Origin of the sequence: Candidatus Accumulibacter sp. ACC012, assembly GCF_907163155.1 — a bacterium.
In the GTDB taxonomy this organism is placed as follows: Bacteria; Pseudomonadota; Gammaproteobacteria; order Burkholderiales; family Rhodocyclaceae; genus Accumulibacter; species Accumulibacter delftensis.
The window spans coordinates 57,672-115,342 of sequence record NZ_CAJQUC010000019.1 but is presented as its reverse complement, the minus strand read 5'-3'; the positions used below and the strand labels follow the sequence as shown (position 1 = coordinate 115,342).

The window sequence follows — 57,671 nt, the reverse complement described above, 5'->3', positions numbered from 1 at the left end:
CTTCTTCCTGGAAATGGTACCTGGCGTAATCGGCCAGCTTCGCGAAGACCTCTTCAAGGTCACTGAAGGCGACTTTGTTTTCCGTCAGCAGGTCGCCAAACTGGTTGATGATCCCGACCAGATGTTGATGCTGCTGATCGACATCTGAAAAGCCGGTAACAAAGTGCTTGTCCCAACGAAATGATTCCATAGACGAATTGCCTCCCCCGTTGATTTCCTGCTCCCGTAAGCGCTGCCGAGCGAGCACTTTGCACAGCGCAATGGCGACTCGGGCCGTCGCCACTCGCTGCGCGAAGTTCTATGCCTGCTGATTTCCGGCAGGCGCAGCTCCAGCGCCGGTGGTGCCAAGCTGACGGGTCAGCAAAGCGCCGCCCTCGACTGTTCCTTTTGTCCAAGGAAGCAGGGCATCCTACCAATTTTTCTCGAAGCTTGCGGGCCAAGGCGATCACCCAAGTCCGGCGATTGACATTCTCGCCGAGCGGCTGCCATGACTCTGGCACACACGCGGGAGTGGCACGAAGGTCGCCTCGTAGGGAATGACCTCGGTGCAGCGCCGACGTAAGGGAAACGCCCGCATCGCGCGATGTTCGCTTCGCTACTGCTAGCGCGGTTGGCGCAATACTTTGAATAAGCGCCACTCTCCCACAGGCCTTGCCGGAAGGCGGTGACAGATCAGCAAGGAACAAAAGCACCGATTCCCAACCAGCTTGCTTCGCTCATGGCTTGCGCCTGCGCGTGTATTCACATACCCTCAGCTCATGGGTGTCGGTTTATCTTACACTCCGCGCTGGCGCCGGCCGCCAATACTTTTCCATACGTCTGTTTATAAACAATAATTGCTATCAGCCATGATTATTGCATAGACGTCAACTTGACGGTGGAGGCATTCAAGGCCCACATGTCAATCGACCGACCACTTCGCAATTTCAACCCTTTTTTGATTGGAGAAGCATCCATGTCACGCATGAGCGTTGTAGTCGGTAGTGCTACCTTCGTGCTCGGCGCACTCGCCTGGCATCCTGCGTCTGCCATAACCATAACCATCGATGACTTCGTTACCGTACAAAACGCGGAGGTGCTTGCCAGCGCCCCACCAATTGCGTCTGCCGGAAGCGCGCTAGCTGCCCCCGGTGTAATTGGCGGCGAGCGCGATCTCTACGTTGAAAAAACCGCCGGAGACGATGACGAGCGGGTGCGAGCTCGGATAAACCCGAGCGGACTAAACTTGCTGCGCATGACGATTGACGATGCAAAGGGGCGCGTGGTAATGACCTGGGACGGAAGCGATGGCCTGTTCGCTCCCGGTCAGGTAAGTTATGCGGGCCTTGGCGGGATAGACTTCACCCAGGCGTTGCAACTCGACCTCCTGGTAACGTTTTCGGACGTCGGCGGTCCGGTCAAGTTTGTCTTCTGGGACGCAGCGGACCTCTCAGGGAACACTCGCGCCACGACGACATTCACGGTCCCTGGGAGCATTCCTGCCGCCTCGAGCGTCACGCTCTCCAAGACCTTCTTGTCTTCCGATTTCACCGCGACGGGCGGAACCCTGGCCAGTATTTTCGCCAACGTCGGGGCAATCCAGATGGAAATCGATGCGCGCGCTGTAGCGCAGGAAGGGTGGGACGCGCGCTTCGACTATGTTCGCGCAACTGGCACGCTGCCGCCGACCGGCGTGCCCGAACCGTCCACACTGGCGCTCCTGGGACTCGGTCTCGTTGGCCTGGCACAGCGTGCCCGTCGCCACCGCAACTCCCCGACCGCCTAAACGAGCCTAGAGTAGAAACCGACACAGTAACGGGGCCGCCCATCCCTTCGCTGGCCCCGTTCAGTCTTCCTGGCGACATTCTGCGGCAGATGCGAAAACCGATTCATCGTCCTGGCTAGAACTCGACCCTGCCCCTGAACAGGAAAACGCGGGCCCCGCAACTGCGGCGCCCGCGCTTCTTGGGGAGAAAGGACTTACTTGCTGATCGACTCACCCGGCGTAACGATACCCAGGAAGCTGTCGGCCTTGAGCGCGGCGCCGCCGATCAGGCCGCCGTCGATGTCTTTCTGAGCGAGCAGGCCGGCGGCGTTGTCCGGCTTCATCGAGCCACCGTACTGGATGCTGATCGACTGTGCGACATCGTCGCCGAAGAGCTTGGCCAGCAGGCCGCGCACCAGTGCATGCGCCTCCTGTGCTTCGCCATCGCTGGCGGTAACGCCGGTGCCAATGGCCCACACCGGCTCGTAGGCGACGACGGTGCGCAGCGCTTCGTCAGCGGAAAGCCCGGCGTAGGCGCCATTGACCTGCGTCGTCAGCACGCTTTCCAGCTTGCCGCCCTTGCGCTCGTCGAGGGTCTCGCCGATGCAGACGATCGGGCCCATGTCCAGCGAAAGAACCTTCTTGATTTTCTTGTTGACCGTTTCGTCGGTCTCGCCGAAATAGCTGCGCTGCTCGGAGTGGCCGATGATGACCATATCGACACCGATGTCCTTGAGCATGTCGGCACTGACCTTGCCGGTGAAGGCACCCTGGTTTTCCCAGTGCACGTCCTGCGCCGCGAGCTTGACGTTGCTGCCCTTGACGACGTCGGCGACCTTGGCCAGCGCCAGATAGGTGGGAGCAATGGCGACGACGACGTTCTTGATGTCTTTGGCGGCGGCGACCACTTCGCTGGCCAGCCTGACTGACTCGGCAACCGACTTGTTCATCTTCCAGTTGCCGGCAATAACGATTTTACGCATGGTATTCCTTTTGTTGGTTAATGTGAAAGTCGCGCAAGCGACTCACGAAACTCCCTTCTCCCCTTGCGGGAGAAGGGGCAGGGGAAGAGGGAAAACGGTCATGGCTTTCATCATCAGGGGTGTCTCGACATGTCATGACCGTTAATGTGAAAGTCGCGCAAGCGACTCACGAAACTCCCTTCTCCCCTTGCGGGAGAAGGGGCAGGGGAAGAGGGGGAAACGGCCATGACTTTCATGATCTGGGGCATCTCGACAAGGCATGACCGTTAGGCATGATTCGGGGAGCAGGAGCAAGGCGGCCCCGGCACCCTGGCGGGGCCCCGGGGCCGCTCGGCTTACTTCTCGGAGAGTGCGGCGACGCCCGGCAGGACCTTGCCTTCGAGGTATTCGAGCGAAGCCCCGCCACCGGTCGAGGTGTGCGTGACTTTCTTCTCGGCGCCATATTTCTTGGCCGCGGTGGCGGTGTCGCCACCACCGATCACGGTCGTCGCCCCTTTGGCCGTCGCCTCGACAATGGCGTCTGCCATCGCCTTGGTGCCGGCTTCGAAGTTGGGAAATTCGAAAACGCCCGCCGGGCCGTTCCAGATGATGGTTTTGGCGTTCAGGATGGCGTCGGTAAACACCTTCGTCGATTCAACTCCGCAATCAAGCCCCAGCCAGCCATCGGGAATCCCATCGACATCGCTGGCGACACCGGTGTTGGCATCGGCGGCGAACTTGTCGGCGATGACGAAATCGCTTGGCAGCAGAATCTGCTTGCCGTTGGCTTTCGCCTTGGCCATCAGCTCCGGGACCAGCTTGGCACCCTCCTCGTCGAACAGCGAGTTGCCGATCGGCATCCCGGAAATCACTTTCTTGAAGGTAAACGCCATGCCGCCGCCGATGATGATCTGGTCGGCCTTGTCGAGCAGGTTGTTGATCAGCTGGATCTTGTCGGCCACCTTGGCGCCACCGAGGATCGCCAGCAACGGCCGTTGGGGGGATTCGAGAACTGCCGAGAAGGCCGCCAGTTCCTTGTTCATGAGATAACCCGCCGCACGCTGCGGCAGCTGCACGCCGGTCATCGACGAGTGATCGCGGTGGGCGGTACCAAAGGCGTCGTTGATATAGACGTCGGCAAGCCGGGTCAGCGATGCACGGAAGGCCTTGACCTTCTCGGGATCGGCCTTGATCTTGCTGACGCTGCCGTCGGCCGCCTGGACGGTGCCCTTGCCTTCTTCCTCGATGTGGAAGCGCAGGTTCTCGAGCAGAATGACTTCGCCGGGCTTGATGCTGGCGCAGGCGGCTTCGACGTCAGGGCCGACACAGTCCGAAAGAAAGCTCACCGGGCGGCCGAGCAGCCCCTCCAGTGCGGTGGCTACGGGCTGCAGGCTGAATTGCGGCATGGCCTTGCCGTCCGGACGGCCAAGGTGCGACATCAGAATGACCGCGGCGCCCTTGTCCAAAGCCGACTGGATCGTCGGTAGCGCGGCTTCGATGCGCTTGGTATTGGTGATCGCTCCGGTCACCTTGTCCTGTGGGACGTTGAAATCGACGCGGATGAGTACGCGTTTGCCGTCAAGGGCGAGATCTTCGATGAACAATTTGGACATGTTTTCCTCGAGAAAGAGTGTTGCTGGATTAGAGGCGGACTACGAATCGAAAATGGCAGGGTGTCTCGGTTGCGGCCACAAAACGCCCCCTCAACAGGGCACCCATGCGCCACTGCGTTGAGAACCTGGAACATCGGGGAAAGCGTTTTAACCACGCAGACGAAGTATCCTTGGCGCCGCTGCCGGAGTCAAATGCCTTTCGGCGATTGGCGCGAGCAGTCACGCGGATAGCGCGGCATGGTTTTCTTCTCGCGCCGAAAAGGGCGCCGGTCGTCGCCACTTTTATGTAGTTACCGTGACACAATGACTTGAACAAGACAACAAGCGCTCAGCCAGCGGGCAAATCCTCGCTGGCGCTGCTGCCCGCCTTGACCACCAGGATGTCTTCCATCACCAGATACTCGAGATCCGAGCCGAAGAACATATTCAAGGCGTCGGTCGGCGAACAGATCATCGCTTCGCCGCGGCGGTTGAGCGAGGTGTTGAGAACGACGCCGTTGCCGGTCAGTTTTTCGAGTTCGAGCATCAGGTCGTAATAGCGCGGATTGAATTCGCGTTGCAGTACCTGCGCCCGCGAGCTGCCGTCTTCGTGCACCACTTCCGGAACGCGTTCCTGCCAGCCTTCGGCAACCTTGAAAGTGAAGGTCATGAAAGGGGCCGGGTGATCGCTGCCGAGCATCTGCGGAGCGACCGTATCGAGCATGCTCGGGCAGAACGGACGCCAGCGCTCGCGGAACTTGATCTGCGCATTGATCCGGTCGGCAACGCCGGCAATGCTCGGGCAACCAAGGATCGAGCGACCGCCAAGCGCACGCGGGCCAAACTCCATACGCCCCTGGAACCAGGCCACCGGGTTGCCGGCCACCAGCAGCGCGGCAATTTCCTGTGCCACGTCGCGCAGCCGCTGCCCTTGCGGTTTTTCCGGATGGCGAGCACAGGCGGCAAGAACGTCTTCGTTGCTGTACGCCGGGCCGAGAAAGACATGCGCCATTTTTTCGATCGGCACGCCGCGCTGCACCGAGACGTAGCCCGCAGCGCCGACGGCAGTCCCGGCATCGCCCGAAGCCGGCTGCACGAACAGTTCCTTGACGTCCGCGCGGGCGATGATCTTCTGGTTGAGCTTGACGTTCAGTGCGCCACCACCGGAGAAAGCGAGCCGACCGGTTTCGCGCAGAATGTCGCCCAGGTAATGCTCGATCATCTGCAGCGACAGATCCTCGAACAGCTTCTGCATGCTCGCCGCGTAGTGGATATAGGGATCGTCGGCGCTGTCGCCGGCACGCTTCGGGCCCAGCCACTCGATCAGCTTCGGCGAGAAGTAGTAGCCTTTGCCCTGCTCCTTGTAGCGGCGAAAACCGATCACATTGGCGTAGTCGGTGTTGACCGTCAGTTCGCCATTCTCGAACTTTGCCAGACGCGAGAAATCGTAGCGATCGGGGTCGCCATACGGGGCCATGCCCATCACCTTGTACTCGCCGTCCAGCATCTCGAAACCGAGATACTCGGTCAAGGCGCCGTACAGTCCGCCCAGCGAATCGGGGTCGTAGAACTCCTTGATCTTGTGAATTCTGCCGTTTTCGCCGTAACCGAAGAAAGTGGTCGCGTACTCGCCCTTGCCGTCGATGCCGAGGATCGCCGTCTTCTCCTTGAAACCCGAGCAATGGTAGGCGCTGGACGCATGCGCCAGGTGGTGCTCGACGGGCACGATTTCGGTCGTCTTGAGATCGAAACCGAGCTGCAGCAGACACCATTCGATGCGTTTTCGATAGCGGAAGAAACGCCGGTTGCCGGTCAGGAGGGCGTCCAGCGCCCGATCCGGCGCATACCAGTAGCGTTTGGCATAGTGCCAGCGGGCGCCTTCGGCGAGGCTGATCGGCGCAAAAGGAATAGCCACCGCGTCGACCTCGGCCGGCTTGATGCCGGCAAATTCCAGGCAGAACTTCGCCGCTTCGTAGGGCATGCGATTCTTGGCGTGCTTGTCGCGGACGAAGCGCTCCTCTTCCGCTGCGGCAACGAGCTTGCCATCGATGTACAGCGCGGCCGAAGGATCGTGGGTCAGCGCGCCGGAAAGTCCGAGTAGGATCAGTGCCAAAGTCGAGGTCTCACAGAGTCACACGTCGGGTCCCGCTAGCCAACTGGCCGCTGCGGACCGACGAAAGCGCCGAGTATACCTGCTGCAATGCCCCGCACGCGGAAGCAAGGACGCGACATCGCCCGGACGGTCTGCTCAGGCAGTGACGGGAAGGCGCGCCAGATAGTCCTGATGCACGGCCAGGCTGAGCGCATTGGGGCGCAGCGCCTTGACCACCGCCAGCGCATCCTCTTTGGCATAGCCGCGTTCGACGAGAATCTGCGCCGCCATCAGGCCCGTCCGGCCTGAGCCGCCCTTGCAATGCACGGCAATCCGTTTGCCGGCGTCGAGCAGTTGATGGACGGCTGCGCGCTGCAGCTTCCACGCGGCGGCAAAATCGTCTGCCGGCGCGTGCTCATCCGCGATCGGCAGGTGAAACCATTGCAGCCCGTTCTGCGCGCAGAGCGTCGGCAGGTCGGATACCGCATTGCTCGCCATTTCGGCCTCCTGCATCAAGGTGATCACGGCGCTGGCGCCGGCCGCCTTGAGTTGCTTGAGCGCGGTCTCGGTGTCAAGTTCTTTGGTCCCCGGACAAGGGGTCAATATCAGACCACCGGCAGGCGCTGCCAAGGGCAACAGATCGGATGGATGGCTAGGCATGGGGTTCCTTTGCTGGCTGGACAATGCCGCCAGTCTACAGCTGATTGTCGCTGAGCTGAAGCGAAGAGATTTGCTCACTTGTTGACGACTTGTCGGCCCATTTGTACCTTGCACGGCGCAAGCTACGCCGCGCTAACGGTCATGACAATCGAGACACCCCAGATCATGAAGGTCATGACCGTTTCCCTCCACTTGCAGTGCGCATTCCGGCTTGCACGCCGGAATCGTTCGCCGAGCGGGGAGCATGCTCCCCGAATTCCCCGCCTCACCCCCCGGCCCTTCTCCCGCGAGGGGAGAAGGGAGTTTCGTGAGTCGCTTGCGCGACTTTCACATTAAAGTCCGCGGTCCGACTCACGTTCTGAAACGAAGGAAAAGTGATGCCCAAATTTGCCGCCAACCTGACCATGATGTTCAACGAAGTCCCCTTCCCGCAGCGCTTCGCCGCCGCGGCCAGGGCCGGCTTCCGTGCCGTCGAGTTTCTCTTCCCATACGACCATCGCCCCGCCGAGGTGGCCGGGTGGTTGCGGGAGAACGAGCTCGCAAGCGCTCTCTTCAACCTGCCGCCGGGCGACTGGGCCGGCGGCGAACGCGGGCTGGCTGCCTTGCCGGGTCGCGAAGCAGATTTCCGCGCCAGCGTCGCCCGTTCGCTGGAGTACGCATTGGCCATGGGCACCCCCCGGATGCACGCGATGGCCGGTTTGCTACCGGCGCATGCCGACCAGGCATACCGGGCAGCCTGCCGTGAGACCTACCTCGAAAACCTGGCCTATGCCGCGCGGGAATTGGCAAGGCATGGGCGGACGCTTCTGATCGAGCCGATCAACGGGCGCGACATGCCCGGCTACTTCCTCGCCAGCCAGGCCGAAGGGCACGCCATCCGCGCGGCAGTGAACGAGGCGAACCTCAAGGTGCAGATGGACTTCTACCATGCGCAGATCGTCGAGGGCGATCTTGCCACTACCTTCAGAAAGCACTTCGCCGGCATTGGCCACGTGCAGATCGCCAGCGTCCCGGCCCGCCACGAACCGGACGACGGCGAAGTCAATTATCCCTACCTCTTCAGGCTACTCGACGAGCTCGGTTACGACGGCTGGGTGGGCTGCGAATATCGACCGCGAGGCAATACGGAAGATGGCCTGGCTTGGTTGCGGGCCGCGCTTCGATAAGCCGACGAGGAATCCCCATGGCGATCGTGGCTACCGGCGATGGCGTTTTGGCTAGCATCCATCGTCCACGCCTGTGTCGAGGACCACCAGCCAGCGTCCACGACATCGCCCAACTAGTGGATAAACGGCGTAGCCAGCGCAGGAAACACGCCACCAGCTTGCAGCGCGCCTGGACGATAGGGGCAAAAAAACCAGGGGAAAAACCGGGGGGGGGTGGGAGCGCGGCCAAGCGCGCCCCCACCTTGCTGCAAACTACTCCGCCTCGCCGGGCGGGCCAGTCAGACTACGCCACGCCGTTGCTGGCGTGGCGCGAACTGCGACAGGACTCAAGCGTTGCGCTCGCGCATCCACTTGCCAACCGTCGGCGCCAGCACCTTCTGCGACAGGCCGCCGGTGTAGATACCGATGTGGCCGGTGGCGATGGCGAACTCCGTGTAGTCCTTGCTGCCGACATGCTTGCCAAGGGCAACCGTGCACGGTGGCGGCACGATATGGTCCTTCTCGGCGAAGATGTTGAGGATCGGGATGGTGAGATTCTTGAGATCGACCTTGCGACCGCCGATCTCGAGGTCACCCTTGACCAACTTGTTGCCCTTGAGGAAGTCGCGGACGAACTCCTTGAACATCTGACCACCAGCATCGGGCCCACCGAACAGCCACTTTTCCATGCGCAGGAAATTCTGCACAGCCTGGCGATCGTCGAGGATATCGATCACGTCGGCGTACTTGCCGTAGTTCAGGATGAATGGAGAGGCCATCATGAACGACTCGTTGAGTACCGTGGCCGGCACGTTGCCATGCACAGCCACCATCTGCTCGACGTCGGCCTCGGCGCCCATGGTGAACATCAGGCCCTCGTGTGGCTTGTGATTCGCCTTGTAGGCGTCGAAGTCAATAGGCGTAACGGTCAGGACCAGATGGCTGATCTTGTCCGGGTTGAGCGTCGCATAGGTGGTTGACATGGCGCCACCCTGGCAGATCCCCAACAGGGCAATCCTGTCGACGCCGTGGTGCTGACGAATGAAGTCGACGGTGTCATCGAGGTAACCGTTGATGTAGTCGTCAATGGTCCTGAATTTGTCGACCTGACGCGGGTAGCCCCAGTTGTTGAGGTAGACGTCAATACCCTGGTTCAGCAAATTGCGGACCAGTGAGCGATCCGGTTGCAGGTCGGCCACTTCGTAGCCGTTGATCAGCGGCGGCACGATGAGCAGCGGCGTCTTCATGATCTTCGCCTGCTCGACGAGCGCGTGGTAATGGTAAACCTCGATCCCGTCCTGCTCGAAGATAACGTCCTTCGGCGTGCTGCCGATGTCGATATCGTCGTCGGTCATCTTGGTGAGATTGCTGATGCCCTTGGTGAGCTTCGCGTTCAGGGCGGCGGTTTCCGCGGCGATGTCGGCGGGAAGAATCTGTATTGGGAAAGAAAACATAGGGGTAGCGTCCTCCTAAAAGTCTATTAGCTTGTCAGCCGGATCAACAAGGGTCGGGCGGGCTCTGCCTACTCGCTCTTGGCACGACGCGCCGCGGTAGTACGAGCGGCAGGCTTCGCTGCTGCTGTTGCGGGAGGCAAGGACTTCTTGAGCAGGCGGACCTCTCTCTTCAGGTCGTGGATCACCTGGTAGGTTTCGTCCAGCTCGCTGCGAGTGGGCATATCCAGGCCGCGGAAGATGTCCTCGACGACAGCGCGCTGCGCCAGCTTGAACGCATGCTGAGCCTTGGTAAAATCGTTTTGCGTGTCGAGGAATTCCTGCTTGTTGAAGGTCACCAGCAGCGACTTGTCTGCGGTGCGATACCAGAGACTCATCAGCTGGCGTACGGCCGTGATCTTGTCGCCTTTGGCAGCAACCTTGCCAAGCTCATCGACGGTCGCTTCGACGGCCGTGGCAAGCGCCTCGGCGAAGCGCTTGTGAAACGCCAGGCTGGTCTTGCGCAGATCAACGACCGCGTCGACCAGCCGCAAGGTTTTGGCGTGCTTCTCGCGCGATGCGCCAAAGAGGGGGATCTGACCGACGCCGGGGACATCGCCTTCCATCGACAGCAGACGATTGAGACCCGACGTGCCACCGAGCATCGCTTCGCCAACGTGCCCCGACGAGGCCGCCTGCATCAGAAAGGACAGCCAGGGACCAAACGCATCGGGCATATCCTTGCTCATCGTCCCGGCAAGATCGCCGAGGTGAGAACTCATACCCATGCTGCGCTGGAGCATGGCAGTCGATTCCTTGGCCCAGTTATCGGCAAAACCCTTGAGGTCGGGACGCCAATCCTTGTTGGCCTCAAGGTTCGGTGCCACAACCTTCATCGACCGGAAAAAGAAATCCATTACCCGGGTCATTGCGGTCTGGCTGCCGGCCATGCGCTCCATAAGCATCTTCGCCGCATCATTGCTACCCTTGGTAGCCGCTTCAACGCCTTTCTTCACTGCTTCAACGGGGCTTGCCGTAGCGCCGCCTGGGAGATTCTGCAGCATCCCGGCCCAGTCGCTCATCATGCGCTTCTGCATATCAGCCCAAGCGTTGACGACGCCGCCTAGTTGCTCATTCGGATTATTACTTTCCACTCGTTCGATCTCCTTCCAGTGTGTCGGACACGCCTACCGTGATGCCGGGCAAATGCCCATCGGTAGACAAGGTGCTCTACAACCAAACAGCGGCCGTCCGAAGACGGCCGCGATCATGCAGTCGTACTGGCTAAAGCCTTGTCACGCCAGTGCCACCACCGCATCTGCCTTGTGCTTGGCCTCACCCTGCTCGTTGGCGCAGGTTAACTCGAGGCGTACACATTTCTCGCCGTTTTGTTCCAGCTTCTCGACGACTTTGCCGGTACAGACCATGCTTTCGCCGACCCAAGTGATCGCCGTGAAGCGCACCCCGAAAGTGCGGATCGCCTCCTGCGGCACCCATTGCGTCAGCAAGCGACCGAGGTAGGCCATGCCCAGCATGCCATGCGCAAAAACGTCCTTCATCCCGTTCGCGCGGACGTAGTCCTGGTCGAGGTGCAGGGGATGGTGATCGCCCGAGCCGGTCGCGTACAGCGCCAGGGTTAGACGAGACACCGGCTCCGTGGTGAACGAAGGGATCTCGTCGCCCACGTTGAGTGCATCAAAATTCGGTATTGTCATCGACTTTCCCCTATGCCCTGATGACGATCACAGTGCGCAGATCGCACACCGCTTCGCCCTGCCGGCTGACCTTGACATCCTTGACGATGAACTGCAAGGCACCGTTCTTCTTGTCGTAGATATCCGTCACCTGGCCGTCAAAATCCAGCGTATCACCTGAATAGACCGGCTTGTGATAGGTGAAAATCTGCTCGCCGTGGAGCATCTTGCCAAAGTCACAGCCCATGGTTGCGATGTAGTCGAAGGGCTCATCCTTGTCCATGTCCATGCAGAAAAAGAAAGTCGGAGGCACCAGCACGCCTGGCAGTCCGGCCTTCCTGGCCGCCGCTTCGTCAAAGTAGATGGGGTTCGTTTCACCCGTCGCCTTGGCGAACCACTTCAGTTGCCACGCCGTCGGGGTGACCGCGTGTGGCGGCACTTTCATGCCTATGTGTTTCTTGTCAATCAACATCTGCTTCACTCCTCGCCCACCCCGCAAGCCAAGCTTACGGGGTGGGAATCCTCGTTGGCGACTCGATCAGAGAACTTCGATGGCAATCGCTGTTGCTTCACCACCACCGGCGCAAAGGCCGGCGATACCGCGCTTGAGACCACGCGCCTTGAGCGCGTAGAGCAGCGTCACCAGAATCCGCGAACCGGTGGCGCCGATCGGATGACCGAGCGCGCACGCGCCACCGTTGACGTTGACCTTGTCACGCGACAGCTTGAGGTCGCGCATCGAGGCCATGGTCACCGCCGCGAAAGCTTCGTTGATCTCCCAGAGGTCAACATCCTCGGCCTGCCAACCGACTTTCTTGAGCAGGTTCTGGAAAGCAAACACCGGCGCCGTGGTGAACCACGACGGGTCGTGCGCAAAGGTCGAATGGCCGACGATGCGTGCCAGCGGCGTGACGCCGGCAGCCTTGGCATCCGATTCACGCATCATGACAAAGGCCGCTGCACCGTCGGAAATCGACGACGAGTTGGCCGGCGTGAGGCCACCGTCCTTCTTGAACACCGGCTTCAGCTTCGAGATCTTCGAGGCGTCGCACTTCATCGGCGTCTCGTCGGTATCGAAGACCGTATCGCCACGGCGGGTGCTGACCGTAACCGGCGCGATTTCGTCCTTGAAGAGGCCGCTGGTGACGGCATTCTGCGCCAGAGTCACCGACTCGACAGCGAAAGCGTCCATCTCTTCACGCGTGAAGGCGTATTTGTCGACACACAGCTCGGCAAACGCACCCATCGGCTTGCCTTTTTCGTACGCATCCTCAAGACCGTCGAGGAACATGTGGTCGTGCAGTACGCCATTGCCCAGCCGGTAGCCCGAACGGGCGGTGGTCAGGACGTGCGGTGCGTTGGTCATCGACTCCATACCGCCGGCAATGGCGATATTGACCGAACCGGCGAGCAGTTCGTCATGCGCGATCATGATCGTCTTTTGCGCCGAACTACACATCTTGGTCAAGGTGGTGCACGGCACCGAGGTCGGCAAACCTGCGCCGAGAACGGCCTGGCGCGCCGGCGCCTGGCGCACACCGGCCATCAGGCAGCAGCCCATCAGGGCTTCGTCGATATCCTCGACCTTGACGCCCGACTGCTCGACGGCGGCCTTGATGGCGACGGCGCCGAGCTCGGGGGCGGTGACCGCCGAAAACTGGCCCTGGAAGGAACCGACGGGGGTGCGCTTGGCACCTACGATGACAACTGATTCACTCATGTAACACTCCTTTCATGCAATGGGTATTGGCGGTATGGCCAACGCAAAGTTCGCGGGTGGTCGGCGATTACTTCGGCGCCATGCGAATGGAACCGTCGATGCGGATCACTTCGCCATTCAGGTACGAGTTCTCGCAGATGTGCTGAACGAGGGCGGCGTATTCGGCCGGCTTGCCCAGGCGCGAAGGGAAGGGAACCATCTGGCCCAGGGAATCCTGAGCGGCTTGTGGCAGGCCTTTGAGCATCGGCGTTTCGAAGATGCCTGGAGCGATGCACATCACCCGAATGCCGTGCGCCGCCAGTTCACGCGCCACCGGCAGCGTCAAACCAGCCACCGCGGCCTTCGAGGAGGCATAGGCTGCCTGACCGATCTGACCATCGAAAGCGGCAACCGAGGCGGTATTGACGATCACGCCACGCTCGCCCTTGTCGTTCGGCTCGTTCTTGCTCATTGCGTCAGCGGCCAGACGAATCATGTTGAAAGTGCCGACCAGGTTGATGCTCACCACGCGCGCAAAGGTGGCCAGATCGTGCGGGCCATTGCGGCCGAGCACTTTCTTGGGGGGTGCGACGCCGGCACAGTTGACCAGCCCGTGCAGCCCACCGAATTCATTCACTGCCATTTCGATGGCCGCAGTGGCGCTCGCTTCATCGGTCACGTCGGTCTTCGCGAAGCGAGCGTTTGCCCCCAACTCCGCCGCCTGCGCCTCACCGGCAGTGGCATCGATGTCGACGATCACCACTTTGCCACCCGCACGAACCAAGTTGCTCGCCGTCTCTGCGCCGAGTCCTGAACCCGCGCCTGTTACCACAAACACACTACCGTTGATTTGCATTTTAACCCCCAAAAAAATATCGCGACATCACGCGATGTCGCGCTACTGGTCCATGCCGACGTCGATCGTTGCGACCCGACATCGGCACGGAAGAATACGGTCCCCCCGCTGACCCGCCGCCATCCTGGTGACGCCGCAGCCGTGCCTGCGAAAATACTGCCCAGTGAAAAAATCGCACTGGCGGTCCGCCTCCCTGCTCACTGCGTCGCAGTGCCTACTTCCCGGCGGGACCGGTCGCAGCGACGAGCAATCGTGGCATTGTCGAATGCCGAGTGCTACTGAGTCAAGCTCTTGCTCTGCTCTGCGCTTACGCGTCAGCTACTCCGAGAGCAAAGCGCTTGCTGTGATGGCCGCCGACCTGGTTTCTGCCAGCACCCAGACCGAATCACCGCCGTCCCGTGCCGACAGCGGCCAGTGCAAACCGGTGCTGCCAACCCACAGCAGGCGTTGCGCGCGCTGATCCAGGGCAGCTGTCTGCAAAAGTTGACCTGGATCAGTCCGCCAACGGCCCGATGCCTTAGCATCTTCGCTTTGGCCGAAGCGCTTCGCGGCACCGACTGACGGGCACTCCGGCAACCATCGGAAGAGACTCCCATGAGCGAGAACTCCAAGCAATCCATCGAACCCTCCGTCGAGCCCGGCGTCAACGACGCAGCCCCACCACCCGCCCGCTTCTCGCGCCGCCTCAGCGATCGCCACACGCTCGATTCCCGCGCGCTGGAAGATATCGACCGCATGACCAACATCGCGCTTGGCAAACTGTGCGGTGGCGTTTCACCAGCGTCACTGGCCATGGCCTACCTCGACTGGACGGTGCACCTCGCCTCTTCACCCGGGAAACAGTTTCAACTGGGCGCCAAAGCGATCCGCAAGGCCATGCGCCTGGGCAGCTATGCCCTGACTTCGGCAATCACCGGCAAGGCCGAGCCGTGCATCGAGCCACTTCGCGACGACCACCGTTTCGACCATCCCGGCTGGCAACGCTTTCCCTACAACGTCATCTACCAGGGCTTCCTGCTCAATCAGCAGTGGTGGCACAACGCCACCACCGACGTACGTGGCATTGCGAAGCACAGCCAGGCCTCGGTGTCGTTCACCGCCCGCCAGATCCTCGACATGGCGGCGCCGTGCAACCTCCCCTTCCTGAACCCCGAGATCGCCGAAACAACGCTCAAGGAGCGCGGCGCCAATCTGGTGCGCGGCGCAAGCAACTACCGTGAGGACTTCGGCCGCTCGCTGCGCAAGGAAGCGCCCGCCGGGGTGGAAGCCTTCCGCGTTGGCGAGAACCTGGCCATCACCCCCGGCAAAGTGGTCTACCGCAATCACCTGATCGAGCTGATTCAATATTCACCGAGCACCGACACCGTTCAGCTCGAACCGGTACTGATGCAATCGGCGTGGATGATGAAGTACTACATCCTCGACCTTTCACCGCACAACTCGCTGGTCAGGTACCTCGTCGATCGCGGCCATACGGTGTACATGATCTCCTGGCTCAACCCGGGTCCCGAACACCGCAATCTGGGCATGGAGGACTACCGCCGGCACGGCACGCTGGCCGCGGTGGACGCCATCTCCGAGATGCAAGCCGGGCGCAAGATCCACAGCGTCGGCTACTGCCTGGGGGGTATTCTGCTGATCATCACCGCTGCAGCCATGGCCCGCGACGGTGACGATCGCCTGGCCAGCGTCACCCTGTTCACCACCATGACCGATTTCACCGAAGTCGGCGAAATCAACGTTTTCATGGACGCCAGCGAAGTGACGCTGCTCGAAGACATGATGTGGCAGAAGGGCTACCTCGATCACACGCAGGTTTCGGGGGGCTTCCAGATCTTGAAGTCTGCCGACCTGATCTGGTCGAAAATGGTCCGCGAGTATTACCTCGGACATCGCGAACCAATGTTCGACCTCATGGCCTGGAACGCCGACGGCACGCGCATGCCCTATCGCCAGCACTCCGAACTGCTGCGCCGACTGTACGTGGACAACGAGCTCTTCGAAGGCAAGTACATGGTCGAGGGCCGCGCCATTTCGATCAGCGACATCCACTGCCCGATCTTCGCCGTCGCCGCGGTCGCCGACCATGTCGCCCCCTGGCACTCGGTCTACAAGCTGCATCTGCAAAGCGATGCCACGGAACTGACCTTCGTCCTCACCAGCGGCGGCCACAACGTCGGCATCATCAACGAACCCGGCCACCCGGGCCGCTCCTTCCAGCTCAGCGTCTGCCACGAAGGGGACCGCTGTATCGACCCGGAAACCTGGAAGGAACGCACCCCGAGCACCGCCGGCTCGTGGTGGCCGGTGTGGCAGCAGTGGCTGACAAGGCATTCCTCGGGCAGCGAAGCGCCACCGGGCATGGGTGCGCCCGACAAGGGCTACCCGCCGCTGTGCGACAGCCCGGGAACCTACGTGCTGCAGAAGTAATCCGCATCCCTCGGCCGCCAGCGCCTCGAGAACGTCGACGACGAGACCAGAAGCATCCTCGTTGCTGGCGGGCTTCTATCAAGCTACCGGGCCTTGGTGGCCTGGTTACGTCGCGCGGCCCTGCGCTTGCAATCTCCCCTTGTTTCCGGAACAATAACCAAGCGCTTGCTTTCTTGGCACGTTCTTGCCATCTTCCGGAACCCACTTGATGAACCTGAGCACCGGCACCGTCGTGCCTTCCCCACCGCCTTCCCCCTACTCTCACTTGCTGGCCCCGCTCGATTTGGGCTTCACGACGCTCAAGAACCGCGTGCTGATGGGTTCGATGCACACCGGGCTCGAAGAGGAAAAGAACGGCTTCGTGCGCATGGCCGCGTTCTATGCCGAGCGCGCCCGCGGTGGCGTCGGGCTGATCGTCACCGGCGGCTTTTCGCCCAATCTGGCGGGGCGGGTCTACCACTTCGGTTCGCAGCTCAGTTTTCCCTGGCAGGTGCGCAAGCACCGCCTGATCACCGAGGCCGTGCATGCCGCCGATGGCAAGATCGCGCTGCAGATCCTGCATACCGGCCGCTATGCCTACCACCCGCTGAACGTCGCGCCGTCGAAGCTGCGCGCGCCGATCAACCGCTTCACGCCGCGCGCGCTGAGTGAGTGGGGCATTCGCAAGACCATCGGTGACTACGTGCGCTGCGCGCAGCTGGCGCAGACGGCCGGCTACGACGGCGTCGAGATCATGGGCTCCGAGGGTTACCTGATCAACCAGTTCATTGCCCAGCAGACGAACAAGCGCAACGACCAGTGGGGCGGCTCCTTCGAAAACCGCATCCGCTTCGCGGTCGACACGGTGCGCGCGACACGCGAGAAAGTCGGCCCCAATTTCATCATCATTTTCCGCCTGTCGATGCTCGATCTGGTCGAAGGCGGCAGCAGCTGGGAAGAAGTGGTGCAACTCGCCCAAGCCATCGAAGCGGCCGGCGCGACCTTGATCAATACCGGCATCGGCTGGCACGAGGCGCGTATCCCGACCATTGCCACCATGGTCCCGCGCGCCGCTTTCGCCTGGGTGACCAAGCGCCTGAAGGGTTCGGTGAGCATTCCGCTGATCACCACCAACCGCATCAACACGCCGGAAGTCGCCGAGGAAGTGCTGGCCTCGGCAAGCGCCGACATGGTGTCGATGGCCCGCCCCTTTCTGGCCGACGCCGATTTCGTCAACAAGGCGGCGGCCAACAGGAGCGACGAGATCAACACCTGCATCGCCTGCAACCAGGCCTGCCTGGACCACATTTTCAAGGGCAGGTTGAGCAGCTGCCTGGTCAATCCGCGCGCCTGCCACGAAACCGAGCTGATCATCGAGAAGGCGCTGACACGCAGGAAAGTTGCCGTCGTCGGCGCCGGGCCGGCAGGCATGGCCTGCGCCACCACGGCCGCCGAACGCGGCCACGCGGTCACCTTGTTCGAAGCGGCCGACCAGATCGGCGGCCAGTTCAACATCGCCAAGCGGATTCCCGGCAAGGAGGATTTCGCCGAGACGCTGCGTTACTTCGCTCGGCGCATCGAAACCAGCGGCGTGACCCTGCAGCTGAATCAGCGCGTCGATGCCGAACTGCTCAAGGCCGGCGGCTTCGACCATGTCGTGCTGGCCACCGGCATCAGCCCGCGCCAGCCAGCCATCACCGGCATCGACAGCGACAAGGTGAGCAACTACGTCGACCTCGTCGAAGGCCGCAAAGTGGCCGGCAAGCGCGTGGCCATCATTGGCGCCGGCGGCATCGGCTTCGATGTCGGCGAGTTCCTGACACATGCACACGACGAGCGGAGCGAAAGCGAACGCTTCAACGACGAATGGGGCATCGACCCGAGCTACGCGCATCGCGGCGGCCTCAAGCCGCCGCTCGATGAGCCGGCACCGCGGCAGGTCTTCCTGCTGCAGCGCAAGTCGTCGAAAGTCGGTGACGGCCTGGCCAAGACCACCGGCTGGATTCGCCGCACCCTGCTCAAGAAGCGCGGCGTGCAGATGATCGGTGGCGTGAACTACGAGCGCATCGACGACGCCGGCCTGCACATCACCGTCGATGGCAAAGCGACGACGCTGCCGGTCGACACCATCGTCGTCTGCGCCGGACAGGAATCGCGCCGCGAACTGCTCGCCCCCTTGCAGGCCGCCGGTATTGCGGTGACGCTGATCGGCGGTGCCGACGTCGCCGCCGAACTCGACGCCAAGCGCGCCATCGATCAAGGCACGCGGGTCGCCGCGGCGCTGTGATAATGGCTCGCCCGCACAAGCATCTCCGGCAAGCCGGTGCACGCCGGCTGCGCCGCGACGCCCGGGCCTGAGCCGATGCCCAGGCGAAAAGCAGAAGCCGGGCTCGAGCCCAATCGCCGCGCCGAGTTGCTGCGCGCAGCCGCCCGACTGTTCGTCGAAAAAGGTTTCGACGCCACCACCACGCGCGACATTGCCGACGCGGTCGGCATGCGCTCGGGCAGCCCTTTCTACCACTTCCGCAGCAAACAGGAACTCCTCAAGACGGCCATGGTGGAGGGACTCGACGCCGGCTACGCGCGCCTGCTCGCCGCCATCGACGGCATCACCGACCCCGAACAGCGACTGCGCATCCTGGTGCGCACTCACCTCGGCACCCTGCTCGAAGGTGAATGCCATGCGCCAATGCTGCTCGGTGAAACACGCGCCCTCGACGCCGCCGCGCACGCCGAAATCGCCGCCGCCTTCGACCGCTATCAAATGCCGTGGCAGACTACCCTCGACGAACTGCAGCACAGCGGCAAGCTCGCTTCGGCGGCGGCGCCGGTGCGGCTGCTGCTCTTCGGCATGCTCAACGGGTCCAAACACTGGTATCGCCCGGACGGAAAGCTGTCGCTCGATGAACTCGCCGATAGCGCGGTGGCGTTGCTGCTCGGCGAGTCGCGAACAATGGTGCCAGCAACAGGAACGCCCAAAGTGCCATGTTGACGACCCCGCAAACATCCTCCCCCGCCACTGCGAGGAACGCAGCGACGCGGCAGTCCAGCGCCGCCTTCTCGCCATAGCCGTTCCCTCGACTTCGATCAGCCAACGCGATTTTCACCCCACGAGCACACATGAACGCAGCGCCAGACTTCGCCCTGCAGCCCACACTAATCGGCGAAACGATTTTCCTTCGCCCGCTGCAAGCCGGCGATTTCGAGCCGCTCTACGCGGCCGCGTCGGATCCCGCGATCTGGGAGCAGCACCCGGAACCCTTGCGCTATCAGCGCGCAGTCTTTGCAGGCTTCTTTGCCAGCGCCCTCGCCTCCGGCGGTGCGCTGCTGGCTATCGAAAAACATTCAGGCGCGGTGATCGGGTCGTCCCGCTACTACGACTGGAATCCCGAGGCCAGGGAGGTAACCATCGGCTATACCTTCCTGACCCGTAAGCATTGGGGTGGCTCCACGAACCGCGAAATGAAGCAACTGATGCTCGGCCATGCCTTCCTGTTCGCGAAAGCCGTGTGGTTCCATATCGGCAGCGACAACCGGCGTTCGCGCAAAGCCATGGAAAAGATTGGCGGCCAGCTGTCGCACGAGGTCAGCGTCGAATCGAACGGCGTCGCGCATGACTACGCCTTCTACAAGATCGAGGCGCCACGGTGATTCGGCAGCGAAAGCAAGCGGCTGGCAATGCTGACGGCGCCAGGCGATGCCTCTGGCGCGGAACAGGACAATCGGCCCTCAGCTACTGTTTCTTGGCACCCACGTCAAATGTGCTCAGCTGTTTCCTTCGGCATTTCCTTGGTAGCATTCAGGCCCGCTGATCGTCCTCTTGTTCAACCCGGCCGCTTCGCGGTCGAGAAGCTCGCTCCGCAAGCAATCAAGCTACCGGTCATGACATGTCGAGACACCCCTGATCATGAAAGTCATGACCGTTTCCCTCTTCCCCTGCCCCTTCTCCCGCAAGGGGAGAAGGGAGTTTCGTGAGTCGCTTGCGCGACTTTCACATTAACGCCAGCTCATCACGCATGGAAGTCACCACCGTTGGCGATTTGCTGCACTGGTCATAGGCAAACCTTGCCATGGCACACGCACACTCAGCCATTGCGGCAAAGGCCGACAAGTACAGTCGCACGCGCTTCATGATTCGTTCTCGCCGTTACGCGGGACTCAACAAGGAAACAATGAATATTGGCCCTCTGGCTGACGACGAGCGTTGCAGATGGTGCTCCCACAGGCCTGCTGTTACTGCGGGAGTCGCGACCGCCTGTCGGTCGACCATCTCATTCCAACGAAACATGACGACCGCTTGTAAACTCCGCTGGAATCAGGTCGACTCTCGTCTTTTGGGCGACCGAATCCTGAAGAAGATCATTCTCCATTTGATTCGGCTGCATACCTGCGACCAGACAAAAACCAGCTTGCGCCTGACGCGCACGCGAGCCGCTCGGGATGACGAGGTTCGGATGAAGATCCTGGGTTTCACGAAGTTATGATTGTCGCGTGCGGAGGCCCGGGCTGAAACCCCAACCCCCGGGCCTGACGCGCCAGGGCAGAAAGCGTGCCGACCGTAGCGGCCGAATCGCTGTCGGCAAGGAGCTCTTTGCTGCTCGGCGAAACCGCCGCCCAAAGTGACTGAAGGAGGTGTCCGTGGACTTGAATCCAGATCCGAAGACGTCGCTACGCAGGCTTGAACTCCCTGCAAAGCGCGCTGAACGATTCCTGTCAATCCGCCAAGTGACGAGCGCTCTTGCCGCGCCCCTTTCGACGGAGGATTGCGCGATCCAGTCGATGCCGGATGCCAGCCCGGTGAAGTGGCATCTGGCGCACACGACGTGGTTTTTCGAGACCTTCGTGCTGGTGCCGCATCAACCCGGCTACCGGCCACTTGAGCCGTCCTATCGCGTGCTCTTCAATTCGTACTATTACGCGGTCGGGGACCGACACCCTAGACCGGAGCGGGGAATGCTCTCACGTCCAGGATTGGAACAAGTGCGCGCGTATCGCGATCATGTAGATCAGGCCATGCTCGAATTTCTTTCCGGGGAACGGGCGCTCCCCGCGGTGGACGCCTTGATCGAGCTCGGGCTGCACCATGAGCAGCAGCATCAGGAGCTTATCCTGACCGACATAAAACACCTGCTCTCGCGCAATCCCCTGAAGCCCGCATACCAGGAACAATGGCCGCTGACCGCTATTCACGCATGCGCGCGGCGCTGGATTTCTTGCGCAGCGGGTTTGCGCGAGATTGGCTACTCCGGCCCCGATTTCTGCTTCGACAACGAGACGCCGCGCCACCGCGTCTGGCTTGACGCCTTCCGGATCGCCTCGCACCCGGTGACCCACGGCGATTTCATGGAGTTCATCAATGACGGTGGCTACCGGCGCCCGGAACTCTGGCTCTCGGCCGGCTGGGAGGCGGCGATGGCCCGTGGCTGGCAGGCGCCTGCGTATTGGGAGAGTCGGGACGGGCGCTGGTATTCGTTCACGCTTCATGGCGAAGCGCCGGTGGACCCGCATACGCCGATCTGCCATGTGAGCTTTTACGAGGCCGATGCCTTTGCGCGTTGGGCGAACGCACGGCTTCCGACCGAGAGCGAATGGGAAGTGGCTGCACGCAGCTCGCCGCTGGCCGGAAATTTTCTTGAGAGCAGCGCACTGCACCCGCTCGCGCTGCGCGAGGCGTCGGCCAACGGGACGCCCGCACAAGCATTCGGCGATGTCTGGGAATGGACGCGTAGCGACTATGGGCCCTACCCCGGCTTTCAGTGTACCTCCGGTGCGGTCGGTGAATACAACGGAAAATTCATGAGCGGCCAATACGTGCTTCGCGGCGGGTCGTGTGCGACCCCTTGCAGTCACATCCGCGCAAGCTATCGCAACTTCTTCCCGCCTGATGCGCGCTGGCAATTCTCCGGCCTACGCCTGGCGCGCGATGGCGAATGATGCTCCGGTCGTCCAGCCCACTGGGCAGGCAAAATCGCGGCAACCACGACCTTGCCGCGGAAGCGCTGAAGCGCGCGCCCCTGCAAGGCGAGTTTGGAGGCGCGTTGTTCCAAAATCTGAAGGTCGCCTTTGGGTCACTAGCGCTCTTCCGTAAGCGTCACCGTACGGAGCATGGACGACTGGCAGCCATTTGCGCATCGCTACGCCATCCGGCGTAACAGCAAGCGCTTCTGGCCCTTCTATGACTGGCTCAATGCCTGGAACTTCGGCACCCGCAGTACTGACGCCTACTGGCCGCTCCCCCTTAGCCTGCGATTTTTTCCGCTTTGTGAGCTGAATCCATGCAAGGTCGCTAGCGAGGACGCCGCGTACCCATCAGGCGCCGGATATAGTCGGCAACGACCAATAACTGGCGCCTGTCCAGTCGCGCAATGATGTTGCGGATCATTGGCGCCATGATCCGGGTGGCGCCGGCTACCCCGAGATTGGCCGACTGCTGTACGACGAAGCCAACCTTGGCCAGCAGGAGTGGTTTGAGAAAGCAGTAGTCCATGCCGCTGTTGGTCAGTTCTACCACCAGGTCACCCAGCTCAGCGCGGTGCACCGTCGGGTCTTCGGCATGCTCGAGCGTATTCAGAAGCTGCACGGTCCTGGCGTGCAGATCCTCGGGATAGGCGATATGCAGGCAGTGTGGCTGAGCAGCGCGGGACATCAGTTTCTCCTTCGACAATCGCCGATCCCGCCGGCCGGGGTCAGCCGCGGCTGACCGGCGACCACTCGCGCCGTCAATGCCGGATGCAGATCTTTCCGAAATGGGCGCCGCTCTTCAGCCAGCCCATCGCTTCCTTGAGTTCTTCGAAGGCAAAGATGCGGTCGACCACCGGCTGCAGCCGATGCTGCTCGATCGCCCGCAGCATCGCCTCGAAACCGTCGCGATGTCCGACGGTGATCCCCTGCAGACGCACCTGGCGCGTCACCACCAGCCCGAGTGGCGCCGCCAGGCTCGACCCGGACAATACGCCAATCATCGAGAGCGTCCCGCCCGGCTTGATGCAGCGCAAGGATTGCGGCAGGGTCTTCTCGCCACCCAGTTCGACGATGTGATCGAAGCCGCGCCCGCCGCTGATCGCTCGCGCCGACCTGGCCCATTCCGGCGTCGTCAGGTAATTGATCCCGGCATCCGCGCCGACGGCTTGCGCGCGTGTCAGCTTCGCATCGCTCGACGAAATGACCGTCACGTGCGCACCGAGCAGCTTCGCGAACTGCAGGGCGAACAGCGCCACACCGCCGGTTCCCTGCACCAGTACGTGCGATCCGGGAGCGAGCGTGTCGTGGGTGACGACCGCGCTCCACGCAGTAAGCGCCGCGCAGGGCAGCGTTGCCGCCTGCTCGTCGGCGAGATGAGCGGGCACCTTGACGACGCCGCTTTCGGGCAGGCACACGAGATCGGCCATCATCCCGTCGACCGGCCCGCCAAGCGTCTGTGTCAGCCGATCGAGATCGGGGGCGCCGGCCAGCCAGCCCTGGTGGAAGCAGGGGCATGCGCGATCGCCGACGCGCACCCGGCTTACCCCTGCACCGACCTCGACGACGTCGCCGACACCGTCGGAAACCGGAATCAGCGGCAGCGTTCCGGTAAACGACCCGTAGCCGCGATCGGGTACGACCAGGTCGCGGTAGTTCAGCGAAGCCGCCTTCATCCGCAGCAACACCTGCCCCGGCCCGGGCTGAGGATCGCGCCGACTGGCCAACTGCAGATGGTCCATACCCCAGTCGTCCTGAATCTGGAAAACTCTCATCGCGCGCACTCCCAACGAGGTTGAAGACGACATCATGAGCTGGCACGCGGCGAGCTGCAACACGCTCCGGAGGGAAGGAGGAGGTGGCGGCGGGAGACGTGTCAACAACGAAAAGTATAGGAGGCCCGGTCAACCGCGGTCAATTGCAGATCCGCTCCCGGTGTATGAAATCGGCTCCGGCGGACGCTTGCCCGCCATCGAGAAAGCGGTGAAACCGGCGGAAGCCGGGGCGAAACCGGGGTAAGGCCGTTCGAAATGGCGCAGGTCATGCCAATTGCCGAGGCTCTTGTTCGAGTTCGCGCGGCACTATGCAAGACAGCTGCACAACCTTGCTTCCGGTGCTCGGGAGGGAACGCCTGACGACCTCGGCCGGAATCTTGCCCGGCAAAGCCCGCGCTAGCGTGATCGCCGCCCGGGCAGGCCATCGCGGCGCACCGCAATGCGCCACGCGGCCGCCCGGCTCCTCTGCCTGCGGTCGCCGGTCGCCACCCGCCCCGGCGAAGGGTCTCCCGCTGACCGGGAATGTCGCCTGCTCGAACTCGGGCCATCGACGATCACAGCGCGAGTTTGAATCTTCGATCTTGAACTATCGGCCTTGGATCGTCGCGATAGAAGCCTGGGTGAAAAAGATCCACGCGCCGGTAAAAAGCATGCAGACTTCCATTGTCGCCATCGGCGCATCCATGACAGCGATGGAACGATCGATGATTCGCATTCATCTACCGATGTCGCGCAGCGGCCCGTTCGCTGCGGGCGATGGAACGATGACTGCGGAACTACGAGCCTTGGGTAAAAAAGTATCCGCTCTGGGTCGGCAAGGGTGAAGAGTGGGTCAAAAGGATCGAAACCCGATCGGTGCTCGTGCAGCTGTCGATCGATCCGCTACAGGCTTCGCTGGCGGCGCCCGGCGCTTCGATCAGGAACGCGCAGCAATCGCCGTCGCGCAGCGAATGTTTCATCGCCGCGATGAAACATTCGCTGGCGAAGATGAAGAGCTCGATTGACCGCGTCCAGCCCTCGACCGTTGACGTTCGAATGGCTGCCCCCCGAGCTGGCGGCAGACCAGGCCCGGGGCGCGTGCGCAGCGCAGTCGGGCCGGAAGAACGCGGAAGAAGGGGGCCAGGCTGAATGTCACGCCCGCAGTCAGTTCCTCTGCCAACACAATTGAGTCTGGCCCCTTCATGGCCTCAGGTTCTTCAGCGCGCCACGGCAGTCAGACCGCCCCCACCGCCCGCAGCCGCTCGATCGCGGCCTCATCCCAGCCGAGTTCCAGCAAAATCGCGTCGCTGTGCTCCCCGAGCGCCGGCACGGCGTCCATGCGCGGCGTGAAGGAATCGACCTGACCGGGTGGCAGCAGGGCCGGGATCGGGCCGCACGGGGTATCGACCTCGGTCCAGCGGCCGCGCGCCTTGAGCTGCGGGTGCTCCCAGACGTCGTGCATGTCGTTCATGCGCGCGTTGGCAATCTGCGCGGCGTCGAGCCTGGCGATCAGCTGCTCGGAGCTGAGGCGCGCGAAGCGCGCGTCGATTAGCGCGCGCAGCTCGTCACGTGCCTGCGTGCGCCGCGAGTTCGACGAAAAGCGCGCGTCGCTGGCCAGCTCGGGCAATTCGAGCACCTGCGCGCAGAAGACCTGCCACTCGCGCTCGTTCTGCAGGCCGAGCATCACCGTCTTGCCGTCACCGGCGGTAAACGGACCGTAGGGAAAGATGGTCGCGTGCGCGGCCCCGGCGCGCGGCGGTGGCGGCGCACCGTCAAAAGCGTAGTACAGCGGATAACTCATCCACTCGACCATGCTTTCGAGCATCGACACTTCGATGTGGCAGCCGCGCCCAGTCCTGCCTCGCTGCAAAAGTGCGGCCAGGATGTTGCTCTGCGCGTACATCCCGGCCGAGATGTCGGCGACCGAGCAGCCGGCCTTGGCAGGCGCGTCAGGCAGGCCGGTCACCGAGAGGAAGCCCGACTCGCTCTGGATCAGCAGGTCGTAGGCTTTCTTGTCGCGATAAGGCCCGTCGCTGCCATAACCGGAGATGTCGCAGACGATCAGCCGCGGATGTCGTTCGCGCAGCGCTTCGTACGACAGGCCGAGACGCGCGGCAGCCCCGGGGGCGAGGTTTTGCACCAGCACGTCGGCCTGTTCCAGCAGCTTGCGCAGGATCGCCTCTGCCTCGGCATGCTTGACGTCCAGCGTCAGGCTCTCCTTCGAGCGGTTGGTCCACACGAAATGCGACGCCAGGCCACGCACGCGCTCGTCGTAGGCACGCGCAAAATCGCCGGTTCGCGGTCGTTCGACCTTGATCACGCGGGCGCCAAGATCAGCCAACTGGCGGGTGCAGAATGGCGCGGCGATGGCGTGTTCGAGAGTGACTACGGTGATGCCGTCGAGCGGGCGCATGGCAGGCTTCCTAGAACGAGCGCGGCAACCCGAGCAGGTGCTCGGCGACGTAGGAAAAGATCAGATTGGTCGAGATCGGCGCCACCTGGTAGAGGCGCGTCTCGCGGAACTTGCGCTCGATGTCGTACTCGGTGGCGAAGCCGAAGCCGCCGTGTGTCTGCAGGCAGACGTTGGCCGCCTCCCACGAGGCTTTGGCGGCGAGATACTTGGCCATGTTCGCTTCGGCACCGCAGGGCTGCTGCGCGTCGAACAGCGCGCAGGCCTTGAAGCGCATCAGGTTGGCCGCCTCGACTTCGATGAAAGCCTCGGCAATCGGAAACTGCACGCCCTGGTTCTGGCCGATCGGGCGCTCGAAGACGACGCGCTCGCGGGCGTAGCGGCTGGCACGTTCGACGAACCAGTAGCCGTCGCCGATGCACTCGGCGGCGATCAACGCGCGCTCGGCGTTGAGGCCTTCGAGAATGTACTTGAAGCCCTGGCCTTCCTCGCCGATCCGATTCTCTTCGGGAATCTCCAGATTGTCGAAGAACAGTTCGTTGGTTTCGTGATTGACCATGTTGGCGATCGGCTGCACGCGCAAACCATTGCCAATGGCTTGTTGCAGATCGACGATGAAGATCGACATCCCTGCAGACTTCTTCGTCACCTCGGCGCGTGGCGTGGTGCGCGCCAGCAGGACCATCAGGTCCGAGTGCTGGACGCGCGAAATCCAGACTTTCTGGCCGTTGACCACGTAGCGGCCGTCCTTTTTCACGGCGCTGGTCTTGATGCGCGTGGTGTCGGTGCCGGCGCCGGGCTCGGTGACCGCCATCGCCTGGATGCGCAGCTTGCCGGCAGCGATGTCCGGCAGGTATTTTTCTTTCTGCGCCCGGCTGCCGCTGCGCAGCAGCGTGCCCATGTTGTACATCTGGCCATGCACGGCCGCCGCGTTGCCGCCGCTACGATTGAGCTCTTCCATGATCACGCTCGCCGCCGTCAGACCCAGGCCCGAGCCGCCGTATTCCTCGGGAATCATCGCCGACAGCCAGCCGGCGCCGATCAGCGCATCGACAAAAGCTTCGGGATAGCCGCGCTGCGCGTCGATCTGGCGAAAATACGCGTCCGGAAACTGGCTGCAGAGGTCGCGCACGGCAGCGCGGATTTCCTGGTATTCGTCGGGGGTGTCGAGCATGGAGACCTCGTGGTTTCTTGGGGGAATGGCCGCCTGCAAGCAGCGGCCAGATTGTGCTTCAGACGCTGCCGCGGGGCAAGGCTGCTGCTGGACGGGCTTCGTGCCAGGGTTTGCGTGAACCAGATGGCGTCCGCAACACCGCCAGCAACAACAGTTGCGCCAGGCCGAACAGCCACAGCGGCGCGGCGCTGGCGGGTGGCTGCAGCAAGGCCAGCGCATCCCCCAGCCACCGTCATTGCGAGGAGGCGCGTGCCTGCTGTCGCGCCGCAACGTCATCCTCCATGTCATAATCCCGGCCCATGACCGACCCCAGCCCTAGCGGCAGCGCCGACGCCGCTGCCGCAGACTCTGCCGCCGCCTTTGTCGCCCGCTGGCGCGCGGCCGACGGTTCCGAGCTGGCCAACTATCAGCTCTTCGTCACCGACCTCTGTCGGCTGCTCGACGTCCCCTCCCCCGACCCGGCACACGACGATAGCCGCGACAATGCCTACGTCTTCGAGCGCCGCGTCAGCTTTCGCCACGGCGACGGCAGCTCGTCGAGCGGGCGCATCGACTGCTACAAGCGCGGCCATTTCGTTCTCGAAGCCAAGAAGATCCGCCTCGTCGCTGCCAGCAAGGGTTTCGACGATGCCTTGCAGCGGGCGCGCGGCCAGGCCGAAAGCTACGCTCGCGCGCTGCCCGCCGACGAGGGCCGGCCGCCGTTCCTGGTCGTCGTCGATGTCGGCCACGTCATCGAACTGTACGCCGACTTCACACGCTCTGGCGCCACCTACACCCCTTTCCCCGACCCGCGCTCGCATCGCATCAAACTCGCCGACCTCGCCGAGCCCGGCATCCGCGAGCGCCTGCAGATGCTGTGGCGCGACCCGCTGGCGCTGGACCCGACGCGCGTCTCGGCGCGCGTCACGCGCGCGATCGCCGGCCACTTGGCACGCATCGCCCGCACGCTCGAAGGCGCCGGCCATCACCCCGAACTCGTCGCCGGCTTCCTCACCCGCTGCCTGTTCTCGATGTTCGCCGAAGATGTCGGCCTGCTGCCCCGGGAGAATGGCCAGGGCGCTTTCACCACCTTGCTCCAAACCCTGCACAACAGTCCGCAGCAATTCGTGCCGCTGCTCGCCGCACTGTGGCGCGAGATGGACGCCGGCGGCTTCTCCGTCGTCCTGCGCGCCACGCTGCCGCGCTTCAACGGCAAGCTCTTCAAGCAGCCGGAAGTCATCGCCCTGGATCGCGAGCAGATCGGCCTGCTGCTGCAGGCCGCGCACGCCGACTGGACGCAGGTCGAACCGGCGATCTTCGGCACCCTGCTCGAACGCGCACTGACGCCCAGCGCGCGGCACGCACTCGGCGCCCACTACACGCCACGTGCCTACGTCGAACGCCTGGTCCTGCCAACCGTCGTCGAGCCGCTGCGCGGCGAATGGCGCAACGTCCAGGCGGCGGCCCTGCTGCTCGCCAACGAAGGCAGGCTCGACGCCGCGCGTGCCGAGGTCGACGCCTTCCACCACCGCCTGTGCCAGATCCGCGTCCTCGACCCGGCCTGCGGCTCGGCGAATTTCCTCTACGTGACGCTCGCACACATGAAGCGCCTCGAAGGCGAAGTGCTCGACCAGTTGCACGCTTTCGGGCGCGGCCAGCAGCGTCTCGAAGCCGAGGGGCTGACCGTCGACCCGCAGCAGTTCCTCGGCCTCGAACTCAACCCGCGCGCCGCCGCCATCGCCGAACTGGTGCTCTGGATCGGCTACCTGCAATGGCACTTCCGCACCAGCGGCAGCGGCCTGCCGCCGCAACCGATCCTCAAGGACTTCCGCAACATCGAATGCCGCGACGCCGTGCTGGCCTGCGATGGCATCGAAACCGTCGTCGACGAGCGCGGCGTCCCGGTCAGCCGCTGGAACGGCGTGACCACGAAAACGCACCCGGTGACCGGCGAGCAGGTGCCCGACGAAAACGCCCGCACGCCACTGCAGCGCTATATCAACCCGCGCCAGGCGACTCGAAAAACTGCGCAGCGGCGAAGCGCTCAGCGCCAGGGAAAAAACCATCCACGAGCAGGGCCTGGTAAGCGTGCTGAAGGCCCTGCATGACGAACTCGACGCCGCAGTCCTCGACGGCTATGGCTGGAGCGACCTCACCAGCGCACTCGCCAACCCGGAGCAGAAAGACGCGGCCGGCGAAACCCTGCTCGTGCGCCTGGTCGCGTTGAACGCCGAACGTGCGGCGGAAGAAGCGCGCGGCCAGGTGCGCTGGCTGCGGCCGGAATACCAGCACCCGGCCGCCGTGGCGAGCCAGTCGCCGCTGGCTATCGGCGATCCGGCCGTTAAACAGGCTGCGCTGACCACCGCCGTGGCGACAAGTCCCAGCGCACGCCAGGCCTGGCCGGCGGCACTGCCCGAACAGGTCGCCGCCGTCGCCAAGGCGCTGGCAGCCGCAGCGGCACCGCTTTCGGAAGCCGAGCTGGCCGCACGCTTCACCGGCAAAGGGGCATGGAAAAAACGCCTGGCGCAGATCATCGACACGCTCGAAGCGCTCGGTCGCGTGCGCCGTCAGGGAGCGCTACTGGCAAGCGCCGGCTAGTCCAGCGTTGCATTCACTGCGCACGGCGCTCGCTACTACCAGGTTCTCGATGCGCCTGCCCCGGATGCTCCTGCCGCGGGGTCGCCTGGTGGCACGGTGACCGTGGCGTGGCTCCTGGCGTCACGCCGGTGGTGTCGCGCTTCGCGGGCCAACGCGCGAAGTTCGTTGCACTTGCCGACGATGTTCACCAGCACGCTGGCGGTCCAGGCGAAGGTGAACATGCCCGAAATGGCGATGATCGGGGAGAGCATGTACCACTCATCGGACAGCACCCGGTGGGTGCCAAGCGTGGTGTATGACAGCGCCGCGAAACGTGCAGCGGCAGCCCATACCGGGATGATCCCGCCGTACACGAGGGCTGCCGACCAGAGAATGATCGACATCAGGTGCAAACCGAGCATCCTGAAGACGGTGAAGCCAAGCAAGAGGTCAACGCTCCACCAACCCGAACGCTGCTCGATGCGCTGGGCGCGCTTGTCGAAGCGGCCGACAAGCAGACGCATGCCGATGGCCTGCAGGATGACGACGGCGACGAGAACCCCGCCACCAAACAGGATGTCCGGCAAAGGCAGCGCCTCGATCATCGGCAACTTCGCCTCGACGTAGGCTTCCGTCGACGCCAACTCGACGGGTAGCTGCTTGACCGCTGTCGTGGGGAGCTTGACCAGTTCGTGGGGCACTTTCTCGACGGCCTTCGGAAGCCGCGACAACTCCGTTTCGACCCGTTCTGCCACGGGTGCCAGCTTGACCACGTCATCCGTCAACGCGCCGGCAAGCGAAGCCTTTGGCGGCAGCTCCTGTGCGGTTTTCCCACTCCCTGTCGTATCGGCCACTATGGACAACTCCCCAGCTGAAACCAGCGCAAGCAAATGTATTGACGAGCCTCTCGGTGGCACCCCCCGGTAGGTGGCCGTTGCTCGCAAAATGCGGGCAGCGAAAACTTCGCGCCAGCTGACAAGCGTCTGCTTCTCGCCCGCCGTATGGCAAGCGGGCTGCGAGTATACTAGCTCGTCCGCGGACCCGGTGTGCCTTGCCGCAGCCCCCGTGGCCAATGGGGCCGGCCGTTTTGCCGGGGGAGAGGTGAGCTGACTTTGTCTCCGATGACGGGCGGCTTGCTCCATCGCGACAGGGAGACAGGCTGCAAAGTGGAAGCGACCCTTATTGATGGCCAGGGCGTAATCAAGCGGCTCTCCGGGAAGGATCTTGCTGCCCGGCTCATCGGCGACTGGCGCCGCTGCGAGACCTAGTGAAGCCCGTAGTCACAGCAATCGGAGGCGTCCATGCTACCCGCCAGTGTTGTGTTGCACGCAGTATGGAATCTATAAATTCCGGCTACCGCGGCGGTTTCGCGCCGCTCTCATGCTTGCTGAAGGCCGCGTCGGGAATGGTGAATGCGGCGCCACACTCCACGTCATTGCGAGGAGGCGTAGCCGACGCGGCAATCCAGTTCCATCCTCTCACTATTCCCAGCCGCATTGACATCGTGACAACGCGAAAAGCCAAACCTCTGGATTGCCGCGTCGGCTGCGCCTCCTCGCAATGACGGAGGTGGGGAGATGCTTGCCGAAAGTCTCATCAAGAAAGCAACACGACACCAGTGGATCCCCGCTGGCGTACGTCGCACCATCAAGGATGAAGACATGAACGAGCCGAGCCGCAGCAGACGAATCAGCGTGAACGGGGCAATCGCCCTCGGCGTTGGCTCCATGGTCGGAGCCGGCATCTTCGCACTGATGGGCGAAGCGGCGGCGATGGCGGGATCGGCGGTCTGGCTGTCGTTTCTGGTCGCCGGGATCATTGCGCTGCTCACCGGACACTCGTTCGCACAACTCGGCGTTCGCTATCCGTCGCGCGGCGGCGTCGTCGAGTACCTGGTGAAAGCCTACGGCCCGGGGCTCTTCTCTGGCGGCTGCTCGATCCTGTTCTATATCGCGCAGCTGATCGGAATGGCGATGATCGCGCTGGCCTTCGGCAAGTTCAGCGCCAAGCTCCTGGACCTTGGCGAAGCGGATCTGCTGCTCTGGGAACGACTCCTGGGATCCGCTCTGATCGTCACTCTGACTGCGCTCAACCTGGTCGGCGCCAAGTTCGTCAGCTCCGCCCAGCGGCTGGTCGTCCTCGCCAACCTGGCGGTCCTCGCCCTCTTTACGGTCGCCCTGTCGATGCACGCGGACGTGGCTAGACTCGCGCTCGAAACCTGGCCCGCAGCAAGGCCGATACTCGGCAGCCTCGGCCTCACCTTCTTTGCCTTTACCGGCTTTGCCGTGGTCAGCAATGCCGCCGGGGACATGGACAACCCGACTCGCGACCTGCCGCGGGCGATGTACACCACCATCGCCATCGTCCTGGCACTCTATGTCGCCCTCGCACTGGCGGTCACGGCCACGGTCGATGAACACCATCTCACCGCGAGCGGGGCAACGCTCCTGGTCGTTGTAGCCCGCCACAACTTCGGCGAAATCGGCTTCCACATTCTGCTGCTCAGCGCCATCCTGGCCACCGTCACCTGCCTCAACGGCGGCTTCTTCGGCGCCACCAGCATCACCTACACGCTCGCCGAGAACGGCCAGCTCCCTTCGCGCTTCGGGCAAAAAATCGGCATGAGCTATCGCGGCCTGACCATCTCCGCGTTGCTCGCCCTGCTGATGGTCAACTTCCTGACGCTGACGACCGTCGCCTCGCTGGGCAGCGCCACCTCGCTGCTGGTGTATTCCCTGGTCAACTTCGGCGCCTGGCGGCTCCTCAAGGGCGGCGGCTGGCACCGGGTCGCCATCCTGCTGAGCATCGTCGCCTGCGTTCTGGCGATCATCGTCTGGGGTTTCGACACTTTCCAGACTTCGCCCGGTTCGTTCTCGATCTTCCTCTCCTTCCTGGTCATCGCCTTCGCCGCGGAAGGCTTGCTGCAGCGCTATCACGGCCGGCGGATCCTGGCGCAGGAGCACTGGGAGAGTTCGTGACTGCGAGCAGCGGAAAAGCCACTGGCGATGTGCTTTCCCCGCTCACGGTACCTTCCTCTCCTCTCCTGTGACCGAGCGCCCGCCTTCGTCAGGTCCGAGCCCTGTCGTCGCTCTCGCCGCTCTCGCCGCTCTCGCCGCTGTCGATTGCTGTCGTCGCTGCGGCCGCCGCCACCTTCTCCTCGTGGTCCACGATCACCGCATGTACCGAACCGTAGATCGCGTTCGCGCCGAGCAGTTCGGTGAGGCCGTGGCGGTCGAACTGGGCGTGCAGTGCGGGAGAGACGTTGGCAAACACCAGCCGAATGCCCTGCTCGCGAAGCAGGAGGCAGACGCTGCGCAGCATCGCCGCAGCCGAGAAGTCCACGTCGCCAATCGCCGCCGCCTCGACACACAGGCAATCCAGAGGGGCTGGCGCCCCGGTCTTTGCCAGGCCAAGGACCTCTTCGGAAAACTGCGCGCAGTTGGCGTAGTAGAGGCTGTGGCTGAAGCAATAGACCAGGAGACCGGGTGCAATCTGCTGCGCTGGGTTCAGCGGCACCATCTGCCAGCCCTTCTTGCGCTTGTCGGCGGCGATAACGGTGTTGTTGCCGCGATAGCCCCGGCGCACATGATCGAGCAGCGACAACACCATGGCCAGAACGATGCCCTGCTCGACGCCGACAACGACGACGGTGGCCGCGGTCAGCAAGGCCACCCAGAACTCGGCGCGCGCCTCGCTGTAAATCCGCCGCATGCCCTGGATATCGATCATCTTCACGGCCACCAGGAAAACGATCGCCGAGAGAACCGCGGCCGGCAGGTAAGCCAGTGGCCCGGTCAGGAACAGCAACACCAACAGCACGATGGCACTGGTGGTGAGCTGCGAAACCTGGCTGCGGCCACCGCCACTGGCAACCATCTCGGTGTTGGTCGGGCTGCCATTGACGATGAAAGTACCGGACAGGCCGGCGCCAAGATTGGCCATTCCCAGGCCGACCATGTCGACGTTCTCGTCGAAACGATCGTCGAAGCGGGCGGCGTAGGCGCGCGAGGTCGCCGCGCTCTGCGCAAGAATGACCACGAAACAGGCCAGGGCGATCGGCAGCAGTTTCCAGATCAGCGGCCAGCTCCAGTCGAGCTGCGGCAGCCCCAGCGTCGGCAGACCGCTGGGTACCGCGCCCAGGGTCTCGAGGTGGGCGCCGAGATTCAGTGCCCAACTGGCCGCGATGGCCGCCAGCACGGCGATCAGTCCACCGGGAATTTTCTGCGATATCTTCCGGCCACCGACAATGATCAGCAACACCGCCAGTGACACGGCGACGGCATAGGGATTGGTTTCGCCGAGCGAGCGGACGTCGTGCAGGATCTCCGTGAGCGGGTGGTTGCCGGTGCTATGCACACCCAGCAAGCCGGAGACCTCGAGCAGCGACACCTGCACGCCGACGCCGGTGAGAAAGCCGGTGAGCACGGTGCGCGAGAGAAAATCGGCCAGAAAGCCCAGGCGCATCACGCGTGCGAGGAACATGAAAGCCCCCGCCATCAGGGCAATCAGGCTGCACAGCGCCAGCCACTCGTCGCTCCCCCGCACCGCCATGCCGGCGAGAGCGGCGGCGACCACCGCCGCCGTCGCCGAGTCGGCATTGACCGAGAGATGGCGCGACGACCCGAAAATGGCGAACAGGCTCATCGGGATGAGAATAGTGTACAAGCCGGTGATCACCGGCGTGCCAATGATCTTGGTGTAGCCCATCGTCCCCGGAATCGACAGCGCGGCGAGGGTGAAGCCGGCAATGACGTCGCGCCCCACCCCTGCCCGGTCGATCGGCAGGATGCCCTGCAAAATCGGCAAGCTGAAGCCCTTGCCCTTCCCCTTGCCCTCGCTGGCCTGCGTCATTGCTGCCCTCCCTCGCTCACCCCACGCCCCCCGCCGTCATTGCGAGGAGGCGCAGCCGACGTGACAATCCAGTTCCATCCTCTCACCATTTCCCGCCGCATTGATCTATTGAAAACGCGAAAAGCCATACCTCTGGATTGCCGCGTCGGCTTCGCCTCCTCGCAATGACGTGCGGGCTGGTGTAGCGTCGCCTTCCCGACGAGACTTTCAGCAAGCCCGACAGCGGCGCGAAAACCACGGGGCAGCCGAAATTCATAGTTTCCATACTGCGTGCAACACTACATTAGCCCTTGCCGTTTCGCTTTGCCTGCTCCACCTCGGCCGCATGATACTTGGCGGTGATTTCCTTCAGATCCACCCGCGTCGCTGGCCGCTTGAGTCCCATGTCTTCCATGGTCTCGGTGATGATCTGCGAAATGGCCAGGTTGCGGAACCACTTGTGGTTGGCGGGAATGACGTACCAGGGCGCATCCTTGCTGCTGGTCTTGCTCAGTGCTTCCTCGTAGGCTTCGACATAGTCCGACCAGAACTCGCGCTCGGAATAATCGCCTTCGCTGATTTTCCAGTTGCGCGCCGGGTCGTCGAGTCTTTGCTTGAAGCGCGCGAGTTGCTCCTCCGGGCTGATGTGCAGGAAGAACTTGAGGATGCGCGTCCCGTTCGCGACGAGCAGCTTCTCGAAATCCTGGATCAGCTCGTAGCGCCCCGACCAGACGGGTTTCGGAACCAGATTGTGTACCCGCACGACGAGGACGTCTTCGTAATGCGAGCGGTTGAAGACCACGATCTCGCCCCTGGCCGGGGTCCTTTTATGGGCACGCCAGAGAAAGTCGTGTGCCGCTTCCTCGGCGCTCGGTTGCTTGAAACCGAAAACCGAGGTGCCCTGCGGATTCATGCCGCTGAACAGGTGGCGGACGACGCCATCCTTGCCGGCCGCGTCGAGCGCCTGCAGCACGACCAACAGCGACTGATTGCCGTCGGCGTAAAGCAGGGCCTGCAACTCGGCCATGCGCGCGACGTTTTTCTGGATCGCCGGCAGCGCCTCTTCCGACGAGGCATGGCCGGCAGTGTGTGCCGGGTCGATGGCGGCCAGCTTGAGTTTCTTGTCGGGGCTGACGAAGAATTGTTTGCGATAGTCCATGGGCTTTTCTCCTCGCGTGAGTAGCAGATGATCAGGTGAACAGGTGTCGAGCTAGGCGGCCGGTACGTGCGGCTGCAGCGACTGATTGACCATCTCCAGATGCTTCTGGCGACGTGCCGTCCGCTGGCTGGCAAAACGGTCGTAGACCAGGCGAACGCCGCCGAGGATGAACATCCAGGTTGCCACGTAGAGCCACACCCAGCCGATCAGCGTCCAGGAAATCGCCGGGACCAGCAAGCCAAAGCCGCACATCAGGGCCGCCGTGAGCTGCGTTCCGGCGATGGCCCCGAGCAGCGGCGCGGCCGGGTATGGGCGCTGGAAGAACCAGTTTTCGGTACGGGTAATGAACAGCAGCAGTTGGCCGCCGCCCACCAATTGCAGGAACATCATGGTCTGCAGTTGCGCGTGTGTCGTCAGCCCGAAGCTGGCCTGCAGATGAGGCTCCGACAACACCTTGACACCGAACAGCAACAGCCCGAAAGACTCGGCGATGAGAAAGGCGCCGAGAATCGAAGCCAGGCCGAAAATGCGCGGCAGATCCCAGCGTACCGGCCGCGGATTCACCGGCGTGTTGTCGTAGGCGATGGTCATCATCGGCAGGTCGTTGAGCAGGGACATGACGACGATCATGATCGCCGTCAAGGGCGAGAAGCCCAGGAAAATGGTCGACAGGACGACGACGAACATGATGTCCAGGGTCAGCGCGATGCGATAGGTCAGGTAGCTGTTGATGCGCCCGAAGATGCGCCGCGCCTCGTCGATGGCGCCATTGATCACCGACAGGCCGGGAGCCGTGAGAATCAGCGCCGCGGCGCCCCGCGCAGCATCGGTGGCCCCCGAAACCGCCGTGCCGCAATCGGCCTGTTTCAAGGCCGGTGCGTCATTGACCCCGTCGCCGGTCATCGCCACCAGGTGCCCGCGCGACTGCAAGGCCTTGACGATGGCGTACTTGTGCTCCGGGAAGACGCGCGCGAAACCATCCGCCCGCTCGATGGCGTCGATGATCGCCGGCGGCACGTTATCCGGATCCATGTCCTTGGGGAAGGCATCCGCCGCCGCGATGATGTGCGTGCCCATGCCCAACTGGCGCGCCGTCTCGATGGCGATGGCGGTGTCGTCGCCAGTGATCATCATCACCCGCACCCCCTTCTCCGCCGCCCTGTCGATGGTTTCCTTCGAGTCATCGCGTGGCGGGTCGAACATCGGCAGGATGCCGAGGAAAGACCAGCTCGCGCCGCCATCCGCCGAGCGCGCCACACCCAGTGCGCGCGCGCCCTGCGCTGCCAGCTTGTTGACCGCTTCCTTGACTTTCTGTGCGACATCCGCAGGCGCCTGGGCGAGATCGACAATCGCTTGCGGGGCGCCCTTGGCGACCATGAAGGACTTGCCGCTGGCGTCGGCCACCGTCGCCTGGGTGCGCTTGGTCACCGGATCGAAGGCCACGAACTTGCTCAGGGTCCAGGTCTTGAGAACGCTTTGGTCCTTGAGCGCGGTAATCACGGCCGTATCGATGGCGTCCTTGTCCTCGAGCTTGGACGCCAGCGCCGCTGCCAGGATACAGTCCTGCGGGTCGGTGGCGGCGAAGAGCATCGGCTCGCTGAGGCTCAACTGGTTTTTGGTCAGGGTGCCGGTCTTGTCCGAGCAGAGAATATCGACACCGGCCATTTCCTCGATTGCCGAGAGCTTGGAAACGATCGCCTGTTCCTTTGACAGGGCCAGTGCACCGAGCGCCATGGTGATCGAGAAAACCGCCGGCATCGCCACCGGGATCGAAGCGACCATCAGCACGAGCACGAACTGCAGGATGCCGAGCGCGTCATCGAGGCCCCAGTCCCTGGCAATGACGATATCGTGATAGACCTTGACGCACACCATGACCAGGGTCAGGCAGACGGCGACGATGATCAGGAAGTTGCTGATCTGGAACATCGCTTTCTGCGCGTGACTGACCGATCCGGCGCCAGCGACGAGCTGGGCGGTGCGGCCGAAGAAGGTATTGGAGCCGGTGGCGATGACCACCGCTTCCATCTCGCCCTGCTTGACGACGCTACCCGAATAGGCCTCGTCGCCGATTTTCTTTCTGGCGGGCAGCGACTCGCCAGTGAGCGCCGCCTGGTCGATCGAGGCGAAGTCACCACCGGTCAGGCGCAGATCCGCGGGCACGATCACGCCAAGACGGATCTTGACCATATCGCCGGGTACCAGCGTCGACGCCTGCACCGTGCTCCACTGACCGTCGCGCAGCACGGTTGCCTCGGGTGCCAGGCCGGCCTTGAGCGCGGCCAGCGCGTTCGAGGCCTTGCGGTCCTGCCAGTATTCGAGAGCGGCGTTGAACAGCAGCAAGGAGCCGATGATGACGAAGTCGTCCCAGTGGCCGAGCAGTGCGGAGACCAGAGCCGCCGCCTCGATGACGTAAGCCATCGAGCCGGTGAAGTAGCCGCGAATCTGCTCACCGAGCGTCTTTTCCTTGACGATGATCGCGTTGGGACCGTATTTGGCCGTGCGCTGCTGAACTTCCGCCGCGCCGAGACCCTGCTCGGGCTTGACGCCGAGGGTCGACAAAACCTGCTCGACCGGAATTTTTTCGAGATCCGCTTCGTTGGCAGCAGGAGCGCCTGCTTGAGTGGGGACATTGGCCATACATTCCTCCCGTGAAAAAGGAAATAAAGGTAATGAAACATCAAGCCTTAGGCGATTGCCGGGAAAAACGCTGGCCTCTCGGAGCTTCGTCCCGGGGTGAAAATATAACGGTACGGTGATTTACTTGCTTGCAGCGGCCGGTGCCGGTGTGGGTGCCGGTGCCGGTGCAGCGGCCGGTGCAGGTGCGGCTACCGACACTTCGATAATCTCGATCTTGGCCTTGGCTTTGAGATCCTCGAGATCCTTTTTCAGGTTCTGCTGCTGCAGATGTTGGGCCAGGTCGGGTTTGACTTCGTCAAAGGGTGGCGCCTCTATCGGCCGGGTATCTTCCAGCAAAATGACGTGATAGCCGTACTGGGTCTTGACCGGTTCTTGCGTGAATGTGCCCTTTTCCAGCTTGCTGATGGCGCCGCTGAACTCCGGCACCATACTGCTCACGTCAAACCAGCCCAGATCACCGCCCCGCAGCTTGGAGCCGGCATCAGCGGATTTTTCCATGGCCAGCTTCGCGAACGATGCCGCATCGTCCTTCAGCTTGGCAATAATTGCATTCGCCTCGGCTTCGCTCTCGACGAGGATGTGGCGCGCCTTGTATTCGCTGCCAGTAACGGTGGCCTTGATACGCTCGTACTCGGCTTTCAGCATGTCGTCACTGACTGGATTGTGCTTGATGAAATCCTGTACATAGGCGTCGGCCAGAACCGATTGCCGGAGGATCTCGAGTTGCTCGGTGACTTCGGGCAATTTATCCAGGCTTTTTTTCACCGCTGCCTCTGCGATCAGCGTTTGCATGGTCAGCTTGTCGATGATGCTCTTTCTGGCTTCCGGAGTGTCCACTTCGCCGGCGCTGGCACCGTGCGCGATGATCATGTCGACACGGCTCTTGTTGATGGCGGTGCCGTTCACGGTCGCCACGGCCACTCCCTTAACCGCTGGTGCCGCTGCCGGCGCTGCAGATTGTGCATTTTGCTCGGAGTTGCAGGCGCTGAGGACCAGCAGCGAAGCGGCGCTGGCGAGCAGAACTCGGGATTTGATGGATTTCATTGATGCTTCCTTGGGATATATGTACTGCTCCGCAAAGACCAGGCGGAACTGGGAACTGGGAACTGGGCTCAGATTGCCCCGTACGCTTGCCTCACTCGAAACTGAAGATCTTCTTCCAGTCCTTCTTCATGCTGATGACTGTCCAGCCCTGATTTTGCGCCTCGTCATAGAGGGCCTGCGTGAAGGCGCCGACCTTGGTCGCCGGCAGCCCTTGTGCTGGACCATAAGCATATTCACGTTCGCCATCGTCGTGCATCACCAGCATCGACAGGCGCGCACCGTCCCCCGCCTTGGTGTATTCCAGCATCTGCTGATCACCCGAGGTGTTGCCAACGGCCATGTGCGGGCGTCGACCAATCATCAAATGGATGCCCTCGACCTTGCCGGCGTTGTTGTCGTTGAGCAGCAGCTTCGGCTCCTTGGTCAAAAAGGGCGAGCCGTCCCTGGCGTAGCCGTACTTTGTGCCGACCGCACTACCCACCACCTGCTCGGGAGGAATGCCATAGACCGCCTCGGAATACTGACGCACGAAGTCCTGCCCGCCACCGGTGACGATCCAGGTCTTGTAAGCATTCGCCCGTAGATAGGTCAGCACTTCCTGCATCGGCAGGTAGGTGAGCTCGGTATAGTGCCTCTTCCAGCGTGGGTCCTTCGCTACAGCCAGCCACTTTTTCGCCTCGGCGCTAAAGCTGTCCACCGACATGCCGGTCAGCGTGGCCATGGCGAGCTTTTCGAGGTCGGGCAGCGTCAGTTTGGCGATGGCCGCACGATCGCCTTTGAGTACTTCCAGCACCGTCGAGTAGGGCGCGACCTTGGCCAGTTCAGGCTTCGCCTTGACCAGTGCTGGCACGCTCTCGAGGATGTACATCACCTGCGAGTACATCGGGTGCTCGACCCACAGCGTACCGTCCTGGTCAAAAGTGGCGATGCGCTCGGCGGGCGGCACGAACTTCGGGCTGCCCTGCATAGTGGTCTCTTCTACAAAGGTAATGATCGCCTGCTTGGCGGCACCGTCGTTCCAGGACGGCAACGGGTCTGTTTGCGCCTGGGCATGCATGCCCAGGGCGAGCAGTGCCGTCAATGCCAGAAAACGGGTAAACGTCGAAAAGGAGGGAATGATTTTAGTCATGAATCTTCTCCAAAACCGCCAAAAAAACGGGCGCCCGGTCACCGGCGCCCGCTGGGTCATGCCAAGTCGGTCAGCCTGCCGACTTACCGTGAAAGTCGCACATGCGACTCACGAACCTCCCTTCTCCGCCCGCGGGAGAAGGGCCAGGGGAAGAGGGAAACGGTCATCACTTTCATGATTTGTGGTGTCTCCACGACGTGTAATGACCGTTAATCGTGCCCGTTGTTACCACCCTTCTGCATGGCCTTGAGGATACCGTCCAGATTGTAGGTTTCGGGAGCCTGCATCGGCGGGAACTCCCTGTACGAAGACAGCTCCTTCTCCCACAGCAACTGCCCGATCGGCAACATGTTCCAGTTGTAGATATAGGCGTTGCCGGGAGAGCCAAGCGCACCGCCGTAGCCCAGCAGGGACTTCGCGTCGGCACCGACCGTCTGCTCGAAGGGATCGCGCTTGAGGTTGAGGAGCTGGGTCCAGTGGAAACTGGTGGCGCCAAACAAGCCGCCGGTCGCCGTGTCAGGCACGATCGTGTAGTACATCTTCCAGTTCTTGTAGCGCACGGCCGATGGTTGCGAGCCGGTGTAGTAGAAGAACACCTCACGCGCCGATTTCTCGGACTTGCCGGTCAGGTAGTCGGTCTGGTCAACGCCGTCGAGCTTGGTCTTGACGATGCCGGGGTAGGTGCCGGCCATGATCTGCTCGTTCAGCGCATTGCCCTTGAGCCCACCAGCGATATTGACCAGCGTCGGCACCCAGTCGAGCGAGGCGAAGATATCGTCCTTGACCGTGCCCGGCTTGATGACACCCGGCCAGCGCACGAGCATCGGCGCGCGCATGCCGCCTTCCCAGGTGGTCAGCTTGCCACCTTTGAACGGAGTGGTGCCGCCGTCCGGGAAAGTGATGTTCTCGGCGCCGTTGTCGGTGGTGAAGACGATGATGGTGTTGTCGAGTTGACCCATGGCTTCGAGTTTCTTGATCACTTCGCCGATGTTGTCGTCCATCTGCTTCATGCCCGCTTCGTTGGTGCCCCAGTCCTTGCCACCGGCTTCACCCACCATGGCCTCGTACTTCGGCGGCAGCACGGTCGTGATGTGCATGCGTGCCGGGTTGTACCAGACGAAGAATGGTTTGCCGGTCTTCTTCGGATCGTTGCGGTCGAGGAAGTCGATGACCTTGGCCGAAATTTCTTCGTCGACGGTCCGCGAGCGATCCAGGGTCAGCGGTCCTTCGTCCTTGCAGGTGGTGTTCTTCTGCGTGCCGTCGCTGGACTTGCACCAGATGACCGGCCGCGGTGGGGTCAGGCAGGTCCCTGTTTTGGGATCGATGGCGCCAGGCACCTCTGGCAAACCGGTGATTGGCGTGTTCGTGCACGGCGGCGCAATGCCCTGCACCAGCGGCGTCTTGTTGATGTCGACGAAGCTCACGCCCTGCATGGCGTCGAGGTGGTACAGGTAGCCCCAGTATTCCTGGAAGCCGTGCGAAGTCGGCAGTGCCTCGAAATGGTCGCCGAGGTGGTTTTTACCGAACTCGCCAGTGTTGTAGCCAAGGTCGAGCAGGAACCTGGCCAGCGCCGGCGTGCCCGGACGCAACCAGGACGGGCTGCCCGGCAGTTGCGGCGGGATCATGCCCGTACGCAGCGGGTGCATGCCGGTGAAGAAGGCGTTGCGCCCCGCCGTACAGCTTTGCTCGGCGTAATAGGTCATGAATTTCGCACCTTCCTTGCCGATGCGATCGATGTTCGGCGTTTCACCGACCATCAGGCCCTGATGATAAATACCCGGCTGCATCCAGCCGATGTCGTCGCCCATGATGAACAGGATATTGGGCTTGTTGGCGCTGGAGGCGGCACTCGGGGTCGCACTCGGAGTGGTAGCCGGAGTCGCAGCCGGAGTCGCAGCCGGAGTCGCAGCCGGAGTGGCAGCCGGGGCGGCAGCGGGGGCGGCAGTCGGGGTCACGACGCTCGGAGTCAGGCTCGGGGTCTCGCTCGGGGTCGTGGGCACAGCGAAGACCGCCCCGATACACAACGCCAGCGCAGCGGGAATTGTCAGTAGTCGGAAACGAAATCTCGAGATACGTTTCATTTTCTTTCTCCTTTGTTGTCTGTCCTGCCATAACAAGAACAATATGTTCCGCCCGCAGCAGCGAGCGCCAGTGCTCGGCATTGTGGTCAAGAACCAATTACAGAGGTGCTGCGCCCGCGAGACCGAAACGTCCCGCGCGCCCGCAGCGGTGTGTCTCCAGCAGTGTTTTCAGCAGTGCCAGGACGATCATCCTACGCCGGGCAAGTGTCATTACCGTCGATTCAAAAAGCGTGCCGATCATCGCACAGAAAAGCCAGGAGCACGCGACTGACGGGCGGCGACTTCCAGCTGCCGTCGAGAATCGCCCATTCTCGCCTGTTCGGGCCAATACGCTCGCCGCCAGATCGAGTAGAGATTAGCAGATACCGACTCTTTAACCACTTCCCTTTGCGGAAGGTTTGCGCCTCTTCGTCGAATAATCCCCCAGCCTGCAGCAGCCGGCACCCACCGATCAGCTGTCGATTGCCGATTGCCGACTGACGGCGCGGGTCGCAGCTCTCAGCCGGCAGCCCGCGCGACCTTGAGCGCCGCTTGCAGATTGGCTTCTTCCTGGTGCGTCAGATTGGTTTCGAGGACCTTGCCGCCGGTACCCTGCAGTGCGGCCAGCACCTGCTCGGGACTCGCGTGGCGGATCAGCACGAAGAGAACCGAGCTGCCGTTCTGGAAAGTCGCGGCCAGTTCCTTCAGGAAATCTTCGTCGACGCCCGCGCCCGCCAGCGCACCTCTGATCGCACCGCTGCGCGCATCGCTGGCCATACCAAGAGCCGGTTCCATCACAATCGCCCCGACCAGCGTGTTCCAGAAGCCCTTGTGTGCTTCGACCTCGGCAGCCGGCTTGGACATTCTCAACAGGGTCACCTCGCCCTGATCATCCTTGACGGCGACGAGGGCTTGCTCGAGATCGATGAGATGATCCTGTTGCAGCCTGCGCAGCTTGGTGCGGACCTCTTCGGCCTTGAATTGATCATCGTAGGCAATTACCGCGAGCTTGCTCATGAAACGTTCTCCTAGCTTGGTTGAGTCACAGTGACCGGAGCTCGTGCTCCGATAGAATCGCGACGCCATGGCAATCGCTTGAAATTCGTTGGCGGTCGCCCGCCATCTTCGCCCGGCAGGATATCGCCTGTCGAGCAGCGGCTGGCAAATCACCGAACGAGCCGCCTGCCAGCGCCTCAGTCTTTCCCTTCTTCGAAAGGAATGCGCGCATCATCCTCGAAGCGCGCTTTGCGCTTGCGGCCGAACACCCAGATCACAATGCCGGCGAAGGCGGCGATCAGGAGCCAATGATAGACGCTCAAATCCATGTTCATTCTCCTCGTCACATTAACGCGTCATGACCTGTCGAGAGGCACCAGATGATGATAAACCCTGGCGCCGCGTAGTGTTTCGGCGGCCGACATTCTACCTCAGCGCGGTGCGACCGGATGCAGCAAGCCGAAGCGCAGGCACGGCAATTCATCAGGCTGCAGAGGCCATGGCACAAGCACCTGCAAGCTTGGCAGGCCAGTCCCGGCAAGCCGCTGCCGCAGACGAAGGGGTGCCTGAAAATGCTATATTTGCCGTATTCCGTTTCGCCACACCGCCATCAGCCGCAGCACAACTGGATGACTGACATGAAAACCGTTCATTACTTCCTCCTGGGGATTTTCGTCTCGGCAAGCGTCGCCGCGCAAGCAATCTACGAAACGCAAGGCAAGAACGGCCCCGTCTTCTCGGACCTGCCGAGTGAAGGCAGGGACTTGCCGAGTCCAGGGGCGACCGAGGTGAAACTGCCACCGCTCAACCTCAGCGACGCACCGCCCGCCGCCCGAGCGGCCCAGCCGACGCCGGCGCCGGTCGTCGCTCGCTACCAGTCGCTAAGCATCAGCCAGCCAGCCAGCGGCGGCACGATCCATTCGAATACCGGCCAGTTTTCCGTCCAGGTGGCCATCGATCCGGCGCTGCAGGTCGATCAGGGTGATGTCCTGGTCGTCAGCCTCGACAACTTTGCGCTGCCGAGCACGCGGACGTCGCTGCAGTTCGAGATCAGTGCCTCGGAATGGCAGACGGCGGCAGCAGATACTGTCGAACATCAATTGCAGGTCTCGGTAATGGACCGCTCGGGCAAGCTGCTGTTCACCTCTGCGCCGCAGAACTTCTACGCTCACCGCGCAACGCAGAGCCACCGCGCGCGATAGACCGACCCGCCGGCGTAGAAAAGGCGGCGATCGCGCGCGCTCAATATGAGGGCGACCTTACGCCGATGGGTTATACTCGCGCAACCCTCGGGGTGCGAATCATGGCGCGCTCTCATCGTTGCTTGGCCGCGGCCAGGCGGCTTTTTCCCGAAACCAGGATCGACCGGCGGCAAAACCTCATGGAATCTTTGGCATCCCTACTGGGTACTGGCAATCTCGTCGACCTGTCAGCGACCGCGGCAACCAGCTTTGCCCTGATCGCCGCCGCCGAAATCGGCGACAAGAGCCAGCTGGTGTGCATGACGCTGGCCTCGCGGCACCGCCCGGCGCCGGTGATGCTCGGGGCCCTGGCCGCCTTCTCCTTGCTGAATACGCTGGCGGTGGTCTTCGGGGTGGCCATTGCCAACTGGTTACCGCCGTACGTGGTGGGCGCGATCGTCGCCATCCTGTTCGCCCTCTTTGGCCTGCACGCCTTGCGCGCCAAAGACGACGAAGACGATGACGAAGTCGAGGAGAAAAGCAGCCATGGCATTTTCTTCACCACCTTCATCTTGCTGACCGTGGCCGAGTTCGGCGACAAGACGCAACTCGCTGTCGTCGCCCTGAGCAGCACACAGCTTCCAGCCGGCGTCTGGCTCGGCGCCACCCTTGCACTGGTCGCCACCTCAGCGCTGGGCATCCTGGCTGGTCGCACCCTCCTGAAGAAAATCCCGATCGCGCTGCTCCACCGGATCAGCGGCGCTTTCTTCCTGATCCTGGCGCTGGTCGCCGCCTGGCAGGCTTACACGGCGTACAGCGGAACGTAGCAGCGGGACGGAATAGCGCGCCAGCGCGCGAAATTCGCAGGCCATGGCTGAGCCCGGCTCGGCGGAAACCGCATTGCCAGGGCTGTTGTCGAGCAGCATTCGACGGATTTTCCGAATTATCTTTCCGCGTCCTGCCGGTTTATCCGGCTCTGGCAAACAGCTATAGTCTCCCACCGCCAAACAAGGAGTGAAGGAAATGACCCAACTGACCATCGTCGCCAACATCCACGCCAAGCCCGATCAAATTGACCTGGTCAAGGCGGAGCTGGAAAAGCTGCTTCCGATCACGCGCGCCGAAGAAGGCTGCCTGCAATATGACTTGCACCGCGACAACGACAATCCGGCGCATTTCATGTTCTTCGAGAACTGGGAGTCGCGCGAACTCTGGCAGAAGCACACCACCGCCCCGCACCTCGCTGCATACAGGGCAGCCACGGACGGCGCCGTTGCAGAACGCACGGTGACCGAAATGACCCACATCGGCTGAGCAGGCTCTCCCACCAGGAGATTCAAGAATGAAAGCTGTTGCGCTTACCCACTATCTTCCCGTCGAGGATGCCAATGCATTTCTTGACGTGGACCTGCCCAAGCCGACGGTATCGGGTCGCGATCTGCTGGTCGCGGTGCGTGCGGTATCCATCAACCCGGTCGATACCAAGGTCCGCAGCCCGAAGGGCAAGGTGGAAGACAGCCCTCGCGTCCTGGGCTGGGATGCCAGCGGGATTGTCGAGGCGGTTGGCCCGGAGGTCACGCTGTTCAAGCCCGGGGATGAAGTCTATTACGCCGGCGACATTACCCGCTCGGGCTCAAACGCGGAATTTCAGCTGGTTGATGAACGCATTGTCGGATACAAACCGAAGAGTCTCGGTTTTGCCGAGGCCGCGGCGTTGCCGCTGACGACGATCACCGCCTATGAAGCTTTCTTTGACCGTCTGGGAATCGATCGCGACGGGGCCGACGAGGGGCAGTCGGTGCTCATCATCGGTGCGGGTGGGGGGGTTGGCTCGATCGGCATTCAGCTTGCCAAGGCGGCCGGGCTGGTCGTCATCGCCACGGCTTCGCGCCCGGAGACGGAAAGCTGGGTCAGAGCGCTTGGCGCCGATCATGTGGTCAATCACCGCCTGCCGATGGTCGACCAGGTGCGTGCGCTCGGCTTCCAGCATGTCGATCACATCGCCATTTTCAATGACATGCGCCATTGGGAAACGGCGGTTGAACTGATTCGGCCGCAAGGGGCGATTGTCACGATTGATGACACGGAGCTGCCGATGCCGATGGCGGGCATGAAAATGAAGGCTGCCAGCCTGCATTGGGAGTTCATGTTCGCCCGCGCCATGTTCCAGACAGCGGACATGATCGAGCAGCAGCGCTTGCTGAACTACGTGGCGAACGAAATCGACGCTGGCCGGATTCGCACGACGCTCGCCACCGTTCTCAGTCCGATCAATGCGGAAAACATTCGCGCCGCGCACGCGCTCATTGAAACAGGGCAGGCGAAAGGCAAGATCGTCGTTCAATCCTTCTGAAATCGATCCCATCTGCTTGCAGAGTGGAAATCAGCATAGCGTTCGGCCCCTGCAAGGGGGCCAAACGCCATTCTTGCGCATGAGCGTTGAACCGGCCGGCGGACAAATGCGTCCGCTGCCCGCTCAACCGTAGCCGCCACTCACCTTGCCGCGAAATACCCAGTACACGCCGATGGTGTAGATGGCGATCACCGGCAGCACCACCACGCCGCCGTAGAACAGGAACTGCAGCGAGGCCTCCGGTGCAGCAGCATTGGCCACGGTGATGGCATAGGGCACCATGTACGGCCAGAACATCACCCCCAGGGTCAGGAAGGCGCTCACGAAAAACAATGCCGTGCAGGCAAGCGGCCAGGCATCGCGCCGTGCACGCGCAGCCCATGCCGCGCCCAGCAGGGCGACCACGCCGAGCAGCGGAAAAACCCAGCCCCAGGCGCGGCCAGCCAGATGGCCCTGCGCCACCGCGCCGGTATCGACACTCAGCACCGTGGCAAAGGCCGCGGCGATGATCGCGAAGACAATCACCAGCAGCCAGCCGATGCGCGCATAGGCCCAGTCGCGCAGCGCACCGTCGCTCTTCAGGACGATCCAGCCGGCGCCGAGCAGTGCATAGCCGAACACCAGGCCGATGCCGGTGAGCACCGCGAACGGGTGCAGCCAGTCGAAGGAGCCGCCGGCGTACTGGCCGTCGACGACGCGGATGCCGCGCATCATCGCACCGACGGCCGCGCCCTGCACGAAGGCGACGACGATCGAGCCGATGAAGAAACCTCCGTCCCACAGCCAGCGCAGGCGCTGGCTGCGGTAACGGAATTCGAAGGCCACGCCGCGGAAGATCAGACCGAACAGGAGCAGCAACACCGGGATGTAGAAGGCGCTCAGGAACACCGCATAGACCGTCGGGAAGGTGGCAAAAAGCCCGGCGCCGACGATCACCAGCCAGGTCTCGTTGCCGTCCCAGAACGGCGCAATGGTGTTCATCATTGACACGCGCTTGGCTTCGTCGGTGGTCGTGCCGAAGAGAATGCCGACGCCCAGGTCGAAACCGTCGAGAATCACATAGACCATGATCGCCAGGGCGATCACGCCGGCCCAGAACAACGCCAGATCGCTGGCTTGCAGCTCGCTCATGGCTGTTGTCTCCCGGCTCGGCCGGTGGCAGTGTCGGCATGGCCGGCAAAGGCCAGCGGCCGGCTGCCGGTGGCGCCGCGAACAGCTACGGGCGTTGCGTCAGGGCCTGGGCCATCGCGCAGCAGACTATAGATGTAGTACAGGCCGAAACTGTAAACCACCGCATAGACCAGCACGTAGCCGGCCAGCGAGAAGGCCACGTCGCCGGTGGTCAGCGACGGGGTGACCGCGTCCCTGGTGCGCAGCAAGCCATAGACTACCCAGGGCTGGCGGCCGACTTCGGCGGTGTACCAGCCGGTGAGAACGGCAACGAAACCGGTCGGAAACGACAGGTAGGTGCACCACAGGAACCAGCGCTGCGTCTCGAGCTGCCCACGCCAGCGCAGGAAGTTGCCGAACCACGACACCGCCAGCATCAGCAGCCCCATGCCGACCATGATGCGAAAGGCGAAGAACGGAATCACTACCGGCGGTCGATCCTCTTTCGGGAAGGATTCGAGCCCGACCTCGGCCGATGTCCAGTTGCCCGAGGCGATCATGCTGCCGAGCTTGGGGACGGTGATCGCGAACAGGTTGCGCTCATTGGCCTCGTCGGGCCAGGCGATCAGCACCTCGCTGGCCGGCTGCTCGTTCTTCCAGCGCGCTTCGATGGCCGCGAACTTGGCTGGCTGATGCTTCAGCACGTACAGCCCGGTCAGGTGGCCGAAGAACAGTTGCACCGGAATCAGCACCGCCACCAGACCGAGGCCCCAGTGCAGCATGACCCGGCCTTCGTCGCGGTGCACGCCGCGCAAGGTGTACCACGCACCGGTGGCGGCCACGCACATGGCACTGGTCAGGAAAGCGGCCAGCAGCATGTGCGGCCAGCGCACCATCTGCACCGGGCCGAGGACGATCTGCATCCAGTCGGCGGGGACGATCTTGCCGTCGACGATTTCGTGGCCCAGCGGCACCTGCATCCAGCTGTTGTTGGCCAGGATCCAGAACGAGGAGAACATGGTGCCCAGCGAGACCATGCAGCAGGCGAAGAAATAGAAACGCGGCGACACCCGTTCGCGGCCGAGCAGCATGACGCCGAAGAAAGTGGCTTCGAGCATGAAGGCGGTGAACGCCTCGTAGCCGAGCAGCGGCCCCTGGATCGAGCCGGTCTTCGCCGCCAGCACGCTCCAGTTGGTGCCGAACTGGAAGGCCATGACGATGCCGGTGACCACGCCCATGCCGAAGGAAACGGCGAAGACCTTGATCCAGAAGTCGAAGACGCGCCGGTACAGGGCGTTGCCGGTGAATAGCCGCGCGCCTTCGATGGTCGCCAACCACGCCGCCAGGCCGATGGTGAAGGCCGGGAAGATGATGTGGAAGCTGATGACGAACGCGAACTGGATGCGCGACAGGATGACGGGGTCGAGTTCCATTGCATATTTCTCTATTCGCTAGTGCCGATTGTCCACTCCCCGCTAGAGGCCGGGGCTACCCTGCATGATGCCGCCGTCGGCAAAAATGGTGGTCGCGGTGACGTAACTGGCGCCGTCGCCAGCCAGGAAAGCGACGACGCTGCCGATCTCGGACGGCTGCGCCATGCGCCCCAGGGGGATGGCATCGTCGAGTTTCTTGAGCAGCGCGGGATCGTTCATGGTGGCCGTATTGATCGGCGTGGCAATGGCGCCCGGACCGACGCCGACGACCAGGATCCCGTGCGGCGCGAGTTCGACGCCGGCGGTGCGCGTCAGCATGCGCATGCCGCCCTTGGACAGGCAATAGGCTGTGTTGCCGGGCATCGGCCAGTCTTCATGCACCGAGGTGATGTTGATGATCCGGCCACCACCGCCCTGCTTGATCATCTGGCGTGCGGCGAGCTGGGTGCCGAAGAAAGCGCTCTTCAGATTGATTGAAAGCACTTTTTCGTATTGCTCCTCGGTGGTGTCGAGGATCGACGAGCGCGTTTCCACGCCGGCGTTGTTGACCATGATGTCCACGCGACCGAAGGCGTCGACGGCGGCGGCAATCAGCGTTTCCAGCTCGGCCACCTGGCTGACGTCGGCATGCACGCCGATGGCCTGGTCGCCAAGGGCGCGGACCTGCTGTTCCAGCGCTTCGGCAGTCTCGGGATGGACCACGTAATCGATGACGATGTTGGCGCCCTGGCGGGCCAGTTCGAGAACAATGGCCAGGCCGATGCCGCTGTTGCCGCCCGTGACTATGGCGACTTTTCCTTTCAGGTTCATGCTCGTCTTCCTTTTCTGAGGGTGATTATTGTTGGCACAAGCTCGCGCAGCCGCGCGCGCGACATTTCAGGGCCCGGTCGGCGTAGCTTGCGGGCCGCGGACGACGAGAACGGCCAGCACCGCCATGCTCAGTGCGACTACCGTCGTCGCGCCGAAAATGACGTTCAGGTCGAGGCCGGCCCGGCTTTGCAGCGGTCCGACGCCGAATGCGGCGATACCGTAACCGATCTGGTAGAAAGCGATCAGCCCGCCGGCCACCGAAGCGGCGATGCTCGGCAGTTGCTGCTGGGCGAAGCTGATTGCCAGTGGCAGCAGCGCCGAGCAGCCGAAGCCGGCGAGCGCGAAAGTCGCAATACCGAGCGCCGGACCGCCCTTCGGCAGCAAGGCGGCGCCGAGCAGAGCGCCAGCGACGACCCACGGCAGGATTTGGCAGCTTCGCTGCGGTGGAAAGAACTTCTCGATGACCGCGAAGAGAATCCGTCCGGCCGTCACCGCACCCCAAAAGACGGTCAGCGCAAGCGAGGCCATGGTCGCACTGGCACCAAGCTCGCGGGTCATGTACAGCGACGCCCAGTTGCCATTGATCGTTTCGCAAACGCCGTACACCAGCGCGAAGGCGGCGAACAGCCAGAAGCGCGCCGGCAAGCTGTTTCGCCCTTCCGCCCCGCCCTGGACGGTCGCCGGCGCGCCTTCGTTCAAGGGCAGGCGCCGGCTGAAGAGCAGCAGCCCGACGATCGCCACTGCCACGAGCACCGGCAGTCCCCACCAGATTCCCAGGCCGACGAACAGCGCCACGAAAAGCGGCGCCAGCGCGGTGCCCAGCCCGAGCAGGGCGTTCAGTGCGAGCACCGCCCGGTCCACCCGCTGCGGGAAAAAGGCCGCGGCAAAAGTATTCAGCGTCGGCACGGTAAACCCGAAGCCAACTCCCAGAGACGCTGTGGCGACCAGCAGCAACCCATAGGCCAGCGCATGCTGGCGCATGAGCAGGCTGCTGACGATCAGCAGCGCCATCGCCAGCAGATTGGCGAGCAGGCCGAGCAGGTAGATGCGCTTCGCGCCGAGCCGACGCGCCAGGCCGGCGCCGAGCAGCGAGGCGGTAATGGCAGTGATCGCCTGCGGCACGAACATGCCCCCGTACTCGGTACTCGACAGGCCGTAACCATACTCGTCAGCCCCGGTGAACACCGCGCTGGCCGCCGGGAAGGTGACCAGCGCCACACCCTGCACGACGCCGGCCACATAGACGGCAGCGATCTCGCTACGTTGGGCCATCGCCACCACCGCTCAGCGCAGACGTTCTAGCAGGTGGTCGCCGACGCGCAGGGCGTTGGCGATTGCCGTCAGCGAGGGGTTGACCGCGCCGATGCTGGGAAAGAAGCTGGTGTCCACGACATAGAGGTTATCGACTTCGTGTGCCTTGCAGTTCACGTCGAGGACCGAGTTGGCGGGATCGCTGCCGAAGCGGCAGGTGCCCGCCTGATGGGCGACACCGGCGATCGGAATGTGTTTCCCGAAGTAGAGATTGTTCGGAATCAGGTGCGAGTGCATGTCCATGTGTTCGAGCATCGACTGCAGTTTATGGCGCAGGCGATCGAGTGGCTCGAGGTTGGTGAACTCGTAGTGCAGCTTGATCGCGCCCTGCGCATTCAAGGTCACACGGTTCTGCGGCAGGCCCAGGTCTTCGCTGGTCAGCCAGAAATCCACCGCGTGCCTGGCCGTCTGATCGAGCGTGAAACCCGGTGCAAAACTCGATGCCTCTTCCCTGAACATCGGCCCCTTGGACTTGCCGAGCATCTGGATGTTGCCGAGCGGAAACTCGTAATCGCTTGCGCCAAGGTAGAAATCGTTGATGGTCAGCGTTTTCTGAAACTCGGTGTTGTTTTCGCGTCGGGAGAGCGCGACCAGGGCAATGGCGTTGTGGAACATGTAATGGCGGCCGACCATGTCCGAGCCGTTGGCCAGACCACGCGGATGTTTCGCGTCGGCCGACATCAACAATAGCCGCGCCGAGTTGGCTGCGCCACAGGAAACGACGACCACTCCGGCAGTGAATTCCTCGCGCCGGCCGTCGCGGTCAACGACGACCTTGCTGACCTCGCGGCCGCTGGCACTGGTCTCCAGTCGGTGGACATGCGCGCCGGTGAGCAGTGTCACGTTCGGATATTGCAGGGCGGGACGAACGGCGATGACTTCGGCGTCGGCCTTGGCGTGCACCAGGCAGGGGTAGCCATCGCAGGAATCACAACGGATGCAGCGGCTGTTCGGCCGATCGGCCTCGTCGAGCAGGATCGCGCTCGGCGCATACGAGGGGTGATAGCCGGCACGGCGCAGAGCATCGGCGATTTCCGCGATGCGCGGCTCGTGGCTGACCGGCGGATAGGGATAAGGTGCGCTGGCCGGCGGATCGGTCGGATCGTCGCCACGCTGGCCGTGCACCTGATAAAGCTGCTCGGCCTGGGTGTAATACGGTTCGAAGTCCGCGTAGCCGAGCGGCCAATCGGGCGTCAGGCCGTCCGCCGTGCGGTGGGCGGTGAAATCGTGCTCGCGCAGACGGAACAGCGCCGCGCCATACATCTTGGTCGCGCCACCGACAAAATAATGGACGCCCGGCTGGAACGGCTTGTCGTCGCGATCATGCCAGGTGTCGCTGGAAACGTAGCGATTCCTGACGAAGACCTCGTTTACATCCCAGTTCTGTTTTTCGCGCGGCAGATAGTCGCCCCGTTCAAGAATCAGGATGCGTTTGCCGGCTGGCGCGAGTTTGAGTGCCAGCGTGCCGCCACCTGCGCCGCTACCGATGATGATCACATCGTAGGCATGGTCTTTGCTTATTCCTGGTCCTTGCTCGGCATCGCCGCCTTTGCTGCTGGCCGGGCGACCGGCAGTGAGTCGAACTGGCTGCTGCCGGGCTGAAGAAGTTTCGCCACCAGCCCCGTCCAGCCAGTCTGGTGTGAAGCGCCCAGGCCGCGACCGTCGTCGCCGTGAAAATACTCGTGAAAAAGAAGGTAGTCGCGAAAATGCGGGTCGCTCGACAGCTTGGGATGCGACTTGAGCACCGGCCGCTGGCCGTCTTCGCCCTTCAGGAAGAGGCCGCTCAGGCGACGGCTCAATTCATCCGCCACCTCCTTGAGGTTCAGAAACCTGCCGGACCCGGTCGGACACTCGACCTTGAAATCGTCACCGTAGTAGTGGTGAAACTGCTGCAGCGACTCGATGATCAGGTAGTTGACCGGCATCCAGACCGGCCCGCGCCAGTTCGAGTTGCCGCCGAAGAGACCGCTTTTCGACTCGCCCGGCCAGTAGTCAACCTCATAGCTCGCGCCGCCAACGTCGACGCGGAAAGGTTCGCGCTCGTGGATTTTCGAAAGCGCGCGCACGCCGTAGGGCGACAGGAAACCACTCTCGTCGAGCATGCGCCTCAGCAAGGCCTTGGTACGGTGGCCGCGCAGCAGCGAAAGCAGCACGCGATTGCCGCTGCCCGGGACACGCCAGTTCGAGATCAGGGCAGCCAGCGCCGGACGATGCTCGAGGTACCATTCCATGCGCGCCGAGAATTCGGGCAGTTGCGCGACCAGTTCGATGTCCGCGGGCTGCACGGCAAACAGCGGAATCAGGCCGACGATGGAATGTACGCGCAAGGGAATGTTGCTTCCATCGGGAAGACACAGGTGGTCGTAGTAAAACTGGTCGGTCTCGTCCCAGAGGCCGGACGACTCGTCGCCAACGCCGTTGATGGCACCGGCGATCGACAGGAAGTGCTCGAAGAACTTGCTGGCGATGTCTTCATAGACGTGCTTATGCACCGCCAGCTCGGCGGCGATACGCAAGAGGTTGAGGCAGAACATCGCCATCCAGCTGGTGCCATCGGCCTGGTTGATGAAGCCGCCGGTTGGCAGGGGCTTGCTGCGGTCGAAGCAGCCAATGTTGTCGAGTCCAAGGAAGCCACCCTGGAAGATATTGCGTCCCTGTTCGTCCTTGCGGTTGACCCACCAGGTGAAGTTGAGCAGCAGCTTTTGAAAAACGCGTTCGAGAAACACCAGGTCGCCGGGGTCGGACGGATCGCCATGCTCAGCCTCACGTCGCTGCCGGCGATCGATTTGAAAGACGCGAAACGCCGCCCAGGCGTGCACCGGCGGATTGACGTCGCTGAACTCCCACTCGTAGGCCGGTAGCTGACCGTTGGGATGCATGTACCACTCGCGGGTCAACAGGACCAGCTGCGACTTGGCGAACTCGGCATCGATCACCGCCAGCGGCAAGCAGTGGAAAGCGAGGTCCCAGGCGGCGAACCACGGATACTCCCACTTGTCCGGCATCGACAGGACTTCGGCACTGGCGACATGCTTCCAGTCGTGGTTGCGGCCGCGTTTACGCGCCGCCGACGGCTGCGGCTGGCTGGCATCGCCGTCCAGCCATTTGTGCACGTCGTAGTGAAAAAACTGCTTGCTCCAGATCATCCCGGCAAAGGCCTGGCGCTGCACGAGACGCTCGTCGGCGTTGTCGATTTCGCCTTGCAAGTCGGCGTAGAACTGATCGGCTTCGTTTCGTCGTTGGGCGAAGATGGCGTCAAAGTCGGCGAAGGGCGGCGCGGTTTTCCCGCCTGTCGAGCTCGGTGCCAGTCGCAGCCGCACCCGCACGCTGCCGCCCGCGGGCACGCTCAGTGAGTAAAGCGCGCCGGCCTTGGTTCCGCTTTGAGCGGGATTCACCGCCGCGGTATTGCCGGCGACGACCAGCTCGTGAAAGGCATCCTTGAAGAAGCCTGTCGCCTCGGGCTGGTCAAAGTGACGCCTGGCGTTGGTTTCGTTCTCGCAAAAGAGCAGACCGGGCGCGCAATCACTCTCTCCCTCTCCCTCTCCCTCGCCATCGCAGTCCAGGCGGTAGCTGCCCAGCTCCGGATGCTCGATATTGACGCCTCCAGCCACGGCCGAGAGCATGGGTTTCGGCATTCCCGCCTGCCACGACCAGGTGTTGCGGCAGCACAGCTGCGGCAGCAGCGACAGCTTCGCCGCCTCGGCGCCGCGATTGTGCACAGTCACCAACATCAGGATGTCATCGGCTGCCGCCTTCGCGTATTCGACGAAGACGTCGAAGTAGGCATCATCGTCGAACAGGCCGGTGTCGAGCAACTCGAACTCGGCCTCCTCCGCGCCGCGCCGCTGGTTCTCCTGCAGCAGCCGGGCGTAAGGGAATGCAGCCTGCGGATACTTGTAGAGCATCTTCAGGAAGGAATGTGTCGGCGTCGCGTCGAGGTAGTAGTACAGCTCCTTGACGTCCTCGCCATGATTTCCCTCGCTGTTGGTCAGGCCGAACAGGCGTTCCTTGAGCAGCGGGTCGCGGCCGTTCCACAGGGCCAGCGAGAGACAGAGCAATTGCCGGTCGTCGCTGAAGCCGGCGATGCCGTCCTCGCCCCAGCGATAGGCACGACTGCGGGCGTGCTCGTGCGGCAGGTAGTTCCAGGCGTTACCGTCGGGGCTGTAGTCTTCGCGGACGGTGCCCCATTGCCGCTCGGAGACATAGGGACCCCAGCGGCGCCAGTCAGCGCGGCCAGCCTTGTCGTCAGCGAGGCGTTGTTTTTCGGCGGACAATGGCTGCAAGCCTTTCAGTGGGCTGAGTCGGGATCATGGTCGTCGGCGAGTGTCACAGGTGACGTCGTCACACCCGGCGTGGCGTCGAAACTGTCGCCAAGCGCCAGATGCAGGCGGACACGGTTGGCGCCCTGGATGGCACGCAGTTTGATGACCACCGCCTGACCCTGGAACTGCGCCGATTGCAGCTGCGCGACCCAGAGCAGGTCCCGGCGCCCTGCCCGATACTGAATGGTGGCAATGCGCACGGCGGCGCTACGGCTGAGCACGGCTTGTTCCTCAAAAGGTATGCGCCTGGCCAGCAACTGCTCGTTGGCCAATCCGCTCTCGACTTCGCGGAAGGCAGTCAGCATGAGCGCGCCGTAAGCGGCGACCGCCTGCGCCTGCTGCGCGCTGGCGATCTCTATTTCTGCGCGCAGCGCGCCGCCTTCGTAAATCGGGATCGACACCCCGATTCCGGCGGCGGCCAGCCACGGATTGAGGCGCAGCAGCGAGAGCAGATTGTCGCCGAGTCGGCCAGCGGCCAGTGACAGGGAGAAATCAGGCAGCAGCGCCAGTTGCGCGGCTTCCTGCTGACGGAAAGCGGCGAGCACGGCGCGCTCGGCGGCGACGATGTCCGGGCGGCGTTCGAGCAGCGCGATGGGGGCCCCGGCAGCGGCGGCTGGCGGCAGCGTTGGGTACGACGACGCTACCGCCAGCTCGGCGGCCGGATAGCGGCCGAGCAGCACCTCCAGGGCACGGCGGACTTCGCCGGCGGCCTGGCGAGATCCTTCGAGATCGCCCCGTGCCGTCTCGAGCTTGGCGCGCACGTCAACCACGTCGAGGTCGGAATCCTTGCCGGTGGAACGTCTGATTTCCACCAGCTTGAGCAGCTCCCCGAAGACCTGCACGGTCTGCTCGCCGAGTTCGACCAGCTGCCGCGTCTCGATCGCCAGGTACCAGGTCTTCGCCACCAGCGCCGCCAGCGATTGCCGGGCATGCGCATAATCGAGCGCACTGACTTCGAACGCCGCCTCGGCCGCGGCGCGTTGGGCGCGCAGCCGACCCCAGAGGTCGACTTCCCAGGCCACCCCGACGTAGGCCAGCGTGCTGTTGAAGCTGTCGTCCTGATCCTTGTCGCGAATGCTCCTGGCGCCGAGCTGCCCACCGATCTGCGGCGCCAGCTGCGCGCCGACGACCAGCAGCTGCTGCTCGGCGACTCGCACA

The 57,671-nt window shown here is 62.9% G+C and carries 47 protein-coding genes (2 of these 47 cut by a window edge); 15 read left to right on the top strand and 32 right to left on the bottom strand.

Features of this window, described 5'->3' with window-relative positions; genetic code table 11:
- Positions 1-190, bottom strand: partial view of a bacteriohemerythrin gene (locus QZ648_RS18465; RefSeq protein ID WP_169065427.1) — the start only. 917 nt of this gene lie to the left of the window's left edge; only the first 190 of its 1,107 coding nucleotides appear in the window; its start codon is at positions 188-190; the stop codon falls past the left edge of the window.
- 765 nt (positions 191-955) lie between these two features.
- On the opposite strand from QZ648_RS18465, the gene QZ648_RS18460 reads away from it, so the two are divergent.
- The gene (locus QZ648_RS18460) at positions 956-1,765 is read left to right on the top strand and encodes a PEP-CTERM sorting domain-containing protein (RefSeq protein WP_291997912.1); all 810 of its coding nucleotides are present in this window, start codon (positions 956-958) and stop codon (positions 1,763-1,765) included.
- 194 nt (positions 1,766-1,959) lie between these two features.
- On the opposite strand, the gene tpiA is transcribed toward QZ648_RS18460, so the two are convergent.
- The 4 genes from tpiA to QZ648_RS18440 form a co-directional block, all read right to left on the bottom strand.
- Positions 1,960-2,727 carry a triose-phosphate isomerase gene (gene tpiA / locus QZ648_RS18455; RefSeq protein WP_169065428.1) on the bottom strand — a complete coding sequence of 256 codons (768 nt, stop codon included), beginning with the start codon at positions 2,725-2,727 and terminating at the stop codon, positions 1,960-1,962.
- Between the two features lie 335 nt (positions 2,728-3,062).
- Complete coding sequence (gene pgk / locus QZ648_RS18450; RefSeq protein WP_291997911.1) at positions 3,063-4,319, bottom strand: phosphoglycerate kinase; 1,257 nt, start codon at positions 4,317-4,319, stop codon at positions 3,063-3,065.
- 328 nt (positions 4,320-4,647) lie between these two features.
- Complete coding sequence (locus tag QZ648_RS18445; RefSeq protein ID WP_169065429.1) at positions 4,648-6,411, bottom strand: carbamoyltransferase; 1,764 nt, start codon at positions 6,409-6,411, stop codon at positions 4,648-4,650.
- Positions 6,412-6,546: 135 nt separating this feature from the next.
- On the bottom strand, positions 6,547-7,050 hold the full coding sequence (locus tag QZ648_RS18440) for a dual specificity protein phosphatase family protein (RefSeq protein WP_291997910.1): 504 nt from the start codon (positions 7,048-7,050) through the stop codon (positions 6,547-6,549).
- 377 nt (positions 7,051-7,427) lie between these two features.
- Between QZ648_RS18440 and otnI the strand changes: the two genes are divergently transcribed.
- The gene (gene otnI / locus QZ648_RS18435) at positions 7,428-8,216 is read left to right on the top strand and encodes a 2-oxo-tetronate isomerase (protein ID WP_291997909.1); all 789 of its coding nucleotides are present in this window, start codon (positions 7,428-7,430) and stop codon (positions 8,214-8,216) included.
- A 326-nt stretch (positions 8,217-8,542) separates the two neighbouring features.
- On the opposite strand, the gene phaC is transcribed toward otnI, so the two are convergent.
- From phaC to QZ648_RS18405, 6 genes are all read right to left on the bottom strand, one after another.
- The gene (gene phaC, locus QZ648_RS18430) at positions 8,543-9,649 is read right to left on the bottom strand and encodes a class III poly(R)-hydroxyalkanoic acid synthase subunit PhaC (RefSeq protein WP_169065432.1); all 1,107 of its coding nucleotides are present in this window, start codon (positions 9,647-9,649) and stop codon (positions 8,543-8,545) included.
- Between the two features lie 68 nt (positions 9,650-9,717).
- A complete protein-coding gene (locus tag QZ648_RS18425; protein ID WP_169065433.1) occupies positions 9,718-10,779 on the bottom strand; it encodes a poly(R)-hydroxyalkanoic acid synthase subunit PhaE in 1,062 nt (353 codons plus the stop codon).
- Between the two features lie 141 nt (positions 10,780-10,920).
- On the bottom strand, positions 10,921-11,340 hold the full coding sequence (locus tag QZ648_RS18420; protein ID WP_169065434.1) for a MaoC/PaaZ C-terminal domain-containing protein: 420 nt from the start codon (positions 11,338-11,340) through the stop codon (positions 10,921-10,923).
- A 10-nt stretch (positions 11,341-11,350) separates the two neighbouring features.
- Entirely contained in the window at positions 11,351-11,791 is a 441-nt protein-coding gene (locus tag QZ648_RS18415) for a MaoC family dehydratase N-terminal domain-containing protein (RefSeq protein ID WP_169065435.1), read from the bottom strand.
- A gap of 66 nt (positions 11,792-11,857) precedes the next feature.
- Positions 11,858-13,039 carry an acetyl-CoA C-acyltransferase gene (locus tag QZ648_RS18410; RefSeq protein WP_169065436.1) on the bottom strand — a complete coding sequence of 394 codons (1,182 nt, stop codon included), beginning with the start codon at positions 13,037-13,039 and terminating at the stop codon, positions 11,858-11,860.
- Positions 13,040-13,106: 67 nt separating this feature from the next.
- The gene (locus tag QZ648_RS18405; RefSeq protein WP_169065437.1) at positions 13,107-13,874 is read right to left on the bottom strand and encodes a 3-hydroxyacyl-CoA dehydrogenase; all 768 of its coding nucleotides are present in this window, start codon (positions 13,872-13,874) and stop codon (positions 13,107-13,109) included.
- Positions 13,875-14,468: 594 nt separating this feature from the next.
- On the opposite strand from QZ648_RS18405, the gene QZ648_RS18400 reads away from it, so the two are divergent.
- From QZ648_RS18400 to egtB, 5 genes are all read left to right on the top strand, one after another.
- Positions 14,469-16,304: an alpha/beta fold hydrolase gene (locus QZ648_RS18400; RefSeq protein ID WP_291997908.1), complete on the top strand. Its 1,836-nt coding sequence runs from the start codon at positions 14,469-14,471 to the stop codon at positions 16,302-16,304.
- Positions 16,305-16,512: 208 nt separating this feature from the next.
- Positions 16,513-18,570 (top strand): NADPH-dependent 2,4-dienoyl-CoA reductase, encoded by a 2,058-nt coding sequence (locus QZ648_RS18395; protein WP_169065439.1) that lies wholly within the window; start codon positions 16,513-16,515, stop codon positions 18,568-18,570.
- 75 nt (positions 18,571-18,645) lie between these two features.
- On the top strand, positions 18,646-19,275 hold the full coding sequence (locus tag QZ648_RS18390) for a TetR/AcrR family transcriptional regulator (protein ID WP_169065440.1): 630 nt from the start codon (positions 18,646-18,648) through the stop codon (positions 19,273-19,275).
- 128 nt (positions 19,276-19,403) lie between these two features.
- On the top strand, positions 19,404-19,934 hold the full coding sequence (locus QZ648_RS18385; RefSeq protein ID WP_291997907.1) for a GNAT family N-acetyltransferase: 531 nt from the start codon (positions 19,404-19,406) through the stop codon (positions 19,932-19,934).
- Between the two features lie 993 nt (positions 19,935-20,927).
- Positions 20,928-22,217: an ergothioneine biosynthesis protein EgtB gene (gene egtB, locus QZ648_RS18380; protein ID WP_291997906.1), complete on the top strand. Its 1,290-nt coding sequence runs from the start codon at positions 20,928-20,930 to the stop codon at positions 22,215-22,217.
- A 352-nt stretch (positions 22,218-22,569) separates the two neighbouring features.
- Here the strand turns inward: egtB and QZ648_RS18375 are convergent, their stop codons facing one another.
- Positions 22,570-22,929: a hypothetical protein gene (locus QZ648_RS18375; RefSeq protein WP_169065441.1), complete on the bottom strand. Its 360-nt coding sequence runs from the start codon at positions 22,927-22,929 to the stop codon at positions 22,570-22,572.
- A 73-nt stretch (positions 22,930-23,002) separates the two neighbouring features.
- The gene (locus tag QZ648_RS18370) at positions 23,003-24,016 is read right to left on the bottom strand and encodes an NAD(P)-dependent alcohol dehydrogenase (protein WP_169065442.1); all 1,014 of its coding nucleotides are present in this window, start codon (positions 24,014-24,016) and stop codon (positions 23,003-23,005) included.
- Positions 24,017-24,597: 581 nt separating this feature from the next.
- On the opposite strand from QZ648_RS18370, the gene QZ648_RS18365 reads away from it, so the two are divergent.
- Positions 24,598-24,840, top strand: a complete 243-nt coding sequence (locus tag QZ648_RS18365) for a hypothetical protein (protein WP_291997905.1) — start codon at positions 24,598-24,600, stop codon at positions 24,838-24,840.
- A gap of 389 nt (positions 24,841-25,229) precedes the next feature.
- On the opposite strand, the gene QZ648_RS18360 is transcribed toward QZ648_RS18365, so the two are convergent.
- From QZ648_RS18360 to QZ648_RS18350, 3 genes are read right to left on the bottom strand one after another with little or no spacing between them, the layout of a single operon-like run.
- Entirely contained in the window at positions 25,230-26,408 is a 1,179-nt protein-coding gene (locus tag QZ648_RS18360) for a CaiB/BaiF CoA-transferase family protein (RefSeq protein ID WP_169065444.1), read from the bottom strand.
- A gap of 10 nt (positions 26,409-26,418) precedes the next feature.
- On the bottom strand, positions 26,419-27,579 hold the full coding sequence (locus QZ648_RS18355) for an acyl-CoA dehydrogenase family protein (protein ID WP_169065445.1): 1,161 nt from the start codon (positions 27,577-27,579) through the stop codon (positions 26,419-26,421).
- A 58-nt stretch (positions 27,580-27,637) separates the two neighbouring features.
- A complete protein-coding gene (locus tag QZ648_RS18350) occupies positions 27,638-27,787 on the bottom strand; it encodes a hypothetical protein (RefSeq protein ID WP_169065446.1) in 150 nt (49 codons plus the stop codon).
- Between the two features lie 91 nt (positions 27,788-27,878).
- On the opposite strand from QZ648_RS18350, the gene QZ648_RS18345 reads away from it, so the two are divergent.
- Both QZ648_RS18345 and QZ648_RS25135 read left to right on the top strand, forming a co-directional pair.
- Positions 27,879-29,666: a type IIL restriction-modification enzyme MmeI gene (locus QZ648_RS18345; RefSeq protein ID WP_366144187.1), complete on the top strand. Its 1,788-nt coding sequence runs from the start codon at positions 27,879-27,881 to the stop codon at positions 29,664-29,666.
- Positions 29,647-30,156 carry a hypothetical protein gene (locus QZ648_RS25135; protein WP_366144186.1) on the top strand — a complete coding sequence of 170 codons (510 nt, stop codon included), beginning with the start codon at positions 29,647-29,649 and terminating at the stop codon, positions 30,154-30,156. The genes QZ648_RS18345 and QZ648_RS25135 overlap by 20 nt, the downstream gene beginning before the upstream one ends.
- Positions 30,157-30,191: 35 nt before the next feature.
- Here the strand turns inward: QZ648_RS25135 and QZ648_RS18340 are convergent, their stop codons facing one another.
- A complete protein-coding gene (locus QZ648_RS18340; protein WP_291997904.1) occupies positions 30,192-30,989 on the bottom strand; it encodes a hypothetical protein in 798 nt (265 codons plus the stop codon).
- A 723-nt stretch (positions 30,990-31,712) separates the two neighbouring features.
- On the opposite strand from QZ648_RS18340, the gene QZ648_RS18335 reads away from it, so the two are divergent.
- A complete protein-coding gene (locus tag QZ648_RS18335) occupies positions 31,713-33,113 on the top strand; it encodes an APC family permease (RefSeq protein ID WP_169065448.1) in 1,401 nt (466 codons plus the stop codon).
- Between the two features lie 88 nt (positions 33,114-33,201).
- Here the strand turns inward: QZ648_RS18335 and QZ648_RS18330 are convergent, their stop codons facing one another.
- The 8 genes from QZ648_RS18330 to QZ648_RS18295 all read right to left on the bottom strand — a co-directional run bounded on the left by QZ648_RS18330 (position 33,202) and on the right by QZ648_RS18295 (position 44,322).
- Entirely contained in the window at positions 33,202-34,986 is a 1,785-nt protein-coding gene (locus tag QZ648_RS18330) for a SulP family inorganic anion transporter (protein WP_291997903.1), read from the bottom strand.
- A gap of 283 nt (positions 34,987-35,269) precedes the next feature.
- A complete protein-coding gene (locus QZ648_RS18325; protein WP_291997902.1) occupies positions 35,270-36,124 on the bottom strand; it encodes a polyphosphate kinase 2 family protein in 855 nt (284 codons plus the stop codon).
- A gap of 51 nt (positions 36,125-36,175) precedes the next feature.
- Positions 36,176-38,764, bottom strand: coding sequence for a plasma-membrane proton-efflux P-type ATPase (locus tag QZ648_RS18320; RefSeq protein WP_169065451.1), 2,589 nt, complete (start codon positions 38,762-38,764; stop codon positions 36,176-36,178).
- Positions 38,765-38,884: 120 nt separating this feature from the next.
- Entirely contained in the window at positions 38,885-39,679 is a 795-nt protein-coding gene (locus QZ648_RS18315) for a peptidylprolyl isomerase (RefSeq protein ID WP_291997901.1), read from the bottom strand.
- A 220-nt stretch (positions 39,680-39,899) separates the two neighbouring features.
- Complete coding sequence (locus QZ648_RS18310) at positions 39,900-40,937, bottom strand: HAD family hydrolase (protein ID WP_291997900.1); 1,038 nt, start codon at positions 40,935-40,937, stop codon at positions 39,900-39,902.
- Between the two features lie 209 nt (positions 40,938-41,146).
- Positions 41,147-43,018 carry an arylsulfatase gene (locus QZ648_RS18305; protein ID WP_291997899.1) on the bottom strand — a complete coding sequence of 624 codons (1,872 nt, stop codon included), beginning with the start codon at positions 43,016-43,018 and terminating at the stop codon, positions 41,147-41,149.
- A 498-nt stretch (positions 43,019-43,516) separates the two neighbouring features.
- Positions 43,517-44,014 (bottom strand): DUF1269 domain-containing protein, encoded by a 498-nt coding sequence (locus tag QZ648_RS18300; protein WP_291997898.1) that lies wholly within the window; start codon positions 44,012-44,014, stop codon positions 43,517-43,519.
- Positions 44,015-44,190: 176 nt separating this feature from the next.
- Positions 44,191-44,322 carry a CcoQ/FixQ family Cbb3-type cytochrome c oxidase assembly chaperone gene (locus QZ648_RS18295; protein WP_169065454.1) on the bottom strand — a complete coding sequence of 44 codons (132 nt, stop codon included), beginning with the start codon at positions 44,320-44,322 and terminating at the stop codon, positions 44,191-44,193.
- 309 nt (positions 44,323-44,631) lie between these two features.
- On the opposite strand from QZ648_RS18295, the gene QZ648_RS18290 reads away from it, so the two are divergent.
- The 4 genes from QZ648_RS18290 to QZ648_RS18275 all read left to right on the top strand — a co-directional run bounded on the left by QZ648_RS18290 (position 44,632) and on the right by QZ648_RS18275 (position 47,527).
- Positions 44,632-45,195, top strand: coding sequence for a hypothetical protein (locus QZ648_RS18290; RefSeq protein WP_291997897.1), 564 nt, complete (start codon positions 44,632-44,634; stop codon positions 45,193-45,195).
- A gap of 179 nt (positions 45,196-45,374) precedes the next feature.
- Entirely contained in the window at positions 45,375-46,001 is a 627-nt protein-coding gene (locus QZ648_RS18285) for a TMEM165/GDT1 family protein (protein ID WP_169065456.1), read from the top strand.
- 196 nt (positions 46,002-46,197) lie between these two features.
- Positions 46,198-46,488: a putative quinol monooxygenase gene (locus QZ648_RS18280; RefSeq protein ID WP_291997896.1), complete on the top strand. Its 291-nt coding sequence runs from the start codon at positions 46,198-46,200 to the stop codon at positions 46,486-46,488.
- A gap of 28 nt (positions 46,489-46,516) precedes the next feature.
- On the top strand, positions 46,517-47,527 hold the full coding sequence (locus QZ648_RS18275) for a zinc-binding alcohol dehydrogenase family protein (RefSeq protein ID WP_169065458.1): 1,011 nt from the start codon (positions 46,517-46,519) through the stop codon (positions 47,525-47,527).
- Between the two features lie 123 nt (positions 47,528-47,650).
- Here QZ648_RS18275 and cydB read toward each other — a convergent pair whose 3' ends face one another.
- The 7 genes from cydB to QZ648_RS18240 form a co-directional block, all read right to left on the bottom strand.
- The gene (gene cydB / locus QZ648_RS18270) at positions 47,651-48,658 is read right to left on the bottom strand and encodes a cytochrome d ubiquinol oxidase subunit II (RefSeq protein WP_169065459.1); all 1,008 of its coding nucleotides are present in this window, start codon (positions 48,656-48,658) and stop codon (positions 47,651-47,653) included.
- Complete coding sequence (locus QZ648_RS18265) at positions 48,655-50,070, bottom strand: cytochrome ubiquinol oxidase subunit I (RefSeq protein WP_169065460.1); 1,416 nt, start codon at positions 50,068-50,070, stop codon at positions 48,655-48,657. The genes cydB and QZ648_RS18265 overlap by 4 nt, the downstream gene beginning before the upstream one ends.
- 42 nt (positions 50,071-50,112) lie before the next feature.
- Positions 50,113-50,880, bottom strand: a complete 768-nt coding sequence (locus tag QZ648_RS18260; protein ID WP_291997895.1) for a glucose 1-dehydrogenase — start codon at positions 50,878-50,880, stop codon at positions 50,113-50,115.
- A gap of 66 nt (positions 50,881-50,946) precedes the next feature.
- Entirely contained in the window at positions 50,947-52,152 is a 1,206-nt protein-coding gene (locus QZ648_RS18255; protein WP_291997894.1) for an MFS transporter, read from the bottom strand.
- A gap of 12 nt (positions 52,153-52,164) precedes the next feature.
- The gene (locus QZ648_RS18250; protein ID WP_291997893.1) at positions 52,165-53,688 is read right to left on the bottom strand and encodes a GMC family oxidoreductase; all 1,524 of its coding nucleotides are present in this window, start codon (positions 53,686-53,688) and stop codon (positions 52,165-52,167) included.
- Between the two features lie 20 nt (positions 53,689-53,708).
- Entirely contained in the window at positions 53,709-56,465 is a 2,757-nt protein-coding gene (locus tag QZ648_RS18245; RefSeq protein ID WP_291997892.1) for a glucosidase, read from the bottom strand.
- A gap of 14 nt (positions 56,466-56,479) precedes the next feature.
- Positions 56,480-57,671, bottom strand: partial view of an efflux transporter outer membrane subunit gene (locus QZ648_RS18240; protein WP_169065463.1) — the 3' portion only. It continues 266 nt past the right edge of the window; 1,192 of the gene's 1,458 nt are visible here — the last part of the coding sequence; the start codon falls outside the window, past its right edge; it ends in the stop codon at positions 56,480-56,482.

Coding starts and splice junctions, on each gene's coding strand:
- QZ648_RS18310 (WP_291997900.1), bottom strand. CDS start 40,937: ATGACTAAAATCATTCCCTCCTTTTCGACGTTTACCCGTTTTCTGGCA.
- QZ648_RS18290 (WP_291997897.1), top strand. CDS start 44,632: ATGAAAACCGTTCATTACTTCCTCCTGGGGATTTTCGTCTCGGCAAGC.
- QZ648_RS18390 (WP_169065440.1), top strand. CDS start 18,646: ATGCCCAGGCGAAAAGCAGAAGCCGGGCTCGAGCCCAATCGCCGCGCC.
- QZ648_RS18385 (WP_291997907.1), top strand. CDS start 19,404: ATGAACGCAGCGCCAGACTTCGCCCTGCAGCCCACACTAATCGGCGAA.
- QZ648_RS18415 (WP_169065435.1), bottom strand. CDS start 11,791: ATGTTGATTGACAAGAAACACATAGGCATGAAAGTGCCGCCACACGCG.
- QZ648_RS18305 (WP_291997899.1), bottom strand. CDS start 43,018: ATGAAACGTATCTCGAGATTTCGTTTCCGACTACTGACAATTCCCGCT.
- QZ648_RS18420 (WP_169065434.1), bottom strand. CDS start 11,340: ATGACAATACCGAATTTTGATGCACTCAACGTGGGCGACGAGATCCCT.
- QZ648_RS18405 (WP_169065437.1), bottom strand. CDS start 13,874: ATGCAAATCAACGGTAGTGTGTTTGTGGTAACAGGCGCGGGTTCAGGA.
- tpiA (WP_169065428.1), bottom strand. CDS start 2,727: ATGCGTAAAATCGTTATTGCCGGCAACTGGAAGATGAACAAGTCGGTT.
- QZ648_RS18260 (WP_291997895.1), bottom strand. CDS start 50,880: ATGAACCTGAAAGGAAAAGTCGCCATAGTCACGGGCGGCAACAGCGGC.
- QZ648_RS18265 (WP_169065460.1), bottom strand. CDS start 50,070: ATGGAACTCGACCCCGTCATCCTGTCGCGCATCCAGTTCGCGTTCGTC.
- QZ648_RS18370 (WP_169065442.1), bottom strand. CDS start 24,016: ATGAGAGTTTTCCAGATTCAGGACGACTGGGGTATGGACCATCTGCAG.
- QZ648_RS18345 (WP_366144187.1), top strand. CDS start 27,879: ATGACCGACCCCAGCCCTAGCGGCAGCGCCGACGCCGCTGCCGCAGAC.
- QZ648_RS18300 (WP_291997898.1), bottom strand. CDS start 44,014: ATGAGCAAGCTCGCGGTAATTGCCTACGATGATCAATTCAAGGCCGAA.
- QZ648_RS18460 (WP_291997912.1), top strand. CDS start 956: ATGTCACGCATGAGCGTTGTAGTCGGTAGTGCTACCTTCGTGCTCGGC.
- QZ648_RS18410 (WP_169065436.1), bottom strand. CDS start 13,039: ATGAGTGAATCAGTTGTCATCGTAGGTGCCAAGCGCACCCCCGTCGGT.
- QZ648_RS18335 (WP_169065448.1), top strand. CDS start 31,713: ATGCTTGCCGAAAGTCTCATCAAGAAAGCAACACGACACCAGTGGATC.
- QZ648_RS18320 (WP_169065451.1), bottom strand. CDS start 38,764: ATGGCCAATGTCCCCACTCAAGCAGGCGCTCCTGCTGCCAACGAAGCG.
- QZ648_RS18295 (WP_169065454.1), bottom strand. CDS start 44,322: ATGGATTTGAGCGTCTATCATTGGCTCCTGATCGCCGCCTTCGCCGGC.
- QZ648_RS18330 (WP_291997903.1), bottom strand. CDS start 34,986: ATGACGCAGGCCAGCGAGGGCAAGGGGAAGGGCAAGGGCTTCAGCTTG.
- QZ648_RS18355 (WP_169065445.1), bottom strand. CDS start 27,579: ATGCTCGACACCCCCGACGAATACCAGGAAATCCGCGCTGCCGTGCGC.
- QZ648_RS18375 (WP_169065441.1), bottom strand. CDS start 22,929: ATGTCCCGCGCTGCTCAGCCACACTGCCTGCATATCGCCTATCCCGAG.
- QZ648_RS18360 (WP_169065444.1), bottom strand. CDS start 26,408: ATGCGCCCGCTCGACGGCATCACCGTAGTCACTCTCGAACACGCCATC.
- QZ648_RS18285 (WP_169065456.1), top strand. CDS start 45,375: ATGGAATCTTTGGCATCCCTACTGGGTACTGGCAATCTCGTCGACCTG.
- QZ648_RS18275 (WP_169065458.1), top strand. CDS start 46,517: ATGAAAGCTGTTGCGCTTACCCACTATCTTCCCGTCGAGGATGCCAAT.
- QZ648_RS18395 (WP_169065439.1), top strand. CDS start 16,513: ATGAACCTGAGCACCGGCACCGTCGTGCCTTCCCCACCGCCTTCCCCC.
- QZ648_RS18440 (WP_291997910.1), bottom strand. CDS start 7,050: ATGCCTAGCCATCCATCCGATCTGTTGCCCTTGGCAGCGCCTGCCGGT.
- phaC (WP_169065432.1), bottom strand. CDS start 9,649: ATGTTTTCTTTCCCAATACAGATTCTTCCCGCCGACATCGCCGCGGAA.
- cydB (WP_169065459.1), bottom strand. CDS start 48,658: ATGAGCGAGCTGCAAGCCAGCGATCTGGCGTTGTTCTGGGCCGGCGTG.
- otnI (WP_291997909.1), top strand. CDS start 7,428: ATGCCCAAATTTGCCGCCAACCTGACCATGATGTTCAACGAAGTCCCC.
- QZ648_RS18325 (WP_291997902.1), bottom strand. CDS start 36,124: ATGGACTATCGCAAACAATTCTTCGTCAGCCCCGACAAGAAACTCAAG.
- QZ648_RS18400 (WP_291997908.1), top strand. CDS start 14,469: ATGAGCGAGAACTCCAAGCAATCCATCGAACCCTCCGTCGAGCCCGGC.
- pgk (WP_291997911.1), bottom strand. CDS start 4,319: ATGTCCAAATTGTTCATCGAAGATCTCGCCCTTGACGGCAAACGCGTA.
- QZ648_RS18255 (WP_291997894.1), bottom strand. CDS start 52,152: ATGGCCCAACGTAGCGAGATCGCTGCCGTCTATGTGGCCGGCGTCGTG.
- QZ648_RS18280 (WP_291997896.1), top strand. CDS start 46,198: ATGACCCAACTGACCATCGTCGCCAACATCCACGCCAAGCCCGATCAA.